The sequence below is a fragment of the Micromonospora sp. C31 genome, from assembly GCF_018070575.1.
Lineage (GTDB): Bacteria > Actinomycetota > Actinomycetes > Mycobacteriales > Micromonosporaceae > Micromonospora.
Genome location: NZ_JAGPXN010000027.1, coordinates 1 through 57,671 on the forward strand (window position 1 = coordinate 1; position 57,671 = coordinate 57,671).

The 57,671-nt window shown below is 74.3% G+C and carries 30 protein-coding genes (1 of these 30 running past the window's edge); 17 read left to right on the forward strand and 13 right to left on the reverse strand.

From position 1 onward, the window contains the following. Positions 1-131 precede the first annotated feature (131 nt). Entirely contained in the window at positions 132-467 is a 336-nt protein-coding gene (locus tag KBX06_RS28595) for a cellulose binding domain-containing protein (RefSeq protein WP_307854753.1), read from the reverse strand. Between the two features lie 386 nt (positions 468-853). On the opposite strand from KBX06_RS28595, the gene KBX06_RS25645 reads away from it, so the two are divergent. Next, positions 854-2,089 (forward strand): S8 family peptidase, encoded by a 1,236-nt coding sequence (locus tag KBX06_RS25645; protein WP_210839466.1) that lies wholly within the window; start codon positions 854-856, stop codon positions 2,087-2,089. Between the two features lie 226 nt (positions 2,090-2,315). Beyond that, entirely contained in the window at positions 2,316-3,773 is a 1,458-nt protein-coding gene (locus tag KBX06_RS25650) for a cellulase family glycosylhydrolase (RefSeq protein WP_210839467.1), read from the forward strand. An 88-nt stretch (positions 3,774-3,861) separates the two neighbouring features. Here KBX06_RS25650 and KBX06_RS25655 read toward each other — a convergent pair whose 3' ends face one another. Continuing rightward, a complete protein-coding gene (locus KBX06_RS25655; RefSeq protein WP_210839468.1) occupies positions 3,862-4,422 on the reverse strand; it encodes a GNAT family N-acetyltransferase in 561 nt (186 codons plus the stop codon). Then, positions 4,419-6,488: a penicillin acylase family protein gene (locus KBX06_RS25660; protein WP_210839469.1), complete on the reverse strand. Its 2,070-nt coding sequence runs from the start codon at positions 6,486-6,488 to the stop codon at positions 4,419-4,421. The genes KBX06_RS25655 and KBX06_RS25660 overlap by 4 nt, the downstream gene beginning before the upstream one ends. A 98-nt stretch (positions 6,489-6,586) precedes the next feature. On the opposite strand from KBX06_RS25660, the gene KBX06_RS25665 reads away from it, so the two are divergent. The 7 genes from KBX06_RS25665 to KBX06_RS25695 all read left to right on the forward strand — a co-directional run bounded on the left by KBX06_RS25665 (position 6,587) and on the right by KBX06_RS25695 (position 15,454). Beyond that, positions 6,587-7,297, forward strand: coding sequence for a siderophore-interacting protein (locus KBX06_RS25665; protein WP_210839470.1), 711 nt, complete (start codon positions 6,587-6,589; stop codon positions 7,295-7,297). Beyond that, entirely contained in the window at positions 7,294-8,535 is a 1,242-nt protein-coding gene (locus tag KBX06_RS25670) for an MFS transporter (protein WP_210839471.1), read from the forward strand. Before KBX06_RS25665 ends, KBX06_RS25670 begins: the two co-directional genes overlap by 4 nt. 144 nt (positions 8,536-8,679) lie before the next feature. Further along, on the forward strand, positions 8,680-10,236 hold the full coding sequence (locus KBX06_RS25675) for an aspartate aminotransferase family protein (protein ID WP_210839473.1): 1,557 nt from the start codon (positions 8,680-8,682) through the stop codon (positions 10,234-10,236). Positions 10,237-10,264: 28 nt separating this feature from the next. Continuing rightward, complete coding sequence (locus KBX06_RS25680) at positions 10,265-11,563, forward strand: lysine N(6)-hydroxylase/L-ornithine N(5)-oxygenase family protein (RefSeq protein ID WP_210839475.1); 1,299 nt, start codon at positions 10,265-10,267, stop codon at positions 11,561-11,563. Positions 11,564-11,568: 5 nt separating this feature from the next. Further along, on the forward strand, positions 11,569-12,135 hold the full coding sequence (locus KBX06_RS25685; RefSeq protein WP_307854755.1) for a GNAT family N-acetyltransferase: 567 nt from the start codon (positions 11,569-11,571) through the stop codon (positions 12,133-12,135). Then, a complete protein-coding gene (locus KBX06_RS25690; protein WP_210839477.1) occupies positions 12,132-13,949 on the forward strand; it encodes an IucA/IucC family siderophore biosynthesis protein in 1,818 nt (605 codons plus the stop codon). The genes KBX06_RS25685 and KBX06_RS25690 overlap by 4 nt, the downstream gene beginning before the upstream one ends. Beyond that, complete coding sequence (locus tag KBX06_RS25695; RefSeq protein WP_210839478.1) at positions 13,946-15,454, forward strand: MFS transporter; 1,509 nt, start codon at positions 13,946-13,948, stop codon at positions 15,452-15,454. Before KBX06_RS25690 ends, KBX06_RS25695 begins: the two co-directional genes overlap by 4 nt. Positions 15,455-15,530: 76 nt before the next feature. Here the strand turns inward: KBX06_RS25695 and KBX06_RS25700 are convergent, their stop codons facing one another. From KBX06_RS25700 to KBX06_RS25715, 4 genes are all read right to left on the reverse strand, one after another. Continuing rightward, positions 15,531-16,091 (reverse strand): NADPH-dependent FMN reductase, encoded by a 561-nt coding sequence (locus KBX06_RS25700; RefSeq protein WP_210839479.1) that lies wholly within the window; start codon positions 16,089-16,091, stop codon positions 15,531-15,533. 12 nt (positions 16,092-16,103) lie between these two features. After that, the gene (locus tag KBX06_RS25705; protein ID WP_210839480.1) at positions 16,104-17,039 is read right to left on the reverse strand and encodes an ROK family protein; all 936 of its coding nucleotides are present in this window, start codon (positions 17,037-17,039) and stop codon (positions 16,104-16,106) included. 9 nt (positions 17,040-17,048) lie between these two features. Further along, on the reverse strand, positions 17,049-17,402 hold the full coding sequence (locus KBX06_RS25710; protein ID WP_210839481.1) for a DoxX family protein: 354 nt from the start codon (positions 17,400-17,402) through the stop codon (positions 17,049-17,051). Between the two features lie 91 nt (positions 17,403-17,493). Then, entirely contained in the window at positions 17,494-17,925 is a 432-nt protein-coding gene (locus KBX06_RS25715) for a type II 3-dehydroquinate dehydratase (protein WP_210839483.1), read from the reverse strand. 335 nt (positions 17,926-18,260) lie between these two features. Here KBX06_RS25715 and KBX06_RS25720 point away from each other — a divergent pair, with 335 nt between their 5' ends. Genes KBX06_RS25720 through KBX06_RS25730 form a run of 3 tightly spaced genes read left to right on the forward strand, consistent with a single transcriptional unit; the run spans position 18,261 to position 21,287 of the window. Continuing rightward, complete coding sequence (locus tag KBX06_RS25720) at positions 18,261-19,424, forward strand: DegT/DnrJ/EryC1/StrS family aminotransferase (RefSeq protein ID WP_210839485.1); 1,164 nt, start codon at positions 18,261-18,263, stop codon at positions 19,422-19,424. After that, positions 19,421-20,554, forward strand: coding sequence for a Gfo/Idh/MocA family protein (locus KBX06_RS25725; protein WP_210839487.1), 1,134 nt, complete (start codon positions 19,421-19,423; stop codon positions 20,552-20,554). Before KBX06_RS25720 ends, KBX06_RS25725 begins: the two co-directional genes overlap by 4 nt. A 37-nt stretch (positions 20,555-20,591) precedes the next feature. Beyond that, the gene (locus KBX06_RS25730) at positions 20,592-21,287 is read left to right on the forward strand and encodes an HAD-IA family hydrolase (RefSeq protein ID WP_210839489.1); all 696 of its coding nucleotides are present in this window, start codon (positions 20,592-20,594) and stop codon (positions 21,285-21,287) included. A 97-nt stretch (positions 21,288-21,384) separates the two neighbouring features. Here the strand turns inward: KBX06_RS25730 and KBX06_RS25735 are convergent, their stop codons facing one another. The 3 genes from KBX06_RS25735 to KBX06_RS25745 all read right to left on the reverse strand — a co-directional run bounded on the left by KBX06_RS25735 (position 21,385) and on the right by KBX06_RS25745 (position 32,735). Then, entirely contained in the window at positions 21,385-25,095 is a 3,711-nt protein-coding gene (locus KBX06_RS25735) for a non-ribosomal peptide synthetase (protein ID WP_210839491.1), read from the reverse strand. Positions 25,096-25,204: 109 nt separating this feature from the next. Continuing rightward, the gene (locus KBX06_RS25740) at positions 25,205-28,912 is read right to left on the reverse strand and encodes a non-ribosomal peptide synthetase (RefSeq protein WP_210839493.1); all 3,708 of its coding nucleotides are present in this window, start codon (positions 28,910-28,912) and stop codon (positions 25,205-25,207) included. Between the two features lie 124 nt (positions 28,913-29,036). After that, positions 29,037-32,735 (reverse strand): non-ribosomal peptide synthetase, encoded by a 3,699-nt coding sequence (locus KBX06_RS25745; protein ID WP_210839495.1) that lies wholly within the window; start codon positions 32,733-32,735, stop codon positions 29,037-29,039. Positions 32,736-33,852: 1,117 nt separating this feature from the next. On the opposite strand from KBX06_RS25745, the gene KBX06_RS25750 reads away from it, so the two are divergent. Next, positions 33,853-35,043: an ATP-grasp domain-containing protein gene (locus tag KBX06_RS25750; protein WP_210839497.1), complete on the forward strand. Its 1,191-nt coding sequence runs from the start codon at positions 33,853-33,855 to the stop codon at positions 35,041-35,043. A gap of 99 nt (positions 35,044-35,142) precedes the next feature. Here KBX06_RS25750 and KBX06_RS25755 read toward each other — a convergent pair whose 3' ends face one another. Then, a complete protein-coding gene (locus tag KBX06_RS25755; protein ID WP_210839498.1) occupies positions 35,143-36,183 on the reverse strand; it encodes a 3-dehydroquinate synthase in 1,041 nt (346 codons plus the stop codon). After that, positions 36,164-37,000, reverse strand: a complete 837-nt coding sequence (locus tag KBX06_RS25760; RefSeq protein WP_307854754.1) for a hypothetical protein — start codon at positions 36,998-37,000, stop codon at positions 36,164-36,166. Before KBX06_RS25760 ends, KBX06_RS25755 begins: the two co-directional genes overlap by 20 nt. 223 nt (positions 37,001-37,223) lie before the next feature. On the opposite strand from KBX06_RS25760, the gene KBX06_RS25765 reads away from it, so the two are divergent. The 3 genes from KBX06_RS25765 to KBX06_RS25775 all read left to right on the forward strand — a co-directional run bounded on the left by KBX06_RS25765 (position 37,224) and on the right by KBX06_RS25775 (position 54,767). Then, positions 37,224-52,205, forward strand: coding sequence for a type I polyketide synthase (locus tag KBX06_RS25765; protein ID WP_210839502.1), 14,982 nt, complete (start codon positions 37,224-37,226; stop codon positions 52,203-52,205). 79 nt (positions 52,206-52,284) lie between these two features. Continuing rightward, entirely contained in the window at positions 52,285-53,850 is a 1,566-nt protein-coding gene (locus KBX06_RS25770; protein ID WP_210839504.1) for a bifunctional 3-(3-hydroxy-phenyl)propionate/3-hydroxycinnamic acid hydroxylase, read from the forward strand. 29 nt (positions 53,851-53,879) lie between these two features. Then, on the forward strand, positions 53,880-54,767 hold the full coding sequence (locus tag KBX06_RS25775) for a cyclopropane-fatty-acyl-phospholipid synthase family protein (RefSeq protein WP_210839505.1): 888 nt from the start codon (positions 53,880-53,882) through the stop codon (positions 54,765-54,767). Between the two features lie 69 nt (positions 54,768-54,836). On the opposite strand, the gene KBX06_RS25780 is transcribed toward KBX06_RS25775, so the two are convergent. After that, complete coding sequence (locus KBX06_RS25780; RefSeq protein ID WP_305798314.1) at positions 54,837-55,598, reverse strand: thioesterase II family protein; 762 nt, start codon at positions 55,596-55,598, stop codon at positions 54,837-54,839. Positions 55,599-55,883: 285 nt separating this feature from the next. On the opposite strand from KBX06_RS25780, the gene KBX06_RS25785 reads away from it, so the two are divergent. Continuing rightward, on the forward strand, positions 55,884-57,671 hold the 5' end (the start) of the coding sequence (locus KBX06_RS25785; RefSeq protein ID WP_210839506.1) for a type I polyketide synthase. 3,840 nt of this gene lie beyond the right edge of the window; only the first 1,788 of its 5,628 coding nucleotides appear in the window; the start codon lies at positions 55,884-55,886; its stop codon lies beyond the right edge, outside the window.

Genomic DNA, 57,671 nt, shown 5'->3' on the forward strand with positions numbered 1-57,671 from the left:
GCCCCGCCCCGCCCCGCCCCGCCCGTGCCCGCACCCGTGCCCCGGCCCCGGCCGTGCCCGCACTGTTGGCCCGGACGCCGGTCGCGGCGCTTCCGGAACGGGCGTGCGGCCGGCCGGCGGGGTTGCCCGTGTCAGGTGGCCGTGCAGCTCACCGGCCCCGTGGTGGTGCCCCCGGAGGTGCTGGCGAGGAAGCCGAAGGCGGCCCGCGCGCCGGGGGTGAGCGCGCCGTTCCAGCCGGTGCTGCCGGCGGTCACCTCGGCCCCGCTCTGCGTCAGCCGGGCGTTCCAGGGCTGGCTGATCCGTTGGCCGTCGGCGAAGGCGAAGCGGACGCTCCATCCGGAGACCGGCGCGGTGCCGGAGTCGCGTACCGTCACCTCGCCCTGGAAGCCGCCCTGCCACTGGCCCGGCACGCGGTAGCTCGCGGTGCAGCCGGCGGCCGGGCTGAGCCCGGCCCACTGGTCGACCACCGCCACCGGCGAGCGCGGCGGTCGCCGGCCGGGCGGGGGAGGGGGCGGTGAACCCGGCGACGAGGGCGAGGGGGGATCGCCCAGCGCGGCGAGCAGGGCGTGGAGCAGGGGCCTTCGAGTGGAGGAGCTCCTGTCACAGGTCGAGGTGCGAGGTGTGACGGCCCGGTGCTCCCGGGGGCAGGCAACCGGCAAAGTCGACGTGTCTCAATGGAATTCTGTTTCACGCAAGGCATTCACGAGCCTTTTCTTCAACATCGTCCTCACATCGTGAACATCAACAAAATTTACGATCATGAATGTGGCGGCTAAGGTTTGCTCATCGTCCAGACCGCTCGTCGGGTGCGTCACGAGCCACCCGGGGGCCACCACAGTAGGAGGACCGGGAGATGACACTCCCTCGCACTCGTCGGCGTACCCTCGCCGCTGCGGCCAGCGTGTTCGCCAGCGCCGCCATGGTCACCACCATGATCGGCGCACCGGCGGCGGCCTCGGCCACCGGTGAGATCCTGAGCGCCGGTGGCGCGACCGCCGTGGCCGACAGCTACATCGTGGTACTCAAGGACACCAGCGTCGGCGGTCGTGCCGGCACCCGCCAGGGCGAGGTGAAGAGCACCGCGGGCTCGCTCGCCGCCCGCTTCGGCGGCAGCGTGGGGCACGTCTACGGCGACGCGCTCAACGGCTTCGAGGTGAAGCTCTCCGAGCGGGCCGCCAAGCGCCTCGCCGCGCACCCCGCCGTCGACTACGTCGAGCAGAACCACACCGTGTCGATGACGGCCACCCAGAACAACCCGCCGTGGGGCCTGGACCGCATCGACCAGCGCAACCTCCCGCTCAGCCGCACCTACACCTACAACAGCAGCGGCACCGGCGTGACGGCGTACGTCATCGACACCGGCATCCGGACCACCCACGTCGACTTCGCCGGCCAGGCGATCGACGGCTACGACGCGGTCGACGGCAGCCTGCCGGCCACCGACTGCAACGGCCACGGCACGCACGTCGCGGGCACCGTCGGCGGCAACACCTACGGCGTCGCGAAGAACGTCCGACTGGTGGGCGTGCGGGTGCTGAACTGCCAGGGCAGCGGTACCTGGGCGCAGGTCATCGCCGGCATCAACTGGGTGACCTCGAACCACCAGGCGGGCCAGCCGGCGGTGGCGAACATGAGCCTCGGCGGCTCCTACAACGCGTCCCTGAACAGCGCGGTGGCGAACTCGATCGCCGACGGCATCACCTACGCCGTGGCCTCCGGCAACTCCAACGCCAACGCCTGCAACTTCTCGCCGGCCTCCGTGCCGACGGCGCTGACCGTCAACGCGTCGCAGAGCAACGACGCGCGGGCCTCGTTCTCCAACTGGGGCTCCTGCACCGACATGTTCGCCCCGGGCGTGGGCGTCCTGTCGGCCTGGTCCACCAGCGACACCGCGACCTCCTCCATCAGCGGCACCTCGATGGCCTCGCCGCACGTCGCCGGCGCGGCCGCCCGGGTGCTCAGCGTCTACCCGAGTTGGACGCCCGCCCAGGTGCACTCGTACCTGGTCGGCCAGGCCACGCCCAACGTGATCACCAACCCGGGCACCGGTTCCCCGAACCGCCTGCTCTACCTGGCTCCCACCTTCTGATCGACACCGTCGGCACACCGGCCCCGGGGCGTCCACGCCCCGGGGCCGGTGCGCGTGCACTTCGATGTTCGTCCATGTTGCGGGAGAGGGGGCGGCCCGCCTAAGCTGCCGTGAATGGGAGCGCTCCCGGCCCCGTGGGCAGGGTTGTCCCGCGAGCCTCCCGACCGGACGACCGGCCTGCCGGGCGGCCGGCACCCCCACCACCGATCGGAAGCGAAGGCACCCCATGAAGCTCCTTCCGCGCCCGTCCCGGCGCACCCTGGTCATGGCCGGCGCGGTCGGCGCGCTGACCGTCGCGGCGTCGGCCGCCGTCCCGGCCGCCGACGCCCAGGCCGCCACCGGTTGCGCCGTCACCTACACCACCAGCAGCTGGGCCGGCGGCTTCACCGCCAACATCACGATCAAGAACCTCGGCGACGCGGTCGACGGGTGGACGCTCGGCTTCGCCTTCCCCGACGCCGGCCAGCGGGTCGGCCAGGGCTGGTCGGCGACCTGGAGCCAGAGCGGCGCCGCGGTCACCGCGCGCAGCGTGAGCTGGAACGGCGCGCTGGCCACCGGCGCGTCTACCAGCATCGGGTTCAACGGCACCTGGACCACCGCCAACCCCGCGCCGACGGCGTTCGCCCTCAACGGCACCGCCTGCACCGGCGCGACCACGCCGACCACGCCGCCGCCCCCCACCACGCCCCCGCCCACGACCCCGCCGCCGACCACCCCGCCGCCCACGACCCCGCCCCCGGGCGGTCAGACCCCGGTCGCGATCAACGGGCAGCTGCGGGTCTGCGGGGTCAACCTGTGCAACCAGTACGGCGGGCCGATCCAACTGCGGGGCATGAGCACCCACGGGATCCAGTGGTTCGCCCGCTGCTACAACGACGCCTCCCTGGACGCGCTGGCCGACGACTGGCGGGCCGACCTGCTGCGCATCGCCATGTACGTCCAGGAGGACGGCTACGAGACGGATCCGGCCGGGTTCACCAACCGGGTCAACGCCCTCGTCGACGAGGCCGAGCAGCGCGGCATGTACGCGCTGCTCGACTTCCACACCCTGACGCCGGGCGACCCGACGTACAACCTCGACCGGGCCAAGACGTTCTTCGCGGCGGTCTCCGCCCGCAACGCCGCCAAGAAGAACGTCATCTACGAGATCGCCAACGAACCCAACGGCGTCAGCTGGGCGACGATCAAGAGCTACGCCGAGCAGGTCATCCCGGTGATCCGCGCCAACGACCCGGACGCGGTGGTCGTGGTCGGCACCCGCGGCTGGTCCTCGCTGGGCGTCTCCGACGGCTCGAACGCCGACGAGGTCATCAACAACCCGGTGAACGCGACCAACGTCATGTACACGTTCCACTTCTACGCCGCGTCCCACCGGGACAACTACCGCGCCGAGGTGGAGCGGGCCGCCGCCCGGCTGCCGCTGTTCGTCACCGAGTTCGGCACGGTGGACTACACCGGTGACGGCGGGGTCGACGTCGCCAGCAGCAACGCCTGGCTCGACCTGCTGGACCGTCTGAAGATCAGCTACGCCAACTGGACCTACTCGGACAAGGCCGAGGGCAGCGCCGCGCTGCGGCCGGGCACCTGCGCCGGGAACACCTACACCGGTCCGGGCGTGCTCACCCAGTCGGGCGCCCTCATGCGCGACCGCATCCGCACGCCGGACAACTTCCCCACCTCCTGAACGACGCGTCCCCGCGAGGCCCCGTCGCAACCGGCGGGGCCTCGCCACGTCGTACCGACCCGGATCGCGGCGGGCCGCGGGGGTCGCCTCAGGCGGGTACGGCGTGCGCCGACTCGTACCGCTCCCGGGTCAGGAAGGCCAGCTGGGCCCGCTTGTCGGGCATGTCGATCTCGTCGCCGAAGGTGAACCCCTCCCGCCGTAGCCGGTCCAGCGCGCGCTCGTTGCGCACGTCGGGCTCGACGACGATCCGCAGCCGGGTCGGGTCGGCGAACAGGAAACGGGCGAGAGCGGGGCCGATGGCCGTGGTCAGACCCTTCGGCGGGCGCCTGCCGGGAGCGAGCAGCAGGTGCATCCCGACGTCGCCGGGTCGCACGGTGTAGCGCTCGCCGACCGGGTCCGCCTCCGGCTGGTAGGTCTGGAACAGGCCGATCGGGGCGCCGTCGAGCATGATCAGGTACGCGTGGTGGGTGTCGAGGCCGTCGACGAACTCGTAGATCTCCCGTACCTCGGCCACCGAGTGCGAACCCATGCCCCAGAACGCCGCCCAGGGCTGGGTCACCCAACCGTGCACCAGATCCGCGTGGGCCGCCGGGTCGAGCGCGACGAGCGACAGCTCGCCGAAGTTGGGGATCTTCTCCTGGTATGTCACGGTGTCGCGTCTCCTGGTTCTCGGGTCAGTTCTCGCCAGTCGGTGACCACCGGGACCAGCTCGCCGCCGGCCCACAGTGGCAGTTGGTCGTCGAAGTGCGGGTCCCCGGGCCGCCCGGACGCGCCGAAGGGGACGATCCAGCGGCTGCCCGCGCGGTCGGTCAGGTCCCACACGTAACGGGCCACCGGGCCCCGCCAGCACGCGTCGGAGACGCCGGGCACGCTCGACGTGGCCAGCACGCAGTCGGAGTCGCCGGCCAGCGCGACCCGTTCGCGCATGCTTCGTACCGCCTCGTCGGTCGCCGCCGCCACGCCGAGGTGGACGGGGTGCAGCACGTGCCGCCGGCCCCACGGCCCCGGCGGGTCGTCCGCCGCGACGTCCTCCAGCGCGCCGGCCGCCACCGGGCCGATCTCGCCGCCGAGGCGGTGCAGCCCGGCGGCCACCGCGTCCAGGGCGTGGCCGATGCGCGACAGCGGGTCGGTCCACGGCGCGAACAGGCCGTCGAACGCGTTCGGGGCCTCGCGCAGCGGGCGCAGGCAGGGGTGGTCGTGCAGGCGGCGGGTCAGGGCGGCGCGCCAGGCGGCCCAGGCACCGGCGTCGACGCTGTCGGCCCGCATGTGCCCGTCCCACGCGGTCAGCCGGTCCCGCAGGCGACGCGCCGGCTCGCTGAGCCCGTCGGGGTCGACCCGGTCGAGCACGCTCCGCAGCGTCCCGGCCGCCAGCCGGGTGTCCATGTGTACGGCCTCCGCCCCGGCGCCCCCGGCCAGCAGGGCGCGGATGCGCCGGGCCCGGTGCGGCGGGGCGAAGCCGGTGCCGAGGTCCGCGACGTCGGGGCGGCGGTCGTTGGCGCAGACCGCGAACCCGTCGACGGCGGCGCGGCGCGGCGCGGCGTAGCCGCCGTCCCACCGGTACCGTGGGTCGTCGCCGGGCACCGGCTCGCGGCGGCACCGGTCGTCGCGCAGCGGGACGAGGCCGGCGACGAGCTGGTGCACCGCCCCGTGCCGGTCGGCGACGAGCACGCTGTTGACCGGCTCAACCCAGGCGCGCAGTGCCTCGGCGACGTCGTCGGCGCTGCGGGCCCGCAGCAGCGGCAGCAGTGCCTCGAAGCCCAGGCGCTGCTCGACCCGGCTCGGGGTGCGCAGGCTGATCGCCTCGCCGGTGCTCCGGTCGTGGTCGACGACCGGCCCGCGCGGCGTCTCGACGACCTCCACGGACTCCGGCTCGCCGCCGCGGACCTCGATCCGCTCGACGTGCCGGTGCGCCGGCGTCCAGCCGTCCGCCTCGCGGACCATGACCCGGTCGCCGTCGCGGCGTAGCTGTTCGCGGTAGAGGTCCTGGTAGTCGGCCATCGCGTTGGTGACGGCCCAGGCGACGTCGCCGGCGTGTCCGAAGTGGGGCAGGCCGGGCACCCCGGGGAACGCGAAGCCGAACACGTCGAACTCGGGGCAGGCGAGGCGCACCTGCTGGTAGATGCCGGGCAGTTCGAGGACGCGGTGCGGGTCACCGGCGACGACCGGCGCCCGCCCGGTGCCGGGGTCGCCGGGCACGGCCCAGGCGTTGCTGCCCGACCCGCCGGGGCCCTCGACGGCGAACAGGTCGGTCGCCGACTCCCCGAGGGTGGCGGCGACGTGGGCGTGCCACAGCTTGTTGGGGAAGGTGGAGAAGAGCACGTGCTGGACGAGGAAGACCCCCAGTGGCGACCACGGCCGCCACCGGCCCGGGGCGCAGCCGACCGCTGCGAACTCGGGTGCCGCGGCGGCGCCCTCGGCCAGCCCCTCGTTGACCCCGTCGACGTAGGCGGTGACCCACCGTCGGGTGGCGGGAGCGAGTCGCTCGAAGCAGCGCCGGGCGGTGTCGTCCAGGCGGGCCCGGCGGGCGAAGGAGTCCCAGCCCAGCTCGGCCGGGCCGACGTGCTCGGCGAGCCGGCCCTCCGAGCGCCACCGCTCCACTTCGACCTGCCAGGCCCGGTCGACGGCGGCGACCCGCCCCTGCAACCGGGCGAGCCCGTCGACACTGTCGGCGCGCAGGTGCGGGATGCCCCACCGGTCGCGATGGATTCCGGTCATGGTCGCGCCTCACGGATGAGTGGCCGTCCCACCTGCCACAGGAATGTCAACTTAGGCTACCCTCCCCTAACTGAGGCCGACCTTACCTGGAGGGGTGCGTGAAGCGAAACTGGGAAGCCCTGGTGCTCAAGGCGATGGGCGGTCGCGAATTCCGGCTGACCGTGCTGGGCACCGAGGCGGTCGGCGAGCACTACCGCCGGCTGCGCATGGACGGCGGCGGGCTGCTGGAGGCGTGCGGCGTGCACCCCACCATGTGGGTGCGGCTGTGGTTCGACAACGACGGCAAGCCGCACCAGCGCGCGTACACCCTCGTCGACCCGGACCCGGCGACCGGCCGGTTCGACCTGGAGTTCGCCATCCACGACGGGTGCGCCGCCCGTTGGGCCGCCGCCGCGCAGGTCGGCGACACCATCGACGCGACCGTGCAGGGCACCGGGTTCAGCCTGCCGGATCCCGCCCCGCGGCACCTCTACCTGGTCGGCGACGCCGCCTCGCTGCCGGCGGTCAACAGCCTGCTCGCCGCGGCCCCCGACACCCCGGCGACGGTGTGGCTGGAGTACGCACACGAGGGCGAGAAGGAGCTGGCGCCGCGCGCCGCGGCCACGCACGACGTCACCTGGGTGCCCCGCCGCGACGACGGGCGGCACCTGGTCGAGACCGTCTGCGCGGCCCTGCCCGCCGCCGAGGACGCCCACTACTGGGTGGCCTGCGAGGCGGCCAGCACGCGCGGCATCACCAAGCACGTACGGCGGAACCTGGGTGTCGGCAAGCACCAGCTCACCTCGCTCGCGTACTGGAGCGCCAGGTGAGAGGCCGGCTCGGCACGCTCACCGCGCTCTACGTCACGCAGTACCTCGGCATCGGCTTCATCACCGTCGGGCTGACCGCCATCCTGCGCGACGGCGGCACCTCCCTCGACACGCTGGCGCTGCTGCAGTTCGTCGGCCTGGTCTGGCCGATCAAGTTCCTCTGGGCGCCCGTCATCGACCGGTACGGCTCCCGGCACCGGGGCCACTACCGGTCCTGGCTGCTGGTGCTCCAGGGCGGCCTGGTGCTGACCCTGCTGGCCCTGCTCCCGTTCGACCGCCCGGCGGGGCAGCTCGGCCCGGTCGTCGCGATCTGCGTCGCGTACGTGTTCCTCTCCGCGACGCAGGACATCGCCGTCGACGCCGTGGCCGTACGGCTGCTCTCCGAGCGCACGCGGGGGACCGGCAACGGCATCCAGGTCGCCGCGAGCTACGTGGGCAACCTGCTCGGCGGCGGCGCCTGCGTGGTCGTCTACGACCGGTTCGGCTGGGAGCCGGCGATCCTGCTGCTCGCCGCCCTGACCGCCGTCGCCCTGGTGGTCGTGTGGCGGTTCCGGGAGCCGGACCGCACCGAACGCGTCACGAGCGCCGGCGCGGCCTACCGGGCGCTGCTGTCGGTGCTGGGCCAGCCCGGCTGCCGGGTGTGGACCTTCGGCGTGGTGCCGCTGGTCTACATCGGGGCCGGCGCGACGTACGCCCTCGTGACGCCGGCCCTGGTGGACGCGGACTGGTCCCTGGCGCGCATCGGCGTGGTGACCGGCGTGGTGACCAGCCTGCCGGCCATCGTGGCGGGGCTGGCCGCCGGGGCCGCGATCGGTCGGTTCGGGCGCGGTCGCGTCCTCGTGGCCGGGGGAGTGGCGCTCGCCATCTCCACGGCGATGCTGTTGCCGCTGATGAACGGCCGGGCCCCGCTCGCCGGGACGATCGCCGCGCTCTGCTGCTTCATGGCCGCCTACACGATCGCCAACGTCGTGGTCTACACGGTCAACATGGACTACTCGCGGCCCGGCACGGGCGGCACGGACTTCACGGTGCTCTCGTCGTTCGGGCTGGTCTGCTCGTTCGTGGCGGCCTCGATCGCGCTGGCCGCGGCCGAGGTGTTCGGCTACCCCGCGGTCGCTGTGGCCTCGGTGGTGCTGGTGGCGCTCGGCGTCGCGCTGGGCCTCGGGCACCAGCGGCGCTTCCGGCGGCCGGCCGACGCGCCGCCGGGCGAGCGGGAGCTGGCGAAGCTTCCGGGCTGAGCGATCTCGACCACTTCGGAGCAGCGATGTTGACACATTCTTAGGTTAGGGTAACCTAAGCTCGCGCTCGATCACCGACCGCGGGCGGATGGTGACGTGCCATCATCCCCGCCCACCGCCCGTTCCCGACCGCTGAGGACCCGCATGAGCCTGCCCGGATCCACCGTCCAGGTGCCTTCGACCGGAGTGACCCCCGGGTCCGACGGCGCCCGCGTCCACCTGTTCACCGCTGGCACGGTCGAGGAGTACCGGCGGGTGCTGGCCGAGGGGATCGGCCGGATCGCGACCCGGGTGGCCGAGGTGGACCGGCCGTTCACGGGCGCGACACCGGACGAGCTGGCACCGCGGATCGCCGGCATCGACCTGGACCGGCCGCTGGGCGACAGCGGCGCCGCCCTCGACGAGCTGCACGACGTCTACCTGCGCGACGCCGTCTACTTCCACCACCCCCGCTACCTGGCGCACCTCAACTGCCCGGTGGTGATCCCCGCGCTGCTCGGCGAGGCGGTGCTCAGCGCCGTCAACTCCTCGCTGGACACCTGGGACCAGAGCGCCGGCGGCACCCTGATCGAGCGTCGGCTCATCGACTGGACCGCCGAGCGGATCGGCCTGGGGCCGGCCGCCGACGGTATCTTCACCAGCGGCGGGACCCAGTCCAACCTCCAGGCGATGCTGCTGGCCCGCGAGGAGACCTGCGCGAGCCTTGTCGGCCGGGCGACCGAGCGGCAGTCCCGCCCGGAGCTGCTGTCCCGACTGCGCATCCTCACCTCGGCGGCCGGGCACTTCAGCGTGCAGAAGGCGGCCAAGCTGCTCGGCCTCGGCGCCGACGCGGTGGTCACCGTGCCCACCGACGCCGACCGGCGGATGCGTACCGCCGACCTGGCCCGGGAGATCGCCCGGTGCCGGGAGGAGGGGCTGGTGGTGATGGCCGTCGTCGCCACCGGCGGCACCACCGACTTCGGCACCATCGACCCTCTGCCGCAGATCGCCGACATCTGCGCCGCCGCCGGCGTCTGGCTGCACGTCGACGCCGCGTACGGCTGCGGGCTGCTGGTGTCGCCGACCCGGCGGCACCTGCTCGACGGCATCGAGCGGGCCGACTCGGTCACCGTCGACTACCACAAGTCGTTCTTCCAGCCGGTCAGCTCCAGCGCGCTGCTGGTCCGCGACCGGCGCGTGCTACGGCACGCCACCTGGCACGCCGACTACCTCAACCCCGCGCGCATGGTCGAGCAGCGCATCCCCAACCAGGTCGACAAGAGCATCCAGACCACCCGCCGCTTCGACGCCCTCAAGCTCTGGCTGACCCTGCGGATCATGGGGCCGGACGCCATCGGCGCGCTCTTCGACGAGGTGGTCGACCGGGCCGCCGCCGCGTGGCAGCTGCTCACCGAGGACCCCCGCTTCGAGGTGGTGACCCGGTCGCAGCTGAGCACCGTGGTCTTCCGCTACCTGCCGGCCGCAGCCGGCCGGGAGGTCGTCGACGACGCCAACCTGTACGCCCGCGAGGCGTTGGCCGCCTCCGGCGCCGGCCTCGTCGCCGGCACCAAGGTCGACGGCGCGCACTACCTCAAGTTCACCCTGCTCAACCCCGAGACCACGCTGGACGACATCGCCCACGTCCTCGACCTCATCGCCGAACACGCCGGCTGGTACGCCCGGACCAGGGCCACCGCCGAGCTGTCCTGCCCCGTCGGCTGACGATCCGCCCCCCGCTCTGGAGAACCGCATGTCGACGCACGACTTCATCGCCGTCGGGCTGGGCCCGTACAACCTGGGCCTGGCCTGCCTGACCGAGCCGATCGACGAACTCGACGGCGTCTTCCTGGAGGCGCGGGACGCCTTCAGCTGGCACCCCGGGATGCTGCTGGAGTCGACCCGCCTCCAGACGCCGTTCATCGCCGACCTCGTCACGCTCGCCGACCCGACCTCGCCGTACTCCTTCCTGAGCTACCTCAAGGAGTCCGGGCGGCTGTACCCGTTCTACATCCGGGAGAGCTTCTTCCCACTGCGCAGCGAGTACGACGACTACTGCCGCTGGGCCGCCGGCAAGCTCGACAGCATCCGGTTCGGGCAGCAGGTCACCGCCGTCGGGTACGACCCGGCCGACGAGCACTACACCGTCACGGCGACGGTGGCGGCCACGGGGGAGTCGGTCACCTACCGGGCCCGGCACCTGGTGCTCGGCACCGGCACCCCGCCGTACGTGCCGGACGCCTGCGCGGGGCTCGGCGGCGACGTGATCCACAACTCGCGGTACCTGGAGCACCGGGCGGCGCTGCGGGCGAAGCGGAGCATCACCGTGGTCGGCAGCGGGCAGAGCGCGGCCGAGATCTACCACGACCTGCTCGGCGACATCGACTCGCACGGCTACCAGCTCAACTGGGTGACCCGGTCGCCCCGGTTCTTCCCCCTCGAATACACCAAACTCACCCTCGAGATGACCTCGCCGGACTACGTGGACTACTTCCACGCCCTGCCGGAGCAGACCCGCTACCGGCTGGAGTCCGAGCAGAAGGGGCTGTTCAAGGGCGTCAACGCCGACCTGATCAACGAGATCTACGACCTGCTCTACGCCAAGAGCATCCCCGGCCCCGTCCGCACCCGGCTGCTGACCAACACCGAGCTGACCGCCGCCGCGTACGACGAGTCGAGTGGGACGTACGCGCTGGGCCTGCGTAACGTCGAGCAGGAGCGCGACTTCACGCTGGACACCGAGGGGCTGGTGCTGGCCACCGGCTACCACTACCGGGTCCCGGAGTTCCTGGAGCCGGTGCGCGAGCGGATCCGCTGGGACGCGCACGGGCGCTTCGACGTGGCCCGCAACTACAGCATCGACCACACCGGACGCGGCATCTTCCTGCAGAACGCCGGCACCCACACGCACAGCGTCACCTCGCCCGACCTGGGCATGGGCCCGTACCGCAACTCGTGGATCATCCGGGAGCTGCTGGGCCGCGAGCACTACCCGATCGAGAAGGGCATCGCCTTCCAGGAGTTCGGCGTGCCGGCCGGGGCCGCGTCGTGACCGAGGTGGTCCACCGCCGCCTCGACGACCGGCTCGGCGAGTTCGCCCTGCGTACCCTCGATCCGGACGCCGACGCGCCGCTGCTGCACCGCTGGGTGACCCACCCGAAGGCGGCGTTCTGGCTGATGCAGGACGCCGACCTGGCCCAGGTCGCCGAGGAGTACCGGCGGATCGCCGCGCACCCGCACCACGACGCGTTCCTCGGCCTGTACGAGGGCCGCCCGGCCTTCCTCGCCGAACGCTACGATCCCGCCCACGTCGAACTCGTCGGCCTGCACGACGCGGCCGACGGTGACGTCGGCATGCACTTCCTCTGCGCCCCAGCCGACGCTCCCCTGCACGGCTTCACCCTGGCGGTGATCACGACGGTGATGGCGTGGCTGTTCGCCGATCCGGCCACCCGCCGGGTCGTCGTGGAGCCCGACGTGCGCAACACGGCGGTGCACGCGCTCAACGCGGCCGTCGGCTTCACCGTGCTCGGCCCGATCCGCAAGCCCGAGAAGGACGCGCTGCTCAGCGTCTGCACCCGTGACCAGTTCCACGCCGCAACCCGAGGAGACGTGCCCGCGTGAACCCGCTCGCATCCGTGGCCCACCTGACGCCCGCGAACTGGGCCCACGCCAACCGGCTGCTGGTCCGCAAGGCGCTGGCCGAGTTCGCCCACGAGCGGCTCCTCGCGCCCGAGCCCGTCCCCGCCGACGAGCCCGCCGCCGCCGGCCCGGCCCCGCGGCGCTACCAGGTCCGTGGCGACGACGGGGAGGTCGTCTACCGGTTCACCGCGAGCCTGCTGGCCCTCGACCACTGGCACATCGACGCCGACAGCATCACCCGCCACCGCGGCGACACCGAACTGCCGCTGGACGCGCTGGCGTTCTGCCTCGACCTGCGGGGCGCGCTCGGCCTCACCGACCAGATCCTCCCCGTCTACCTGGAGGAGATCAGCTCCACCCTGGCCAGCACCGCGTACAAGCTCGACAAGCCGGCCGTCAGCGCCGCCGAGCTCGCCGACGCGGACTTCCAGACCATCGAGACCCAGATGACCGAGGGCCACCCCGGCTTCGTCGCCAACAACGGCCGCATCGGCTTCGGCGTCGACGAATACCGGGCGTACGCCCCGGAGGCCGGCAACCCGGTGCGGCTGATCTGGGTGGCCGCGCACCGCGACCGGACGACCTTCACCTGCGCCGCCGACCTCGACTACGACACGCTGATCCGCGCGGAACTCGGCGACGACACCCTCGCCCGGTTCGCCGACACCCTGACCGGGCTCGGCCTCGAACCGGCCGACTACCTGCTCGTCCCGGTGCACCCGTGGCAGTGGTGGAACAGGATCTCGGTCACCTTCGCCGCCGAGGTGGCGCAGCGGCGGCTGGTCTGCCTCGGTCCCGGCCCCGACGAATACCTGGCCCAGCAGTCCATCCGCACCTTCTTCAACGTCACCGACCCGTCCCGGCACTACGTCAAGACGGCGCTGTCCGTGCTGAACATGGGCTTCATGCGGGGGCTGTCGGCCGCGTACATGGAGGCCACCCCGGCCATCAACGACTGGCTCGCCGAGCTGATCGACGGCGACGAGGTGCTCAAGGGCACCGGGCTGACGATCATCCGGGAGCGGGCCGCCGTCGGCTACCGGCACCTGGAGTACGAGGCGGCCACCGACCGGTACTCCCCGTACCGCAAGATGCTGGCCGCCCTGTGGCGGGAGAGCCCGGTGCCCGCCCTGGAGCCGGGCCGGCGGCTGGCGACCATGGCGTCGCTGCTGCACACCGACCGCGACGGCCGCTCGTTCGCCGCCGCGCTCATCGCCCGCTCCGGCCTGGCGCCGAAGGTGTGGCTGCGCCGCTACCTCGACGCCTACCTCACCCCGCTGCTGCACAGCTTCTACGCCCACGACCTGGCCTTCATGCCGCACGGCGAGAACGTCGTCCTCGTCCTCGACGGCGCGACGGTCGAGCGGGCGATCTTCAAGGACATCGCCGAGGAGATCGTGGTGATGGACCCGGACGCCGACCTGCCCCCGCCGGTGCGGCGGGTGCGGGCCGACGTGCCGGAGGACATGAAGCTGCTGTCGATCTTCACCGACGTCTTCGACTGCTTCCTGCGCTACCTCGGCGCCATCCTCGTCACCGAGGACGTGCTCGACGAGGAGACCTTCTGGCGGACGGTCGCCGAGTGCGCGGCCGACTACGCCGACAGCGTCCCGCACCTCGCCGAGCGGCTGCGCCGCTACGACCTGTTCGCCCCGGAGTTCGCGCTGTCCTGCCTGAACCGGCTCCAACTGCGCAACAACCAGCAGATGGTCGACCTGGCCGACCCGTCGGCCGCGCTGCAACTGGTCGGCACCCTGACCAACCCCATCGCCCGCTTCGCCCCGGCCGCCCGATGACGAACACGACGCTCGCGCCGGCCGCCGGGGCGCCGGCCGGCGGTGCGGCCGGCCGGGTGCGCGGCCGGTGGCTGATCCTCGCCGTGCTCTGCCTCGCCCAGGTCACCGTGGTGCTCGACAACACGGTGCTGACCGTGGCGATCCCCGTGCTCACGACCGAGCTGGCCGCCAGCACCGCCGACGTGCAGTGGATGATCAACGCGTACGCGTTGGTCCAGTGCGGACTGCTGCTCACCGCGGGCAGCGCCGCCGACCGGTACGGCCGCCGCCGGATGCTGCTGGCCGGGCTCGTGCTGTTCGGGCTCGGCTCGCTGGCCGCCGGGCTCGCCCAGTCCAGCGGCCAGCTGATCGCGGCACGCGCCGGCATGGGGATCGGCGGCGCGCTGCTGGTCACCGCCACCCTCGCGGTGGCGATGCAGGTCTTCGACGACGCCGAGCGGACCCGGGCGATCGGCCTCTGGGCGGCGGCGAGCGCCCTGGGGTTCGCCGCCGGGCCGCCCTTCGGCGGGCTCGTGCTCGCCCACCTGCCGTGGGGGGCGATCTTCCTGGTCAACGTCCCGATCGTGCTGGTCTGCCTGGTGGCGGCATGGGTGCTGGTGCCGGAGTCGCGCCAACCGGCCGGCGGACGCCTCGACCTGGGCGGGGTGCTGCTCTCCACGGCCGGCCTGACCGGGGTCGTCTACGCGATCATCGCCGGGCCGGAGCAGGGCTGGACCGCCGCCGGGGTGCTCGGCGCGGCGGTCGCCGGGGTGCTCCTGCTCGCCGCCTTCGTGGCCTGGGAGCGGCGGGTCGCCGACCCGATGCTCGACATGCACTTCTTCCGCAACCCCCGCTTCGTGGGCGCGGTCTCCGGGGTCGTCCTGATCACCTTCGGCGCCACCGGAGCGCTGTTCCTGCTGACCCAGCACCTCCAGTTCGTCCGTGGCTACCCGGCCTGGGAGGCGGGACTGCGGATGATGCCGTTCGCGCTCTCCATCGTGCTGCTGAACGTGGGCGGGATCGCCGCGCGGGTGATCCGCCGGCTCGGCCTGGCCTGGTCGATCGCCCTCGGCATGACGCTGCTCGCCGGCGGTCTCGCCCTGATCACCCACGCCCCGACGGACGGCTACGGGGTGCTGCTGCCTGGCCTGCTGGTGATGGGCGCCGGCTGTGCCGTGGCCAACCCGGCCATCGTCGAGGCCGTGATGAGCGCGATCCCGCCGGAGAAGGCCGGGGCCGGCGCCGGGGTCGACGGCACCATGACGGAGGTCGGCAGCAGCCTCGGCATCGCCGTGCTGGGCGCGATCCTCAACGCCCGGTTCGCCGCCCTGCTGCCCGCCGCCGTGGCCGGCGCCGGATCGTTTCCCGCCGCGGCGGCCGCCGCGCGGAGCGAGTCCGAGCGCGCGCTCGTCTCGGAGGCGTTCCGCTCCGCCCTGGAGACCGGCCAGACGGTCGGCGCCGTGGCCGTCTTCGCCGGTGGCTGCGTCGCCGCCGCGCTGCTGCGCCGGGCCGAGCGGGCCGGCTGAGGCCGCCCGGGTGTCCGGACCCGGCGTCTGGGCCCCGTCGGCCCGGCCCGGCAGTTGACCGGCGCGCGGGGGCGCGTCAGCCCCGGCGGAGCGTCCGTAGCGCGCCGGCCCAGGCGACCACCTCGTCGAGCATGGTGCCCAGGGCCTGCTCCTGGTGCGCCGCCGGCCGGAAGTCGCGGAAGTTGACGAAGTCGGTCGTCAGGGAGAGCGCGACCTGGGACCGGACGTCGGCCATCCCGACCTGCCCCAGCACCAGCCGCAGGTGCTCCGCCGCCCGGGTGCCGCCGTGCACGCCGTAGCTGACCAGGCCGGCCGAGGCGTGCTGCCACTCCTTGAACAGGAAGTCGACGGCGTCCTTCAGCGCGCCCGGGATGGAGTGGTTGTACTCCGGGGTGACGAAGACGAAGCCGTCGAACCCGGCGACGGTCGACGCCCAACGGCGTACGGCCGGGCGCCTCGACGGGGCCATCGACGGCGGCAGCACCTCGTCGAAGTGCGGCAGGTCGTGGTCGGCGATGTCGACCAGCTCGACCGTGGCGTCGCCCCGCTTGGCGGCGACGTCGGTCACCCAGCGGGCGACGGCGTCGGCCTTGCGGCCGGGCCGCGTGCTGCCGACGATGACACCGATCCTGACCATGGCTGATCTCCTCTACGGGGTGGGGGTGGGACGCACGGGGACCGGCGTGCCGGTCAGATCACGGGCCAGCTCCAGCGCGCCGTGCAGGGACGACGACGCGCCGAGGGCGGCGGCGCGCACCGGTGGCGCCGGTCGCCCGGGACGGCCGGCGGACCGGGCCCGCTCGGCGACGAGCGGCACGAAACCGGGCAGGCCGGCGGCGAAGCCGCCGCCCACGATCGCCAGCGCCGGGTCCAGCAGCTCGCCGAGGCTCACCACCGCCGCCGCCAGGGCCCGGCAGCTCGCGTCGACCGCCGCCACCGCCCAGGGCCGGCGCTCGTCGAGCCCCGCCCGCAGGTCGTCGAAGCTCACCTCGCCACCGGCGCCGGCGCCGGCCCGGCGCAGGGTGGCGGGGCCGGACGCGATCGACTGGAGGCAGCCGCGCCGGCCGCAGTCGCAGCGCTCGCCGTCGAGGGCGACGACCATGTGACCGACCTCGGCGGAGGAGCGGCCAGGCACCGACCGCCCGGCCAGCACCACGCCGCCCCCGATCCCGGTGCCGACGCCCAGGTAGACCACGTCGTCCGCGCCGGCGCGGCGGGCCTCGGCCAGCGCGGCGAGGTCACCGTCGTCGGCGACGGCGGTCGCCGCGGCCGGGAAGAGGCGACGCAACGCGGCGGCGAGGTCGAGTCCCGCCCAGCCGGGCCGACCGGGCCAGGTGGTGACGGTGCCCGCCGGGTCCGTGGTCGCCGGCATCGCCACGCCGACCGCGCCCACCGGCCCCCACACCTCGCGCAGCAGGTCCACCTCGGCCGCCAGCGCGGCCAGGTCCGCGGCCGGGTCGGCGCCGCGCGGCCAGCGGAAGAGCCGGTCGTACGCCGGCCGGCCGGGCGCCTCCGCGCGCAGCGCCACCTTGGTACCGCCGACGTCGACGCCCAGCACACCGGGGGTCCGCTGTGGACCGGTCACGCCCGGGCCTCAGCCCTGGAGCACGTGCAGGACCACGAGCGCGACGGCCGCCACCGCGAAGATCACCGGCGTCAGGGTCATCGGGGCCGGGTCCTTCGCACGGGCGTGGTAGACGACCGCGCCCACCATCTGCAGGGCGAGGCCGATCGCCGCCGCGATGCCCAACGGCGGCCACAGCAGACCGAGCAGCAGGCCGGCGACGGCGGCGAGTTCCAGGACCCCGAGCAGGCGCGTGAGCCCGGGCGAGACGCCGAGGTGGTCCATCCGTTCGCGCATCTGTGCCTGCCCGGTGAGCTTCGGCACGGCGGTGCCCAGGAACACCGCGGCGAGGATGAGGGTCAGGACGAGGATGGGAATGTGCACGTGGGGTCCTTCGGGGAGAGTCGGGACGTGCGGACGACCGTACCGCTGCCGCGGCGACGCCGACGGCACCGCACCGCCGGGCCTGCGGTCGTCACCGGACGGTCGCGACGAGGGCGCGGGCGGCCAGCCGGTAGCCCAGCGACCCGAGCCCGACGATGACGCCACTGGCCAGCGGGGCGATCACCGAGTCGTGCCGGAAGCTCTCCCGGGCCCAGACGTTGGACAGGTGCACCTCGACGAAGGGTCGCGGGTAGTTCGCCAACGCGTCGCGCAGGCTCCAGCCCGCGATCATCAGGGCGCCCGGGTTGACGATGGCGCCCACGGTGTCGTAGCTGTTCTGGATCGCGCGGATCAGGGCGCCCTCGCAGTCGTGCTGTTCGGACACCACCCGCCAGCCCCGCTCGGCGATCTCCTCGCCGACCGCGCGTTCGATGTCGTCCAGCGTGTCGGTGCCGTAGACCTCCGGCTCCCGTCGGCCGAGGATGCCCAGGTTCGGGCCGTTCAGCAGCAACACGTCCGACACGCTTCACCTCGCGGGGCGAGGCCCTGTCCCGACAAGGCCCGACGACTGGTCCACGCAGTCTTACTACGCCTGCGGCACCGGGCGAACCGGCGGCGGCCGTGGCACGGGCGGACTAAGGGGTGGCTAGGGGCTGTTAGGGGCGGTGACCGTGCGTCCGGGTCGGTTACCGTCCTCCCTGCTGAAGCGACGCCGCCGGCTCCAACGGAAGCGTCACCTACCTCGAACCGGCCACCCGGCGCGCCGGCGTGCCCGGACCGCGTACCGGCGGTCCCGGGTCGTCCCGGCCGGTGGTCCGGCGAAGCCCCTGGTCTGCCCGAGTTGGGAAGTGGGAAGTCATGAGTGGTCAGCCCTCGACGGTGTCGGAGTTCCCCGAGTGGCCGCAGTTCGGCGACGGGGAGCGGGCCGGCCTGATCCGCGCCCTCGAACAGGGCCAGTGGTGGCGGATGGGCGGCAGCGAGGTTGACTCCTTCGAGCGGGAGTTCGGCGACTACCACGGCACGCCCCACGCGCTCGCCGTCACCAACGGCACCCACGCCCTGGAGGTGGCGCTGGAGGTGCTCGGCGTCGGGCCCGGCACCGAGGTGATCGTCCCGGCCTTCACGTTCATCTCGTCGTCGCTGGCCGCCCAGCGCCTCGGCGCGGTCGCCGTGCCGGTCGACGTCGACCTGGACACCTACTGCATCGACCCGGCCGCCGTCGAGGCCGCGATCACCTCCCGCACCAAGGTCGTCATGCCGGTGCACATGGCCGGCCAGTTCGCCGACATGGACGCGCTGGACAAGCTCGCCGCCGACGCCGGCGTGGCGCTGCTCCAGGACGCGGCGCACGCCCACGGCGCGCAGTGGCAGGGTAAGCGGGCCGGCGCGCTGGGCTCGGTGGCCGCGTTCAGCTTCCAGAACGGCAAGCTGATGACCGCCGGGGAGGGCGGGGCGGTCGTCTTCCCCGACGAGGAACTGCGCGAGCGGGCGTTCCTCGTGCACAGCTGCGGCCGGCCCCGCACCGACCGGGACTACCTGCACGGCACCACCGGCTCGAACTACCGGATGGGCGAGTTCACCGCCGCCGTGCTGCGCGCGCAACTGTCCCGGCTGGACGAGCAGATCGCGGTGCGCGAGCAGCGTTGGCCGCTGCTGTCGAGCCTGCTCGCCGAGATCCCCGGCGTCGTCCCGCAGACCACCGACCCGCGTACCGACCGCAACCCGCACTACATGGCGATGTTCCGCGTTCCCGGGATCACCATCGAGCGCCGCCGCGCGGTGGTCGACGCGCTCATCGCCCGGGGCGTCCCGGCCTTCGTGGCGTTCCGCGCGATCTACCGGTGCGAGGGCTTCTGGAAGGCCGGCGCCCCCGACGAGTCGGTCGAGGCGGTCGCGGCCCGCTGCCCCAACGTGGAGCAGATCCACTCCGACTGCATCTGGCTGCACCACCGCACCCTGCTCGGCACGGAGCAGCAGATGCACGACATCGCCGCCGTGCTCGCCGACGTCCTCGCCGGATGACCGCCCTGCCCCCGGCCGCAGCGACCGACCGACCGGTGCGGGTCGCGGTGGCCGGCCTCGGGTGGGCCGGACGGGAGATCTGGCTGCCCCGGCTCGCCGCGCACCCGGGCTTCGAGGTGACGGCCGTGGTCGACCCGGAGCCGGGCGTCCGGGACCGGGCCCGCGACACCCACCGTGTCGCGTCCGCGTACGCCGACGTCGAGGACCTTCCGGCCGGTGCGGTCGACCTGGTGGTGGTCGCCGTGCCGAACCACCTGCACGCCGACGTCGCCGTCCGGCTGCTGCGCCGGGGCGTACCGGTGTTCCTGGAGAAGCCGGTCTGCCTGACCTCCGCCGAGGCGACCCTGCTGGCCGGCGCCGAACGCGACGGCGGCACGGTGCTGCTCGCCGGCAGCGCCGCCCGCTACCGGGCCGACATCCGGGCGCTGACCGACGTGGTCGGCGAGTTGGGCCCGATCCGGCACGTCGACGTGGCCTGGGTCCGCGCCCGGGGAGTGCCCGACGCGGGCGGCTGGTTCACCCGCCGCGACCTCTCCGGCGGGGGAGCGCTGGTGGACCTCGGCTGGCACCTGCTCGACACGGTGCTGCCGATGCTCGGCCCGACCGGGATCACCCACGCCATCGGAAGTGTCTCCGACGACTTCGTCAACGACAGCGCCGCCCACGCCGCCTGGCGCAGCGACGCCGGCGCCGGTGGTCGCGACCGCGGGGACGTCGAGGACACCGCGCGGGGCTTCCTGCTCACCGCCGACGGGGCCTCGGTCGCACTGCACGCCTGCTGGGCCTCGCACGAGTCGCTGGACCGCACCACCGTCACCGTGCACGGCGCCGCCGGGTCGGCGGCGCTGCGCTGCACGTTCGGCTTCAGCCCCAACCGCGAGCCGGCGCCGGTGCTGACCCGTACCCGGGACGGCGAGACCGTCCGGCTGCCGCTGCCCGAGGAGCCGATCGGCGCCGAGTACGACCGCCAGCTCGACGCCCTGCCGGGGCTGCTCGCCGATCCGGACAACCGGGGAGCGGCCGTGGCCGAGGCCCGCCGGACCATCGACATCATCGAACGCATCTACCAGTCCGCCCGGCCCACCCGGCCGGAGCGGCAGCACGCGCTGGCGGGCCGTCACGACCGGTGAGAACCACCGTCGGCCCCACTCGCTTCCGGGAGCAGCCATGAGCCATCCATCGTCCACCGTCGAGGTGACCCCGTCGTCGCCGGCGCGCGGCCCGATCCGCGCGGTCGTGTTCGACCTCGACGGCGTCGTCGTCGACAGCTCGGCCGTCATGCGGGAGGCGTTCAGCATCGCGTACGCCGAGGTGGTGGGCGACGGGCCGGCGCCGTTCGAGGAGTACAACCGGCACATGGGCCGGTACTTCCCGGACATCATGCGCCTGATGGGCCTGCCGCTGGAGATGGAGGAGCCGTTCGTCCGGGAGAGCTACCGGATGGCGCACCTGGTGCCGCTCTTCCCCGGCGTCCGGGAGACCCTGGAGACGCTGCACTCGAGGGGGATCCGGATGGCGATCGCCACCGGCAAGAGCGGCCCCCGGGCCCGCTCCCTGCTGGACACGCTCGGCGTGCTGGGCCTGTTCGACAAGGTGATCGGCTCCGACGAGGTGGCCCGCCCGAAGCCCGCCCCGGACATCGTGCTCCAGGCACTCGGCCACCTCGGCGTGCCGCCGGGACAGGCGATGATGGTCGGCGACGCGGTCATCGACCTGCTCAGCGGACGGGACGCCGGGGCGACCGCCGTCGCCACGACCTGGCACGGCGGGGACGTCGCCGCGCTGCTCGCCGCCGGCCCCGACCTGGTCCTGCACGCCCCGACGGACCTGCTCGCGCACTGCCCGGCGACCCTGGTTCCCTGACCCGGTCGGCGCGGCCCCCGGCCGGGGCCCGACGCCGTGCCGAACCGCTCACCGGCCCCGCCGGACGCCGGACCGACCGGCGTCCGGCGGGGGCCGCTCAGCGCGTCCCGTCGGCGGCCTCGGGCCCGGCTTCCAGGAAGCGCAGCATGGCGGTGGCCAGCATCTCGGCGACGGGGGTCGGGACCAGGTCGGTGCGGATGGTGACGCGCAGGAGGGCAGCCCCGTCACCGGGGAGCACCTCGGCGACACAGCCACCCGACCACTCCCGGGCGTACGGCTCGACGACGTCCTCGGTGCGGCAGCCGGGCAGTTCCAGCGGAAGGACGAGGTTGTCCTGGTACGCGAACGAGGGCAGGCTGTTCACCACCTCGCGGGGCATGCCGAGGGCCGGGTCGGTGGTCATCTCCACGAAGGCGACGTCCTGGGCGGCCATCAGCGCGTCCACGGTGTGCTGGACCGCCCGGATCAGGTTCTTCTCCGGCCCGTCGAACCGGACCCGCAGGCAGTTGGAGCTGATCCTGCTGGTGAAGGTGGAGTCGACGATCCGGCTGCCGCGCTGGGCGACGATCATCAGCAGGGCGATGTCGTCCTGCTGGTGGATGGTGCGCAGTGCCGAGGCGTACGCGGCGGCGAAGTAGGTGGAGCGGCTGAACCGGTGTTCCCGGGCGGCCCGGTCCCAGCGGTCCAGCACCTCGGCGGAGACGGTGACCGTGTGCCCGGTCCTGGGGCCCCAGGTCGGAGTCTGCTCCATCAGCGGCTGGGGCCGGCCCGCGCCCTGGCGGGTGAGTCCGCGCAACTGCTCGCGCCAGTAGGCCCGCTGCGCGTCGAGATCGGTGGCGGCCCGTAGGCGGGTGTGCTCGTCGTGGAACTGCCGCAGTGTGGGTGCGGGTCGGGCCCAGACGGGGGCGGTTCCGGCCAGGCGGGCGGCGTAGGCGTGGCTGAGGTCGCGGACGAGTAGCGCGTGGGACCAGCCGTCGAAGGCGATGTGGTGGATGCCGATGCCGAACAGGATGCGTCCGGTGGACTTGTTGCGGATGAGGGCGGCGCGCCAGTTGCGGCCCTGGGTGTAGTCGAGTGGCTGTTGTACGGCGTCGGCGAGTTGGTCGAGGGCTTCCTGTTCGGTGGTGGCGTCGGTGAGCAGTCGTAGCTGTGGCATGCCGGGGTTGGGTGGGACGAGTGCCACGGGCGGATCCGTCCGGCGGTAGCGGGCGTGCAGTGCCTCGTGCCGGCGGTGTACGTCGCCGAGCGCGGCCATCAGTGCCCGCAGGTCCAGTTCGCCGTCGATCCACCAGGTGGTCGGGCAGACCAGATCGAAGGGGAGCCAGACGAACTTGCCGACCGACGGGGTCAGCGGGACGGGCCCGGCCGGGCCGGGGCGTCCGGTGACGGGTGCTTCCGGTTCGACCCTGGGGCGGCGGGGCGCGGTGGTGAGCCAGTGGGCCAGCCCCTGCGGTGTGGGGGTGCGGTGGATCTGCGAGACGGGTACGACGACGTCGGCGGCCTCGTCGATGCCCGCGGCCACCGCCGCCGACTGCAGGGACGTGCCACCCAGGTCGAAGAAGCTGTCTCCGGTGCCGACCGGGTCGATGCCGAGCACGGTGGCGAACACGCCCGTGACCAGTCGTTCCTCGTGGGTCGCGGGCTCCACGTAGGGCACGCCGAGGTCCGGGCGCTGCGAGCCCGGTTCGGGTAGCGCCTGCCGGTTGATCTTGCCGGTGCCGCCGACGGGGAACCGGTCGAGGACCACGATCACGGCGGGGACCATGTACGACGGCAGCACGGTCGCGGCGTGCTCCCGCAGTCCGGTCCCGACCGGCCTCCTGCCGTCGCGGCCGGTCACGTAGCCGACCAGCCGGGCGACGCCCCGGTCCTCGCGACGGACGACGACGGCCGTGCCGACGTCCGGATGCTGTTCGAGGACGGCTTCGATCTCGCCGAGTTCGATGCGGATGCCGTTGACCTTGACCTGGTGGTCCATCCGGGCGAGGATCTCCAGCGCCCCGGAGGCGTTCCACCGGCCCAGGTCGCCGGTGCGGTAGGCGGTCCCGCCGCCGTGCGGGTCGGTGACGAACCGTTGCGCGGTGAGGTCGGGGCGGTTGAGGTAACTGTCGGCGACTCCGTGGCCGGTGATGAGGATTTCGCCGGGTACGCCCATGGGTACGAGGTTGAGGTTGGTGTCGACGACGCGGATCTGGCGGTTGGGCATGGGCCAGCCGATGGGCACGTACGCGCCGCCCCAGCCGGTCGACGCGTCGAACCAGGTGCAGGCGACGGAGGCCTCGGCGGGGCCGTAGGCGTTGAGCAGGCGGGCGCCGGCGGCCATCCACCGTTGCGCCAGGCGCGGTGGGACGGGTTCCCCGGCGAGGGTCACGCAGGACATGCTCGGGCAGTCGGCCGGGTCGACGGCGGCGAGGTTGGTGGGTGGGCAGAACGCGTGGGTGGTCTGCTCCTTGGCGATCAGCTCCGTCAACCGGCGGGCGTCGAGCAGGTCGTCACGCGAGCAGACCACGACGCGGGCGCCGGAGGTCAGCGCGGTGTAGATCTCGCCCAGCGCCACGTCGAAGACCGGGGCGCAGCAGTGCAGCATCCGGCTGTCCGGGCCCACCGCGCACTCGTCGCGCATCCAGGAGACGAAGTTCGTCAGGTCGTCGTGGGTCAGCGCGACGCCCTTCGGCGTCCCGGTCGACCCCGACGTGTAGATCACGAACGCCGGCCGGGCGGCGTCCACCACCGGCAGCTCGACCGCTTCGGCCGCCTCCACGGCGGGCCAGTCGTCGTCGAGGGCGACCACCCGTACGCCGTCCGGCCGGGGGACGCGTGGGGCTACCTCGCCGACGGTGAGCACGACCCGGGCGCCGTGGTCGGCCAGCAGCATCCGCATCCGTTCCGCCGGCCACGACACGTCCATCGGCGTGTACGCCGCCCCCGCCCGCAGCACCGCCAGGGTGGCGACGAGGGTCCACATGCCGCGGTCCAGCGCCAGTGACACCACGTCCCCGCCGCCGACACCGGCCGAGCGCAGGTAGCGGGCCAGCAGTTCCGATCGGCGTGCCAGTTCCCCGTACGTGACGACCTCGCCGTCGGCGACGCCCGCGACCGCGTCCGGCGTCCGCCGTGCCCACCGCAGCACCAGGTCGTGCAGCGGCTCACCCGGCACCGGGCGGACCGGACCCCGGCCCCACGCGAGCAGCCGGTCCCGTTCCGCCGCGCCCAGCAGCGGCAGCCCCGACAACGGGGCCTCGGGTTCCCGCACACCGGCCGACACCAGCGTCGCGGTGTGATCCAGCAGCCCCCGCACCCAGTCCGCGGAGAAGCCCTCCGCCGCGTGGTCCACCCGCAGCCCGGAACCGTCCGAGGCGACGGTCACCACCAGGTCGACGTCGACCGTCTCCGGGCCCACGTCGGCCACCGGGCCGTCGACCAGACCCACCGCCACCGGGCCCACCACACCCGCACCCGGCAGCGGCGCGGCCCACGCCACACCCACCCGGCCCACCAGCTCACGGAACGCCGGATCGTCCGCCACACCCACCCGCAGCACCGATCCACCCGAGGACAGGCCGAGCGCCACCTCCTCCTGACCGGTGTAGCGGGCCAGCACCCCGACGAGACCCGCCAGCACCACCAGCCCGGCCGGCTCGGGGCCCGCGAGGTCGGGCGGCTCCAGCGTCCGCAGTTCCGACGCCGCCCGGGCCGGCCATCCCAACGGCCGCCGCAGGTCACCCACCAGGTCCAGGACCTCGAAGCCGGTGCCGGTCCCGGCGACCCCGGTGGTCGGGACATGACCACCAACGAACCCGACAGACATGGGTCAACCTCCGCTCAGGACCGGCGCCACCCGCAGGGGTACGGCCGGGTCACGAAATCCAGGAACTGCTGGGCACGCCCACGACGACGTGAGGCGTACGGGTGCGGGCTCAGTCGGTGGTGGAGGCCGGGGTGGGCCCCGTCTCGAGGAAGCGGAGCATGTGGGCGCCCAACTCCTCGGCGAGGGCGAACGGGATCAGGTCGGTGCGGATGGTGATGCGCAGCAGGGCGTCGCTGTCGCGGGGGATCGCCTCGACGGTGAGCCCGCTCATCACCTCCCGGGCGTACGGCTCGACTACCTCCTCGCTGCGGCAGCCGGGCAGCTCCAGCGGAAGGACCACGTTGTCCTGGTAGGCGAAGCCGGGAATGCTGGCGACCACGTCGCTGGGCAGGCCGACGGCCGGGTCGGCGGCGGTCTCCGAGAAGGGGATGTCCTGGGCGGCCATCAGCTCGTCGACGGTCTGCTGGACGTGCCGGAGCAGGTCCGTCCCCGGCCGGAACCGGACCCGTACGCAGTTCGAGTTGATCCGGGTGGTGAAGGCGGAGTCGAGGATGCGGCTGCCCCGCTTGGCGACGATCATCAGCAGGCCGATGTCGTCCTGCTGGTGGATGGCGCGCAGTGCCGAGGCGTACGCGGCGACGAAGTAGCTGGAGCGGCTGAACCGGCGTTCCCGGGCGGCCCGGTCCCAGCGCTGCATGACCTCGCCGGGAACGGTGACGATGTGTCCGGCCTTGGGACCCCACGCGAGCGCCTGCTCCAGGGGCGCCTGCGGTTGGGCCTTGCCCTGGCGGGGCAGGTCGCGTAGTTGTTCGCGCCAGTAGGCGCGCTGCGCGTCGAGGTCGGCGGCGTCGCGCAGTCGGGTGTACTCGTCGTACGACTGGCGCAGTGTGGGTGCGGGTCGGTCCCAGACGGGGGCGGTTCCGGCCAGCCGGGCGGCGTAGGCGTGGCTGAGGTCGCGGACGAGCAGCGCGTGGGACCAGCCGTCGAAGGCGATGTGGTGGATGCCGATGCCGAACAGGATCCGTCGGGTGGACTTGTTGCGGATGAGGGCGGCGCGCCAGTTGCGGCCCTGGGTGTAGTCGAGTGGCTGTTGTACGGCGTCGGCGAGTTGGTCGAGGGCTTCCTGTTCGGTGGTGGCGTCGGTGAGCAGTCGTAGCTGTGGCATGCCGGGGTTGGGTGGGACGAGTGCCACGGGCGGGTCGACGCGGCGGTAGCGGGCGTGCAGTGCCTCGTGGCGGCGGTGTACGTCGCCGAGCGCGGCCATCAGTGCCCGCAGGTCCAGTTCGCCGTCGATCCACCAGGTGGTCGGGCAGACCAGTTCGAAGGGGAGCCAGACGCACTTGGCGACCGACAGGGTCAGCGGGACGGGCTTCGACGGACCGGGGCGACCGCTGACGGGTGCTTCCGGGACGGCCTTCGGACGCCGGGGCGCGGTGGTGAGCCAGCGGGCCAGCCCCTGTGGCGTGGGGGTGCGGTGGATCTGCGAGACGGGCACGACGACGTCGGCGGCCTCGTCGATGCCCGCGGCGACCGCCGCCGACTGCAGGGACGTGCCACCGAGGTGGAAGAAGCCGTCGTGCGCCCCGACCCGGTCGATGCCGAGCACCGTCGCGAACACCCCCGCGACGAGGCGTTCGGAGTCGGTGGCCGGCTCCACGTACGCCACGTCCAGGTCGGGGCGCTGCGAGCCGGGTGCGGGCAGCGCCCGCCGGTCGATCTTGCCGGTGCCGCCGACGGGAAAACGGTCCAGGACCATGAGTACGGCCGGGACCATGTAGGGCGGGAGTACGGCGGCGGCGTGTTCTCGTAGTTCGGTGATGGCGGGGGTGCGGCCGTTGCGTCCGGTGACGTAGGCGACGAGTCGGGCGGTGCCGTGGTCTTCGCGGCGGGTGACGATGGCGGCGCCGACGTCGGGGTGTTGGGCGAGGATGGTCTCGATTTCGCCGAGTTCGATGCGGATGCCGTTGACTTTGACCTGGTGGTCCATGCGGCCGAGGATCTCCAGGGCGCCGGTGGTGTTCCATCGGCCGAGGTCGCCGGTGCGGTAGGCGGTTCCGCCGCCGTGCGGGTCGGTGACGAACCGTTGGGTGGTGAGGTCGGGGCGGTTGAGGTAACTGTCGGCGACTCCGTGGCCGGTGATGAGGATTTCGCCGGGTACGCCCATGGGTACGAGGTTGAGGTTGGTGTCGACGACGCGGATCTGGCGGTTGGGCATGGGCCAGCCGATGGGCACGTACGCGCCGCCCCAGCCGGTCGACGCGTCGAACCAGGTGCAGGCGACGGAGGCCTCGGCGGGGCCGTAGGCGTTGAGCAGGCGGGCGCCGGCGGCCATCCACCGTTGCGCCATGTGGGGCGGGATGGGTTCCCCGGCGAGGGTCACGCAGGACATGCTCGGGCAGTCGGCCGGGTCGACGGCGGCGAGGTTGGTGGGTGGGCAGAACGCGTGGGTGGTCTGTTCCTTGGCGATCAGTTCGGTGAGGCGGCGGGCGTCGAGCAGGTCGTCACGGGAGCAGACCACGACGCGGGCGCCGGAGGTCAGCGCGGTGTAGATCTCGCCCAGCGCCACGTCGAAGACCGGGGCGCAGCAGTGCAGCATCCGGCTGTCCGGGCCCACCGCGCACTCGTCGGCCATCCAGGCGAGGAAGTTGGTCAACTTGTCGTGCGTCAGCACGACACCCTTCGGAGTGCCCGTGGAGCCGGAGGTGTAGATCACGAACGCCGGCGCGGACGCCTCGACGGTCGGCAGCTCGACCGGTTCGTGCGCCTGCACGGTCGGCCAGTCCTCGTCCAGCGCGACCACCCGTACGCCGTCCGGCCGGGGAACGCGTGGGGCGACCTCGCCGACGGTGAGTACCACGCGCGCGCCGTGGTCGGCCAGCAGCATCCGCATCCGCTCGGTCGGCCACGACACGTCCATCGGCGTGTACGCCGCGCCCGCCCGCAACACGCCCATCGTGGCGACCAACGTCCACAGACTGCGCTCCAACGCCAACGACACCACGTCACCGGGCCGCACACCCAACGACCGCAGATACCCGGCCAGCGCCCCCGAGCGGCGATCCAACTCCCCGTACGTCAACACCTCACCGCCAGCGACACCCGCCACCGCCTCCGGCGTGCGCCGCGCCCACCGGAGCACCAACTCGTGGATCGGCTGACCCGGCACCTCCCGCAACGGACCCCGACCCCACCCCAGCAACCGCTCCCGCTCCGCGTCCCCCAGCAACGGCAAGCCCGACAACGCCAGCCCCGGCTCCGCCAACCCCGCGGACACCAGCACCACCACCTGATCCACCAGACCCCGCACCCACTGCGCCGAGAAACCCTCGACCGCGTAGTCCACCCGCAGCGCCGAACCATCCGCCGCCACACCCACCACCAGGTCGACGCCCACCACCGCCGGCCCCGCGTCACCCACCGGAGCGTCCACCAGCCCCACCACCACCGGACCCGGCACACCACCGTCCACCGCGACCGGCCCGGCCAGCGCCGAACCCACCCGCGACACCAACTCCCCGAACCCCGGATCACCCGCCACGTCCACCCGCAACACACCACCCGCCGACAGCCCCACCACCACCTCGGCCTGACCGGTGTACCGGGCCAGCACTCCCAGGACACCGGCCAGCACCACCGTGCCGGGGGACTCCGCACCCGCCAGGTCGGGCACGTCCACCGGGCGGAACTCGGAGGCCGCCCGGGCCGGCCACACCGTCGGCCGGCGCAGGTCCCCGACCAGGTCGAGGACCTCGAAGTCGGTGCCGGTCCCGGCGACACCCGCAGCCTGGACCCGACCACCAACGAACCCGACAGACATCAGCCAACCTCCGATCAGGACCGGCGTGGCCCACGGGGGTACGCCGGCGGGAAGAACCACGAACGCCGGGGACGCGGCTTGCGCCCGCGGCTGACGAGCAGTCCGGTGTGGACGGGATGAAGGGTCAACCAGCAGTGGGGGAGCCCGCCGGCCCGGCTTCGAGGAAGCGGAGCATGCGGCGGTTCAGCTCCTCGGCGAAGCTGTACGGCAGGTAGTCGGTGCGGATGGTGACGCGCAGGAGGGCATGGTCGACGCGGGGCAGCACCTCGACCGTGAGCCCGTTGGGCACCTCCCGGGCGTACGGGTCGACGACCTCCTCGGCCCGGCAGCCGGCCAACTCCAGCGGCACGACCACGTTGTCCTGGAACACGAAGGTCGGCAGGCTGGCGACCACCTCGCCGGAGAGCCCGGCGGCGGGGTCGTCGGCGGTCTCCGCGAAGGGGACGTCCTGGGCCCGCATCAGGTCGGTGATCGTCTCGTTGACCCGCAGGACGAGCTTGTCGTCCTGCGACCCGTCGAACCGTACCCGGACGCAGTTGAGGTTGAGCCGGGTGGTGAAGGCGGAGTCGAGGACGCGGCTGCCCCGCTTGGCCACCACCATCAGCAGGCCGATGTCGTCCTGCTGGTGGATGGCGCGCAGCGCCGAGGCGAATGCCGCGACGAAGTAGCTGGAGCGGCTGAACCGGTGTTCGCGGGCGGCCTGGTCCCAGCGCTGCATGACCTCGGGTGTCACGGTGACGATGTGGCCGGCCTTGGGGCCCCAGGCCAGGGCCTGTTCGAGGGAAGCGGTGGCGGGGCCCTGGCCCTGGCGGGGCAGGCCGCGTAGTTGTTCGCGCCAGTAGGCGCGCTGCGCGTCGAGGTCGGCGGCGTCGCGTAGCCGGGTGTACTCGTCGTACGACTGGCGCAGCGTGGGTGCGGGTCGGTCCCAGACGGGGGCGGTTCCGGCCAGCCGGGCGGCGTAGGCGTGGCTGAGGTCGCGCACCAGCAGCCCGTACGACCAGCCGTCGAAGGCGATGTGGTGGATGCCGACGCCGAACAGGACCCGTCCGGTGGACTTGTCGCGGATGAGGGCGGCGCGCCAGTTGCGGCCCTGGGTGTAGTCCAGCGGCTGTTGTACGGCGTCGGCGAGTTGGTCGAGGGCTTCCTGTTCGCTGGTGGCGTCGGTGAGCAGTCGTAGCTGTGGCATGCCGGGGTTGGGTGGGACGAGTGCCACGGGCGGATCCGTCCGGCGGTAGCGGGCGTGCAGTGCCTCGTGCCGGCGGTGCACGTCGCCGAGCGCCGCCATCAGTGCCCGCAGGTCCAGTTCGCCCTCGATCCACCAGCTGACCGGGACGACGACCTCCAGCGGCGACATCAGGCACTTCGCCACCTGCTGCGCGAGCGGAACCGGGCCGGGACGCTGGCGGGCCCGCCCGGCGGCCGAGCCGGTGTCCGTACGGCGGGGCGCGGTGGTGAGCCAGTGGGCCAGCCCCTGCGGTGTGGGGGTGCGGTGGATCTGCGAGACGGGTACGACGACGTCGGCGGCCTCGTCGACGCGCGTGGCCACCGCCGCCGACTGCAGGGACGTGCCACCCAGGTCGAAGAAGCTGTCCCGCGTGCCGACCCGGTCGATGCCGAGGACGGTCGCGAACACCCCGGCCACGAGGCGCTCCTCGTCCGTGGTCGGCTCGACGAACTCGACACCGAGGTCGGGACGTTGGGTGTCGGGTGCGGGCAGGGCGTTTCGGTCGATCTTGCCGGTGCCGCCGACGGGGAAACGGTCGAGGGTGACGATCGCCGCGGGGATCATGTAGGTGGGCAGCACGGCGGCGGCGTGTTCTCGTAGTTCGGTGATGGCGGGGGTGCGGCCGTTGCGTCCGGTGACGTAGGCGACGAGTCGGGCGGTGCCGTGGTCTTCTCGGCGGGTGACGATGGCGGCGCCGACGTCGGGATGTTGGGCGAGGATGGTTTCGATTTCGCCGAGTTCGATGCGGATGCCGTTGACCTTGACCTGGTGGTCCATCCGGCCGAGGATCTCCAGCGCCCCGGAGGCGTTCCACCGGCCCAGGTCGCCGGTGCGGTAGGCGGTCCCGCCGCCGTGCGGGTCGGTGACGAAGCGTTCGGTGGTGAGGTCGGGGCGGTTGAGGTAGCCGTCGGCGACTCCGTGGCCGGTGATGAGGATTTCGCCGGGTACGCCCATGGGTACGAGGTTGAGGTTGGTGTCGACGACGCGGATCTGCCGGTTGGGCATGGGCCAGCCGATGGGCACGTACGCGCCGCCCCAGCCGGCCGACGCGTCGAACCACGTGCACGCCACGGCGATCTCCGCCGGCCCGTACGCGTTCACCACCCGCGTGCCGGCCGCCAACCACCGCTGGGCCAACTGCGGCGGGACGGCCTCGCCGCCGAAGATGATGCAGCGCAGCCCCGGGCAGGCGGCCGGGTCGAGCGGGGCGATGTTGGTGGCCGGTCCGAACGTGTGCGTGACGTCGTGGGTGTTGACGAGGTCGGTGAGCCGGCGCGCGTCGAGCAGGTCGTCGCGGGAGCAGACGACGACCCGGCCGCCACCGGTGAGTGTCGCGAAGACCTCCCCGAACGCGGCGTCGAAGACCGGGGCGGCCGAGTGCAGCATGCGGCTGTCGGTGCCGATGGCACACTCGTCGGTCATCCACGCCAGGAAGTTCGTCAGCTTGTCGTGCGTCAGCACGACGCCCTTCGGGGTGCCCGTCGAACCCGACGTGTAGATCACGAACGCCGGCGCATCAGCCGGCACCACCGGCAGTCCCGCCGGCTCGTGGTCCTGCGCCACCGACCGGTCGTCGTCCAGCGCCACCACCGACACCCCGTCCCCACCGGGAATCCGGGGCGCCACCGCACCGACGGTGAGCACCACGCGCGCGCCGTGGTCGGCCAGCAGCATCCGCATCCGCTCGGTCGGCCACGACACGTCCATCGGCGTGTACGCCGCGCCCGCCCGCAACACGCCCATCGTGGCGACCAACGTCCACAGACTGCGCTCCAACGCCAACGACACCACGTCACCGGGCCGCACACCCAACGACCGCAGATACCCGGCCAGCGCCCCCGAGCGGCGATCCAACTCCCCGTACGTCAACACCTCACCGCCAGCGACACCCGCCACCGCCTCCGGCGTGCGCCGCGCCCACCGGAGCACCAACTCGTGGATCGGCTGACCCGGCACCTCCCGCAACGGACCCCGACCCCACCCCAGCAACCGCTCCCGCTCCGCGTCCCCCAGCAACGGCAAGCCCGACAACGCCAGCCCCGGCTCCGCCAACCCCGCGGACACCAGCACCACCACCTGATCCACCAGACCCCGCACCCACTGCGCCGAGAAACCCTCGACCGCGTAGTCCACCCGCAGCGCCGAACCATCCGCCGCCACACCCACCACCAGGTCGACGCCCACCACCGCCGGCCCCGCGTCACCCACCGGAGCGTCCACCAGCCCCACCACCACCGGACCCACCGGCTCCCGGCCCGCCGCCGTCGGCGCCGCCAGCGCCGAACCCACCCGCGACACCAGCTCGGCGAAACCCGGATCGTCCGCCACACCGACCCGCAGCACCGACCCGCCGCCACCCGACGACAGGCCGACCACGACCTCCTCCTGGGCGGTCCACCGCGCCAGGACCGCCACGAGCCCCGCGGCCACGGCAGCGCCGGCCGGGTCGAGGCCCGGCCGCCAGGTGGGCAGTACCCGGTGCACCGAGGCCGCCCGGGCCGGCCACACCGTCGGCCGGCGCAGGTCCCCCACCAGGTCCAGCGTCCCGGCGTCAACCGCCCCGGCCACGCTCCGGGCACCATCGAATCCGACAGACATCAGCTCAACCTCCGATCGATTGGGGGCGACCGGAAGGCACGTGGCCGCAACGGCCGGTCAGCCGAGGTGCCGCACGCCGGACGGCACCGTCGGGATTCCGGTCGGCGGGCGCGGCACGGCTGGCGGGCGCAGGCCCGGGCGCCGCGGCGGCAGGGGCGGTTCGCGGGCCGTGCGGCCCGGTCGGGTGACCGGCGCGCGGGAACCGCCGTGCGACCAGGACGGGGTCACCGTCCGGATCCTGGGCCGCGACCACGTCGTCGATCGAAAGGAGCAGGTCGGTGCCCGATCCGATCACCGGCGCCTCCCGTCCATCCGGGCGCCGCGCACCCACATCCGTCCCCGATCCGGTGCGATGAAAAGGGAACGACGAACCGATGGGGCCCGACCCTACGAAGCCCTCCGCAGTGGCGTACACCCCTAGAGATACGCACGTCGACCCCTAGGGCGCCGGCACGCGGACCGCCGCCGGCAGCCGCCGGGGATCCGCCCCGGGCAGCCGCCGGTCCGGGCATTCGTCCGGCATCGCCGCCAACGGATCGACGGTGTGTGCTGCTCAGTGCGGTGTCGATCGGCTGATCAGGAGCCCGGCCGGATGCGCCGATTTCTCGGCGTAGGCACACGTCACTATGTCTTTTCTGTGGCGACGTTAAGCGGCCTCCGAGAGGTTCGGTGCCCGATTGTCCGGGTTCGGCGTGGTCCCGCAGCTCCTTTCGGAAGCACCTCTTCGGTCAACCCGAGTAGCGGGGCCGGTCGGAGAATTGGCGATTTCGGTCGCGAAAAGGGCCGCCCGATTTCGGCTGACCGGCCCATCCCCGGGCAATGAGGACTGACTATGCTTTGTCGATCATGATCCAGTCGGTGACTGGCAGATCGGCCACCGACTGTTGGTGTGCACCTCGCCAACGCAGCGCTGACCACAAGCCAGCCCGCTACCTGGCCGGTCCAGCCTGAACCCGTCCGGTCGGTGCACGCGGCACGCTTGACCCTCGTGGTCGAGCGGCCCCATCAGGCCCGGGAGCCCACCCATCCGCCCACGTCCTCCGCTGTTCGTGGCCGTGGCGTCCCGGACTTCGTGCCACCCCGAGGCCCTTTGCGGGCCGGCATGTCAGGAGATTCCATGTACGTTCCGATCCAGGTACAGGTGTTCGCCCACGACGGGGTGGTCCTTGCCCGGCCGCCGGATCCGGTGGCGACGGCCGACAGCCGCTACCTTGCCGCCGCGGGCACCGCCCTGCACAACGGGCTGGACATGATCACCGGCCTGCACCTGACCCTTCCGCACCAGTCGGCGGCGATTTGCAGCACCGGGTCCAGCGCCGACAAGTCGCTTCGGCTGATCAACCGGTGTGGTCTGAAGACGCCGAGCGATCTGCGCGAGTTCCGCTCCGGCGCCCAGGCGGTGCGGCTCGCCCAGGACGCCGCCGAGCGGGGCGAGATGCTGGAGTTCCAGTTTGCCCCGCACGATCCGCAACTGCGGACCGCGCGGGCCCGGGTGCCGGCGGACCTGTTGGCCCGCCTCAACAACAAGACCACGCTGGAAACACTGGTCGCGTCGGAATACCTGCCCCGTCGCCAGGTCGCCACCCCCGCCGAGGTGCGCCGCATCGTGCAGCAGGACCGTCGGCCGGCGGTGATCAAACCGGCCGGTGTCGAGGTGTTCAGCGGAATCGCGATCTTCACCAGGCGGCTGCGGGAACGGCAGCACCGGTCCATGTTCAACCAGTTGGAACAGGTCAGCGACTGCTGGATCGTCGAGGAGGAAGTGCCCTTCCGGACGATCTGGGGCCTCCAGTTCGGCGTGACGGAGAGCGGAGCGGTGCAGTACTTCGGTGCGTCCGTACACCTGCCGCAGCCCACTTCGACGTGGGTCGGTTGTGTGATGGACGACGACCAGCCGCCGGCGGAGCTGATCGAAGCGCTGACCGTAGGGGTCCGAAAGGCCAGTGCGCTCGGGTACCGGGGCTACTGCTCCTTCGACGCCGGGATCGGTCGCGGCGGTGAACTGCGGGTCATCGACCCCAACTTCCGGGTCAGCGGGGCCACCTCGTCGGTGCTGCACCGCAGCTCGCTGCTGGGCCAGCACCCGTGCGCCATGACCACGTTCTTCTCGCTGGCCCCCGGCGTCGACGCCGAGCCGATCCTCGCGCCGTTCATCGACCGGGGGCAGCTCGTCGTGTTCATGCACCACGACCCGGCCGAGACGGACAACGGCCCGCTGCCGGCGACCATCGTCGGCATGGTCGGCGCCTCGGACCGGTACGCCTGCGGCGTGCTGGTCGCGCAGATCCAGCGGGCGCTGGGTAGGTGACGTGTCGTCCCCCGGGCCGTGGTGTCGGCCCGGGGGAGACCTGACGGACGCACGAGCGGCTGCCGCCGTGCGTGCCGGGGGCGGGCGAGGTCCGGGCCGTCACATGTCCGTGAGGGCGGCCCGGACGGCGGGCTCGGGGACGTCGGCGACCAGTTCGGGCCCGGCCGGGCCGTCCAGGACGAAGGACAGGCCGGCGGTGGCCTTCTTGTCCCGGCGCATCAGCGCGATCAGCTCGTCGTGGTCGACGCCGGCGGGCAGCGTGGTGTCCAGGCGGTAGCCCGCCACCACGTCGTGGTGCTCGGCCACCCGGTCGGGTGGGACGCGGCCGAGGACGCCGGCCAGCCGGCCCGCGAAGACCGTGCCGACGCCGACCGCCTCGCCGTGCCGCAGGCCGAAGTCGGTGGCCCGCTCCAACGCGTGCCCCAGGGTGTGGCCGTAGTTGAGGATGTGCCGCAGGCCGGAGTCGCGCTCGTCGGCGGCCACCACCCGGGCCTTGAGCGCCACGCAGGCGGCGATCTGCTCCGCCACCGGCCGGTCGCGCAGCTCGCCCGCGCCGATGAAGTGCGCCCGGGCGATCTCGCCGTACCCGTTGCGCCACTCCCGCTCCGGCAGCGTGTCGAGGTGCTCGGTGTCGCAGAGCACCGCCCGGGGCTGCCAGTACACCCCGACGAGGTTCTTGCCCTCCGGCAGGTTGACCGCGGTCTTCCCGCCGACGCTGGCGTCCACCTGGGCCAGCAGCGAGGTCGGCAGGTGGATCACCGCGATGCCCCGGTGGTAGAGGCCGGCGGCCAGCCCGACCACGTCCGTGGTGGTGCCGCCGCCACACGAGACGACGGCGTCGGCGCGGGTCAGCCCGAATTCGGCGAACGCCCGGCAGAGCTGCTCCACCGTGGCCAGGTTCTTGTCGTGCTCGCCGTCGCGGGCCGGCACCACCCGGTGCGGCACGCCGGGGTCGGGCGTCCACTCCGGCGGCCGGGCCGAGACCACCACGACCCGCCGCGCGCCGATCCGCGCCACCTCCGCCGGCAGCCGGTGGCGCACACCGGGGCCGATCAGCACCGGGTACGCGCGTTCCCCGAGCGCCACCTCGATCCGGGCCGGCTCGGCGGGGGCGCGACGGTCAGGTGCGGACGCGTTCATGCGGCTGCTGTCTCCTCTGTGCGACAGGGACCGGCGTGGTGACGACCGGGCGGTCCCGGACCATCGACAGGCGCAGCGCCAGCGCGGCCAGTGAGTCGACCTCCGGCCCGATGCCCCACCGGTCGTGGGTGAGCTGTGCGTGGTGCGCCAGCAGGAAGCCGGACGGCGCCGTCGGGTGGTCCCGGCCGACCACCTCGGCCACCCGGTCCAGGTAGCACCGCCACGCCACGCCGACGTCCCCGCCCAGCGGCAGGTCACCGGCCGACAGGACGATCTTCTCCGCGCGGGCGTCGGCCTGCGCCGCCAGGTCCCGCCGCTGCGCGCCGGTGAGTCGCTGGCTGCGCTCCTGCCAGTGCAGGAAGAGGAACGCCAGCCGGTCGGCCGCCGGCACCAGCGCCGTCAGGTGCCGCAGGTGCGCCACGGCCAGCGGCAGCTCGACGCCGGCCAGCCAGGGCGCGTCCCCGCCGAGCAGGGCCAGGGCCAGGTCGCTGCCGGCGGACGCGAGGGGGCCGCCCCGGGCGGCGTCGCGCACCAGGCACCGGTCGGCGGGGAAGGACACCCCCGGGTCGTACGCGAGCAGCCGCGCCCGTACCGCGTCGAGCGCGGCCGGGACGGCGTGGAAGCCGAGGCTCACGTGCGGCCCGGTGGGCGGGCCCTCCGGGTCGAAGAACCAGTCCATGCCCGGGTCGGCCCGGCGGGCGGCGGCGACCAGGCCGGTGAGGACGGTTCCGACCAGCTCGATCACCCGCGTGTCCGGGCGTCCCTCGGCCGGCACGGCCGAGCGGGCGAACAACCAGCAGCGTTCCAACGACGGCACCTCGGCTGACGGGCGGGTGGAGCACGGGATTCGACGGTCTGCGGGGGTCGCACCATCATCGACCTGCGGCCCGTCCCACCACCGGATCGGCGGTCCGAACTGGGGACGACTTAGGGGGTGACAGGGGTAGGACGTCGGCAGGGTGCTCGGAAGACTTGGGCCGCTACGGCGAGCGAGGTCTACGCCGCGATGAGGAGTCTCGCCGACGGACGGATGTGGTGACATGCTTCGGAGCGACCTGATCCAGCCGTTGTCCGATCTGATCGAGGCCCACGCCGCCAGGTTGGGGAACAAGGTCGCGTTCCGCGACGACCGCCGGGCGGTCGGATACGCCGACCTGGCGGCGCGGACCCGCCGGCTGGCCGGTCACCTGGCGGCGTCCGGGGTCGGGCGGGGCGACCGGGTGGCCTTCTGCCTCGGCAACCGGGTGGAGACGGTCGAGACCTGGCTGGCCGTGACGCGGGCCGCCGCGGTCGGCGTACCGGTGAACCCGCACAGCACCGACGCGGAACTGGCCCACCTGCTGGGCGACTCGGGCGCGGTGCTGGTGGTCACCGACCAGCGGCACCTCGACCAGCTGCTGCGGCTGCGCGCCGACCGGCCGGCCCTGCGGCTCGTGGTGACCGGGGACGGGCCGGTGCCCGCCGGGGTCACCGCGTGGCGCGACCTGGTCGACACCGAGCCGGGCGTGGACGCCCGTGACGACCTGGGTCTCGACGAGGTCGCCTGGATGCTCTACACCTCCGGCACCACCGGCCGGCCCAAGGGCGTGCTCTCCACCCAGCGCACCTGCCTCTGGTCCGTCGCCGCCTGCTACGTGCCGATCCCCGGGCTCACCGCCGCCGACCGGGTGGTCTGGCCGCTGCCGCTGTTCCACAGCCTCTCCCACATCGGGTGCGTGCTCAGCGTGACCGCGGTCGGCGCCACGGCCCGGCTCATCGACGGTTTCTCCGCCGACGACGTGCTGCGCGCCGTCGACGAGGACGAGGCCACCGTGCTGGCCGGCGTCCCGGCCATGTACCACCACCTGGTCACCACCGCCCGGGAGACCGGCTTCCGCGCCCCGGCCCTGCGGGTCTGCCTGGTCGGCGGGGCGATCACCACCGGCGCGCTGCGTCGGGCGTTCGACGAGGTCTTCGACGCGCCGCTGCTCGACGCGTACGGCAGCACGGAGACCTGCGGCTCGATCGCCGTCACCCGGCCGGACCAGCCGCGGGTCGAGGGCTCCTGCGGGCGGGCGGTGCCCGGCGTCGAGGTACGCCTGGTCAGCCCCCAGACCGGCCTGGACGTGCCGGCCGGCGCCGAGGGCGAGGTGTGGGTCAGCGGGCCGAGCGTCATGCTCGGGTACCACGGCCTGCCGGAGGTCACCGCCACCGCCCTGCGCGACGGCTGGTACCGCACCGGTGACCTGGCCCGACGCGACGCCGACGGCAACATCTTCGTCACCGGCCGGCACCAGGAACTGATCATCCGGGGTGGTGAGAAGATCCACCCGGCCGAGGTGGAGGAGGCGCTGCGCGCCGTGCCCGGTGTCGCCGACGTGGCGGTGACCGGCCGCCCGCACGAGGTGCTCGGCGAGGTGCCGGTGGCCTTCGTGGTGCCCGGGCCGGAGGGCTTCGACCCCCGCGCCGGGTACGCCGCCTGCCGGCAGAAGCTGTCCTACCACAAGGTTCCCGAGGAGCTGTACGAGATCGGGCAGGTGCCCCGTACCGCCTCCGGCAAGGTCACCCGGCGGCTCCTGCTCGACCGGCCGGCGCGGCTGCGGGCCGTCAACGGCAGCCACCACGAGGCGCTGAGCCTGCTCGCCTGGCGGCCGCTGGACCTGAGCGCCGTACCGCCGCTCGAAGCGCCCGTTCCGACGGCCGCGCAGTCCGCCGTGGCCCCGGCCCGTCGCTGGGCGCTCGTCGGCCCGGGCAGCGAGGCGCTGGTGGAGCCGCTGCGCGCGGCGTCGCCGGGGGACCGGTTCCGGTGCCACCGGGACCTGGCCGCCCTGCGCGACGCCCCGGACGTGCCCGACGTGACGGTGCTGCTGGCCGGCGCGGCCGACGCCGTCGCGACGGACCTCGCCGACCGGCTGCGTGGCTGGCTCGACGACGACCGGTTCGCCGGTACCCGGCTGGTGCTGCTGACCGGCCCGGCCGGCGACGATCCGACCGGCCCCGAGGCGGTCGATGCGGCGACCGGCCCCGAGGCGGGCCACGCGGCGACCGACCGCGAGGCGGGCGATGCGGCGACCGGCCCCGATGCGGGCGTCGCGGGCGACGCCGCCGCCGGAGGGGACGGGCCCGATCCGGCGGCCGGTGCCGTCCCGGCGATCGGGCGCGCCCTCCAGGCCGCCTACCCGGACCGGATCGTGCTGGTCGACCACGACGCCGGACACCGGTCGGTCGCCCTGCTGCCCGCCGTGGTGGATGCCGGCGCCGCACAGGTCGCGCTGCGGGCCGGAACCGCCCTGCACGCGGCCCTCGTGCCGGCCCCCGCCGCCGTGCCGGCGCGGCCGGCGACCGTGGCCGACCCGGACCGCCCGGTCCTGGTCACCGGCGCCGACGGACCGACCGGCGCGGCCCTGGCCCGACACCTCGTCGCCGCGCACCGCGCCCGCCGGCTGCGGCTGCTCCACCTCGGCGCCACGGCCGGGGCCGCCCTCACGGACCTGGCCGCCGAACTCACCGCCGCCGGTGCCGAGGCCGCCGCGCTGCCCGCTGACCGGGCGGGCGACGAGCCGCCCGGCGGCGTCTTCCTCTGCCCCTCCGAGGACGACCTGGCCGACGACGGGGGCGTGGCCCGGCTGCTCGGCCTCGCCGCGACGCTGGACGCGACGACCCGGCTCCCGGCCGCCGCGTTCGCCGTCCTCGCCCCGTCCGCCCTGCTGCTGGGCGCCGCCGGCCGGGAGCGGGCCGCCTCGGCCGTCGGCGCCCTGCACGCCCTGCTCGCCCGCCGCCGGGCCGCCGGTCTGCCGGCCCGGCTCGTCGGCACGACCGCGCCCGCCGACCGCGAGCCGTCGCCCGCCACCGGGACGACCGGACGCCACCCGGGGGACGGGACCGGCGACGCGCGCGCCGACCTCGCCGCCTTCGACGTGGCCCACGACGGCGACGACCTGGTCCTGCTCGCCCGCCCGGCGGGCCACGCCGACACCGCGCACCCCGCCTGGCGTGGGCCCGTCGCGTCGCCCAACGACGCCGCCGACGACCGGGACGCCGCCGAGTTGCGCCGCCGGCTGGCCGGGCTGAGCACCGGCGAGGGGGACCGGCTCCTGCTCGACCTCGTCCGCGCCGCCACCGCCGAGGTGGCGGGACTGTCCGGGCCGGCGGCCGTCCGCCCCGGCCGGGCCTTCAAGGAACTCGGCTTCACCTCGGTCAGCGCGGTCGCCCTGCGGGACCGGCTGGCCCGGGCCACCGGGGTACGGCTCTCCGCCACGGCCGCGTTCGACCGGCCCAGCCCGGACGCCCTCGCCCGGCACCTCGCCGCCCGGCTGCGCGGCGGCACCGGGCAGGCCGGTCGGGTGGCGGACCGGCAGCCGACGCCGTCCACGGCGGACGATCCGGTGGTCGTCGTCGCCATGGCCTGCCGGCTGCCCGGCGGTGTCGGTTCCCCCGAGGAACTGTGGGAGCTGGTCGCCCAGGGCCGGGAGGGGCTCACGGAGTTCCCCACCGACCGGGGCTGGGACCTGGCGCACCTGTTCTCCGACGACGCCGACCGTCCCGGCACCTCGTACGTGCGGGTGGGCGGCTTCCTGACCGACGCCGCGGACTTCGACGCCTCCCTGTTCGCGATCAGCCCGCGCGAGGCGCTCGCCATGGACCCCCAGCAGCGGCTGCTGCTGGAGACGTCCTGGGAGCTGTTCGAGCGGGCCGGCATCGACCCCACCTCGCTGCGCGGCAGCGCCACCGGCGTCTTCACCGGCGTCATGCACCACGACTACGCCGCCAACCTGCGCCAGGCCCCGCCCGGCACCGAGGGCTACCTCGGCGTCGGCACCGCCGGCAGCGTGGTCTCCGGCCGCGTCGCGTACGCGCTGGGGCTGGAGGGGCCGGCGGTCACCGTCGACACGGCGTGCTCGTCGTCGCTGGTGGCGCTGCACCTGGCCGCCCAGGCGCTGCGCTCCGGCGACTGCTCCCTCGCCGTGGCCGGCGGCGTGGCGGTGATGGGCACCCCACAGGCGTTCGTGGAGTTCAGCCGGCAGCGCGGGCTGGCCCCGGACGGCCGGTGCAAGGCGTTCGCCGACGGCGCCGACGGCACCGGCTGGTCCGAGGGCGTCGCCGTGCTGCTGCTGGAACGGCTCTCCGACGCCCGCCGGCGCGGGCACCCCGTCCTCGCCGTGCTGCGCGGTTCCGCCGTCAACTCCGACGGCGCGTCGAACGGGCTGACCGCCCCCAACGGGCCCGCCCAGGAGCGGGTCATCCGCCGGGCGCTGGACGCGGCGGGGCTCTCCACCGCCGACGTGGACGTCGTCGAGGCGCACGGCACCGGCACCCGGCTGGGCGATCCGATCGAGGCACAGGCACTGCTCGCCACGTACGGGGCGGGACGCGGCGACGCCGAACCGCTGCGGCTGGGCTCGTTGAAGTCCAACCTCGGGCACACCCAGGCCGCCGCCGGGGCCGCCGGGGTGATCAAGATGGTGCTCGCGATGCGGCACGGGACGCTGCCCCGCACCCTGCACGTGGACGCCCCGACGTCGGAGGTGGACTGGTCCGCCGGCGCGGTCGAGGTGCTCACCGAGGCCCGCCCGTGGCCCGACGTGCACCGGCCCCGCCGGGCCGGCGTCTCGTCGTTCGGCATCAGCGGCACCAACGCCCACGTCATCGTCGAGGCGCCCGCCGACCCGTCCGGTACGCGGGACCCGGGCCGGCAGTCGCCGCCCGGTACCGCCGAAGGACAGCCGTCGGCCGGTACCGCCGACCGCCAGCCGTCGCCCGGGTCCGACTCCGCCACCCGGCGAGCGCCCGTGCCGTGGCTGCTCGCCGCGGCCTCCGGCGAGGCGCTGCGCGACCAGGCGGCCCGCCTACTGGGCTGGCTCGACGGGCCGGGGGCCGACGCCGACCCGGCCGACGTCGGGCACGCGCTCGCCACCACCCGCGCCGCCCTCGAACACCGGGCCGTGGTGCTGGCCGACGACCCGGCCACCGCCCGCGCGGGACTGACCGCCCTGACCCGGGGCGAACCGGACCCCGACCTGCCGGCCGTGCTGACCGGCCGGGTCGTCGACGGCCAGCTCGGGCTGCTCTTCGGCGGGCAGGGCGGCCAGCGCGCCGGCATGGGTCGCGAGCTGCACGCGGCGTACCCGGTCTTCGCCGACGCCTTCGACGCCGCCTGCGCCGAGCTCGACCGCTGCCTCGCCGGCCACGCCCCGCTCACCGTCGCGGACGTCGTCTTCGCCTCCCCCGGCGGCGAACTGGCCGACCTGCTCGACGAGACCCTGTACACCCAACCGGGGCTGTTCGCCTTCGAGGTGGCGCTGTACCGCCTGCTGGAGTCCTGGGGGGTACGCCCCGACGTGCTGCTCGGCCACTCCGTCGGCGAGCTGGCCGCCGCGCACGTGGCCGGGGTGTTCCCCCTCGCCGACGCGGCGGCGCTCGTCGCCGCCCGTGCCCGACTGATGCAGCAGCTGCCCGCCGGGGGAGCGATGGTCGCCATCGAGGCCGACGAGGCCGAGGTCGCCGCGCACCTGACCGAGCGGGTGGGCCTCGCCGCCGTCAACGGCCCCACCAGCGTGGTCGTCTCCGGCGACACCGACGCGGTGCTGGCCGTCGCGGCCACCCTGCGCGCCGCCGGGCGCCGCACCAGCCGGCTGCGGGTGTCGCACGCGTTCCACTCCCCGCGCATGGAACCGATGCTCGACGAGTTCCGCGCGGTGGCGGCCGGCCTCACGTACCGCACCCCGCACCTGCCGGTGGTGTCCAACCTGACCGGTCACCCCGTCGAGCCGGCCCGGCTCTGCTCGCCCGACTACTGGGTGGCGCACGTGCGGGGCACCGTCCGCTTCCACGACGGCGTACGGGCCCTGCACGGGCTGGGCGTCAGCACCTTCCTGGAGATCGGTCCGGCCGGCGTACTCACCGCGATGGCCCAGGACTGCCTCGTCGCCGAGGCCGACGAGCTGGCCTTCGTCCCCGCCGTACGGGGCGCCGCCGACGAGCCGCGGGCACTGCTCGCCGCCGTGGCGCGGCTGCACGTGCGGGGCGTCGCCGTGGACCGCGCCGCCCTCGCCGGCCCCGGGCCGCACCGCCGCGTCGACCTGCCCACGTACGCCTTCCAGCGCCGGCACTACTGGCTGCCCGCTCCCGCCGGCGTCGGCGGTCCCGTCGGCGTCGGGCTGGCCGACGCCGGGCACCCGCTGCTCGGCGGCGTGCTGCCGGTCGCCGGCACCGGGCAGGTCGTCTGCACCGGTCGGGTCGCCGCGGCCACCCAGCCGTGGCTGGCCGCCCCCGGCGACGGCACCGCCGCGCTGCTGCCCGCCACCGCACTGCTGGACGTCCTCACCCACCTCGGCGAACAACTCGGCACCCCGACGGTGGAGCGGCTGGCAGTCCCCGAGCCGGTGCCGCTGCCCGCCGAGCTGACCCTGGAGGTGCAGGTCGGCGTCGGCGCGCCGGACGAACACCAGCGCCGGGTGGCGCACTGCCACGTCCGGGCCGGCGACGGGCAGCCCTGGCGGGAGGTCGCCGAGGCGGTGCTCGGCCCGGTCGACCCGGAGAGCGGCCGGGGCGCGCTCGCCCCGGTCTGGCCGCCCTCCGGGGCCCAACCGGTGGACCTGACCACGCCGCAGCACCGGGCGATGGCCGGGGAGCTGGCCCGGGCCGCGTGGGTCGCCGCCGACCGGCTCTTCGTCGACGTACGCCTGCCCGAGGACGCCCGCGACCCGGACGCCGAGCGGTACGGCGTGCACCCGCTGGTGCTGGAGGCGGCCCTGCGCCTGCTCCCGCTCGCCGACTTCGCGCCCGGCGCCGGCGCCGACCGCGACCGCGACGGCGACGGCGGAGCCGACGCCCCGCTGCTGCCCACCGAGTGGGTGGGGGTGCGCCGCCACGCCACCGGCGCGCACGCGCTGCGGGTCTGCCTGGCCCCCGCCGGAGCGGACGCGGTGACGCTGAGCGCCGTCGACGACGCGGGCGTGCCCGTGCTCGACGTGGACCGGGTGGTGCTGCGCAGCGTGGACCCGCCTTCCGCCGACGCACCGGCGCCCCCGGCCGCGCCCGCGGGGCTGTACGCCGTCGACTGGCTGCCCGCGGCGTTCCCGGCGACGCCGGCGCCCTCCTGGACCCTCGCCGACGGCACCCCGCCGGACGGGCCGCTGCCGCCGCTGCTGGTGCTGCGGGTCGGCGACGGTGAGCCGGGCCGGCCGGTGCCCGACCGCGCGCACGCCGTCGGCCTCGCCGTGCTCGGCGTGCTCCAGAGCTGGCTGGCCGACCCCCGCGCGGAGACCACCCGCCTCGCCCTCGCCGTGCGCGACGGTGACCCGGTGCACGCCCCGGTGACCGGGCTGGTCCGGGTCGCCCAGGCCGAGCAGCCCGACCGTTTCCTCCTGCTCAGCCTCGACGCCACCGACGACGCCACCGTCCGCGCGGCGCTGGCCGTCGCGACGGACGAACCCGAGGTCGCCGTCCGTGACGGCCGCGCCCTGCTGCCCCGCCTCCACCCCGTCGACCGGCCCCCGACCGGTACGCCGCTCGCGGCGCTGGCCGGCGGCACCGTGCTGGTCACCGGCGGCACCGGCGGGATCGGCCGGCACGTCGCCACCCACCTCGCCACCGTGCACGGCGTCGCCGAGCTGGTGCTGGTCAGCCGCAGCGGCCGGGCCGGCGACTGGACGGCCGCGCTGACCGACGCCGGCGTCACCGTCCGGGTGGTCGCCGCCGACGTCGCCGACCGGACGGCGCTCGCCGAGGTCGTCGCCCCGCTGGCCGACCGACTGGTCGCCGTCGTGCACGCCGCCGGGGCAACCGACGACGCCCTGCTCACCGACCTCGACCCGACCCGCTGGGCACGGGCCCTGCGGTCCAAGGTGCACGGCGCGTGGCACCTGCACGAGCTGACCGCCGACCTCGACCTGGCCGCGTTCGTGCTCTTCTCCTCGGCCGCCGCCACCTTCGGCAGCCCCGGCCAGGGCAACTACGCGGCCGGCAACGCGTTCCTCGACGCGCTCGCCGCACACCGTCGCGCCCGGGGACTCCCGGCGACCGCCCTGGCCTGGGGGCTGTGGGCCGCCCAGGACGGGATGGCCGGCCGGCTCACCCCGGCGGACCTGGCCCGGCTCGCCCGGGGCGGCACCCGCCCCCTCGACACGACCGCCGGGCTGGCACTGTTCGACGCCGCCCTGCACGTCGACCGGCCGGCGCTCGTGCCCATCGGGCTCGACCTGGCCGCCGTACGGACCTCCGGCGAGGTGCCCGCCCTGCTGCGGGCGCTGCTGCCCCCGCCGCCCCGCCGGGCCGTCAACGCCGACTCCGCGCCCGCCTCCGCGAAGGGCTTCGCCGACCGGCTGGCCGAACTCGCCGAGCCCGACCGCGCCGACCTGCTGCTGGACCTCGTCCGCACCCGGTGCGCCACCGTGGTCGGCCACACCGGACCCGAGCAGGTCGAGCCGCGCCGCCCGTTCAAGGACCTCGGCTTCGACTCGCTGATGGCCGTGGAACTGAGCAACCGGCTCACCGCCGTCACCGGCGTCCGGCTCGCCCCGCACGCCGTGTTCAACCACCCCACCCCGGAGCTGCTCGCCGCGCACCTGCACGCCCGGCTGCTCGGCACCGCCGCCACCGAGGTCACCGACGCCACCACCGTCGCTCTGGACGAACCGGTCGCCATCGTCGCGATGGCCTGCCGGTTCCCCGGCGGCATCGGTTCCCCGGAGGAGCTGTGGCGGTTGCTGGACGCGGGGGCCGACGTCATCGGCGACCTGCCCGGCGACCGCGGCTGGCCGCTGGCCGACCTCTACGACCCGGTGCCCGGCACGCCCGGCCGCACGTACGTGCGGGCCGGCGGGTTCCTCACCGGGATCGCCGACTTCGACGCCGCGTTCTTCGGCATCAGCCCCCGCGAGGCCCTCGCGATGGACCCGCAGCACCGGCTGCTGCTGGAGACCTCCTGGGAGGCGCTGGAGCGCGGCGGCATCGACCCGGCCACCCTGCGGGGCAGCCGCACCGGCGTCTTCGCCGGCACCCACGGGCAGGACTACGCCGACCGGGTCGCCCCCGGCGTGGTGTCCGACGACGGCGAGGTCACCGCCGACGAGGGGCACCTGCTCACCGGCACGGCCGGCAGTGTCCTCTCCGGCCGGGTCGCGTACGCGCTCGGGCTGGAGGGGCCGGCCGTCACCGTGGACACCGCCTGCTCGGCGTCCCTGGTGGCGCTGCACCTGGCCGTCCAGGCGCTGCGGCAGGGCGACTGCGACCTGGCCCTGGCCGGCGGCGTGTCGGTGATGTCCACCCCCGCCGGGCTGACCGGCTTCAGCCGGCAGCGCGGCCTCGCCGCCGACGGGCGGTGCAAGGCGTTCGCCGAGGACGCCGACGGCTTCGGCATGTCCGAGGGCGTCGGGATGCTGGTGGTCGAGCGCCTCTCCGACGCCCGCCGCCGGGGCCATCCCGTGCTCGCCGTGGTCCGCGGCTCGGCGGTCAACCAGGACGGCGCGTCCAACGGGCTGACCGCCCCGAACGGGCCGTCGCAGGAACGGGTCATCAAGGCCGCGCTGGGCGCCGCCGGGCTGGGCGCCGCCGAGGTCGACGTCGTGGAGGCGCACGGCACCGGCACGTCGCTCGGCGACCCCATCGAGGCGGAGGCGATCCTCGCCACGTACGGGCAGCGCCCCGCCGGCACCCCGCCGGTGCTGCTCGGCTCGGTCAAGTCCAACCTCGGGCACACCCAGGCCGCGGCCGGCGTGGCCGGGGTGCTGAAGATGGTCCTCGCCATGCGGCACGGCCGGCTGCCCCGCACCCTGCACGCCGAGCGACGCAGCTCGCGGATCGACTGGGAGTCGGGGGCGGTGGAGCTGCTCACCGAGGCCCGCCCGTGGCGCCCGGCGGACCGGCCGGCGCGCGCCGGTGTCTCGTCGTTCGGCATCAGCGGCACCAACGCCCACGTGATCGTCGAGGCGGTCGCCGCGACACCGGAGGAGACCGCCGCGGAACCCACGCCGGAGGACCGCGCGCTGCCGTGGCTGCTCTCCGCGCGTACCCCGGAGGCGCTCGTCGGGCAGGCCCGTCGGCTGCGGGAACACCTCGCCGAACGGCCCGACCAGCGGCCCCTCGACGTGGCCTGGTCGCTGGCCACCAGCCGGAGCACCTTCGACTCCCGGGCGGTGCTGGTCGGCTCGTCGCCGGAGCGCGTCGCCGCCGCCCTCGACGCGCTCGCCGAGGGCCGGCCCGACCCGGCGGTGACGGTGGGCGAGGCCCGGCCCGCCGGCCGGTGCGTCTTCGTCTTCCCCGGGCAGGGCTCCCAGTGGCTCGGCATGGGGTTGGACCTGCTCGACCAGGCCCCCGTGTTCGCCGAACGCATGGCGGCCTGCGACGCGGCCCTGCGGCCGTACCTGGACTGGTCGCTGCTGGACGTGCTACGCCAGGTGCCCGGCGCGCCCGGCCTCGACGACGTCGACGTGGTGCAGCCCGCCCTGTTCGCGATGATGGTGTCGCTGGCCGAGCTGTGGCGCTCCCACGGCGTGCAGCCGGCCGCCGTGGTCGGCCACTCGCAGGGCGAGATCGCCGCCGCCTGCGTGGCCGGGGTGCTCTCCCTGCCCGACGCCGCCCGGGTGGTGGCGCTGCGCAGCCGCGCGCTGCGGGCGTTGGCCGGGCACGGCGCGATGGCCTCCGTCGCGCTGCCCGCCGACACGGTCCGCGACCGCATCGCCCGCTTCGGCGACCGGATCTCGGTCGCCGCCGTGAACGGCCCGGCCGCCGTCGTGGTCTCCGGCGAACCGGAGGCGGTGGAGGAACTCCTCGCCGAACTGGCCGGCGAGCAGACCCGGGTCCGGCGCATCGCCGTCGACTACGCCTCCCACTCCGCCCAGGTGGAACGCATCCGCGACGAGCTGGCCGAGGTGCTGGCGGGAATCACCCCCGGCCCGGCGGCCGTGCCGCTGTTCTCCACCACCGACCTGCGCTGGCTCGACGGCGAGAACATGGGGCCGGACTACTGGTACCGCAACCTGCGGCAGCCGGTCGAGCTGGAACGGGCGATCCGTGCGCTGGCCGCCCAGGGCCACGACACCTACGTCGAGTGCAGCCCACACCCGGTGCTCACCGTCGGCATCGAGGAGACCCTCGCCGACCACGAGGACGAGACCGTGGTGGTCGGCTCGGTGCAACGCGACCAGGGCGACCGGGAACGGTTCCTGCTCTCCCTGGCCCAGCTGCACGTGTGCGGTGTCGCCGTGGACTGGCGGCCAGCGCTGGCCGGCGGCCGGCGGGTCGACGTGCCCACCTACGCGTTCGCCCACCGCCGCTACTGGCCCCGGCCCCTCTCCGGCCCCGGCGACGTCGGCGCCGCCGGCCTGGACGCCGCCGGGCACCCGCTGCTCGGCGCGTCGGTCGCGCTGGCCGAGGCGAGAGGCCACCTGTTCACCGGGCGGCTGTCGACCGACGCGCAGCCGTGGCTGGCCGACCACCGGGTCACCGACAGCGTGCTGGTGCCCGGCACCGGCCTGGTGGAACTCTGCCTGCGCGTCGGCGACGAGATCGGTCACCCCGTCCTCGACGAGCTGGTCATCGAGGCCCCACTGACCCTGCCCGCCGACGGGGCGACCCAGGTGCAGGTGGCGGTCGGCGTGGGCGACGACGGGCGCCGGCCGGTGACCGTGCACTCGCGGCCCGCCGACGCACCGGCGGGGACGCCGTGGACCCGGCACGCCAGCGCCACCCTCTGCGCCGACCAGCCCGTGGCGTCGCCGCAGCTCACCACATGGCCGCCGCGCGACGCCCGGCCCGTCGACCTGACCGGCTTCTACGCCGGCCTGGCGGCCGACGGCTACGCGTACGGGCCGGCTTTCCAGGGGCTGCGCGCGGCGTGGACCAGCGGCGACGAGGTCTACGCCGAGGTGGAGCTGCCGGCGGCCCAGCGGGTCGACGCCGACCGCTACGGCCTGCACCCGGCCCTGTTCGACGCCGCCCTGCACGCCGCGCACTTCGGCGGTCTCGCCGGAGCCGGCGACGGGCGGCTGCTGCTGCCGTTCGCCTGGAACGGCGTCACCCTGCACGCCACCGGTGCGACCGCCCTGCGGGTGCGGCTCACCCAGGTCGGGCCGCACGCCATCGCGCTGACCGCCGCCGACCCGACGGGCGCCCCGGTCGCCGAGGTGACCGCCCTGACGATGCGGCCGATCTCCGCCGCCGAACTGGCCGTCACCGACGACCGCGCCACCCGCGACGCCCTGTTCCGGATCGACTGGACGCCGCTGCCGCCGGTCGACGCGGCTCCCCCGGTCGACGCCGTGGCCGTCGCCCCCGGCCTGGACGGGTTCCCGCTCCACCCGGGGCTGGACGGGCTCGCCGCCGCCGTCGACGCGGGACTGGCCCTGCCCGGGGCCGTGCTCGTGCCGCTCGACGCGGGACCCGCGCAGCCCACCCCCCGCGCGGCGCGGCACGCCGCCGTACGGGCCCTCGAACTGGTCGGACGCTGGCTCACCGAGCCCCGCTGGGCGGCGTCACGGCTGGTGCTGGTGACCCGGGGCGCGGTGGCCGTGCACCACGCCGGCGAGGTGACCGACCCGGCCGCCGCGGCGGCGTGGGGGCTGGTCCGCTCCGCCCAGTCGGAGAACCCGGACCAGCTGCTCGTCGTGGACGTCGACGGCGACGGGATCGGCCCCGACCAGGTGGCCGCGCTGCTGGCCGCGGCCGAGCCGCAGGCAGCGATCCGGGGCGGCACGGCGTACGTGCCGCGGCTGGCGCGGGCCGGGTCGGCGGGCGAGCTGACCGCACCACCCGCCGCCGCGTGGCGGCTGGACGCGCCGGTGCGCGGCAGCCTGGAGAACCTGACCCTGGTTCCCACCGACGCCGCCGACGCCGCTCTCGGCGCCCGCGAGGTCCGCGTCCGCGTCCGCGCCGCCGGCCTGAACTTCCGCGACGTGCTCAACGCGCTCGGCCTGTACCCGGGCGACGCGGGGCCGCTGGGTGGCGAGGGCGCCGGCGAGGTCGTCGAGGTGGGCGCCGAGGTGACCGACCTGCGGCCCGGTGACCGGGTGTTCGGGGTCTTCGTGGGCTGCTTCGGGCCGGTCGCGGTCACCGACCGCCGGCTGCTGGCCCCGATGCCGGCCGGCTGGTCGTACGTCGAGGCCGCCTCCGTGCCGGTGGTCTTCCTGACCGCGTACCACGGCCTGGTCAACCTGGCCGGGCTCAGCCGGGGCGAGTCGGTGCTGGTGCACGCGGCGGCCGGCGGCGTCGGCATGGCCGCCGTGCAGCTCGCCCGGCACCTCGGCGCCGAGGTGTACGCCACCGCCAGCCCCGCCAAGTGGGACGCCCTGCGGTCGATGGGCCTCGACGAGGAGCACCTGGCCTCGTCCCGGACCCTCGACTTCGAGACCCGGTTCGCCGACGCGACCGGCGGCCGGGGCGTCGACGTGGTGCTCGACTCGCTGGCCCGCGAGTTCGTCGACGCGTCGTTGCGGCTGCTGCCGCGCGGCGGGCGGTTCATCGAGATGGGCAAGACCGACATCCGCGACGCCGCCCGCGTCGCCGCCGACCACCCGGGGGTGGCGTACACCGCCTTCGACCTGACCCTGGAGGACCCCGACGAGGTGCAGCGCATGCTCGTCGTGCTGCTGGGGCTCTTCGAACGGGGAACGCTCACCCCGCTGCCCACCCAGGTGTGGGACGTCCGCCAGGCGCCGGAGGCGTTCCGGCACGTCAGCCAGGCCCGGCACGTCGGCAAGGTGGTGCTCACCATGCCCCGGAGGTGGGACCCCGAGGGCACCGTGCTGCTGACCGGCGGCACCGGGACCCTGGGCCGGCTGGTCGCCCGGCGACTGGTCGAGACGCACGGCGTACGACGGCTGCTGCTGGTCAGCCGCCGCGGCGAGCGGGCTCCCGGCGCGGGCGAGGCGGTCGACGAGCTGCGCCGCCTGGGCGCCGAGGCCACGGTGGTGGCGGCCGACGTGGCCGACCGGGACGCCCTGGCCGCGGTGCTGGCCGCGGTGCCGGCGCGGCACCCGTTGACCGCCGTCGTGCACCTCGCCGGGGTGCTCGACGACGGGGTGGTCACCGCCCTGACCCCGCAGCGCGTCGACACCGTCTTCGCGCCGAAGCTCGACGCCGCGTGGCACCTGCACGAGCTCACCCGCCACCTCGACCTGGCCGGGTTCGTGCTGTTCTCCTCCGGCGCCGGCGTCTTCGGCGTGCCCGGTCAGGCCAACTACGCGGCGGCCAACGCGTTCCTCGACGCGCTCGCCCTGGCGCGTCGCGCCGCGGGCCTGCCCGGCCGGTCGTTCGCCTGGGGACTGTGGGAACAGGCCAGCGAGATGACCGCCAAGCTGGACCGGGCCGATCCCCGGATCACCGCCCGGGACGGGCAGCTCGCGATCCCGTCCGACCTGGGGATGGCCCTGTTCGACGTGGGCCTGCGGCTGGCCGAGCCGGTGCTGGTGCCGACCAGGATCGACGTCGCCGCGCTCGGCGAACGGGTCGAGCGGCCCCCGGCCCTGCTGCGCGGGCTCATGCGGCGGGAACGGCCCACCGCGCGGTCGGCCGCCCCGGTCGCCGGCGGGCGTACCCTCGCCGACGAGCTGGCGGCCCTGGCGGGGCCCGAGCGCCACACCCTGCTGGTCGACCTGGTCCGCGAGCAGGCGGCGAGCGTGCTCGGGCACGGCAGCCGCGCCGCGGTCGCCCCGGGCCGGGCCTTCAGCCAGATCGGCTTCGACTCGTTGACCGCCGTCGAGCTGCGCAACCGGCTGACCACGGCGACCGGCCTGCGCCTGCCGGCCACACTGATCTTCGACTACCCGGACCCGAACGAGCTGGCCACGTTCCTGGTGTCCCAGCTGGCGCCGGACACCGGCCCGGCGGTTCCGCCGGTCCTCGCGGACCTGGAGAACCTGGAACGCTCGCTGACCGAGGCCAGCGTCGAGGCGGAACTGCACGACCAGATCGGGTCCCGGCTGGAGGTGCTCATCGCCAAGTGGCGCACGATGCGCGCCGGATCGGGCGGCGATCCCGACCTCGACCTCGAACTGGCCAGCGACGACGACCTCTTCGACCTCATCGACAGCGAACTCGGTCTCTGATGGCCGTCCGGCCGAGCCGCACGGCGCGAGCCGTCCCTGTCGACACCGTGTCCACCGACCCTGCGAGGAACCGATACCGATGCTGACGACCGACGTCCTGATCGTGGGCTACGGCCCCGTCGGTGAGATGCTCACGATCCTGCTGGCGCAGCGGGGGCTCACCGTCACGGCGGTCGAGCGCTGGGCCACCCCGTACAACTTCCCCCGCGCGGTGTCGTACGACGGGGAGGCGAGCCGCATCCTGGCCGCCGCCGGCGTCGCCGACCGGCTGGGGCCGGTGGTGGAGTCGTCGGGCGAGTACACCTTCAAGAACGGCTTCGGCCGGACCCTGCTGCACGTCAAGGTGACCGGCGACGGCCCGATGGGCTGGCCCGACTCGGTCTCCTTCTACCAGCCCGGCCTGGAGGCGCTGCTCGCCGAGCGGGGAGCGGAACTGCCGGGCGTCACGGTGCTGCGCCCGTACCAGGTGACCGGCCTGGTCGAGCACGACGACCGGGTCGAGGTCACCATCGCCGGTCCGGACGGCGAGGAGGTCCGCGCGGCCCGCTGGGTCGTCGGCTGCGACGGCGCCAACAGCTTCGTCCGGGAACACCTGGGCAGCGGCGTCACCGACCTCGACTTCACGTACGACTGGCTGGTCTGCGACGTGGTGCCGCACGAGGCCCGCGAGTTCAAGCCGAACAACCTCCAGGTCTGCGACCCGGCGCGCCCCCGCACGGCCGTGTCGGCCGGCCCGGGGCACCGGCGGTGGGAGTTCATGCGGGTGCCGGGGGAGAGCCGGGAGGAGTTCGAGAGCGTCGAGAGCGTGTGGCGGCTGCTCGGCCTCTTCGACATCACGCCCGACAACGCGACCCTGGAGCGGTACGGCGTCTACACCACGCAGGCGTGCTCGGCCGAGCGCTGGCGCTCCGGGCGGATCCTCATCGCCGGTGACGCGGCGCACGTGATGCCGCCGTTCATGGGGCAGGGGATGAGCTCGGGCTTCCGCGACGCCCTCAACCTCGCCTGGAAGCTCGACCTGGTGCACCGCGGCCTGGCCGACGAGGCCCTGCTGGACACCTACCAGGAGGAGCGCTGCGCGCACGTGCAGCACGCCATCCGGATGTCCATGGACTCCGGCACCGTGATCTGCGAGACCGACCGTGTCGCCGCGGCCGGCCGGGACGCCGCGATGCTCGCCGAACTGCGCCGGCGTACCGCTCGCCCGCGCACCCGTTCCCTGCTGGAGCCCCTGGCCGGCGGGGTCCTGCACGGCCGTGCCGGCGAGGCGGCCGGCGTGCCGATGCCGCAGGGGCGCGTCGAGGTCGACGGCCGCGCCGGGCTCTTCGACGAGGTCGTCGGCACCGGCTTCGTCCTGCTCTGCGCCGAGGACCCCGACGGCCTGCTCGACGCGGACACCCGGGCCTTCCTGGGCTCGCTCGACGCCCGGGTCGTCCGGGTCGTCCCCGCCGGCGCTCCCGCCCCCGCAGCCGGCACCACGCCGACCGCCTTCGACCTCGACGACGTGTACCTGCCCCACCTCAAGCGGTACGACGCCGTGGCGGTGCTCGTCCGGCCCGACTTCTACGTCTTCGGCACGGCCGCCGACCCGGCCGGTGTGCCCGCGCTCGTCGAGGACCTGCGCCAGCAGGTCCGGCGCGGCTGATCGGCATCCACCCACCGGAAGGAACCCACATGTTCGAGAACCTGAAGATCGCCGGCCGGGCGATCCGCACGGTCTTCACCGCCGACCCCATCACCCGGGTCCGGCGCTTCTACGAGATCCAGTCGCCCGACGTCGAGTTCGCGGCCCGCCGCACCCACTACATGAACGTGGGGTACTGGGAGGACGGGGTCACCGACCTCGACACGGCCGCCGAGGCGCTGGCCGACAAGCTGGCCGACGCCGCCGGGCTCAAGCCCGACGACACCGTGCTCGACGTGGGCTTCGGCTACGCCGACCAGGACTTCAAGTGGCTGCGTGAACGCCGGGTCGCCAAGGTGTACGGGCTGAACATCACCCCGCACCACGTCGAGGCGGCGCAGCGCCGGGCGCAGGAGGAGGGGCTCGCGGACCGGACCGACTTCCGGCTGGGCAGCGCCACCGAACTGCCCTTCGAGGACAACACCTTCGACCGGGTCGTCGCCCTGGAGTCCGCCTTCCACTTCTACCCGCGCAGCGCGTTCTTCGCCGAGGCGCTGCGGGTGCTCCGCCCGGGTGGCGTGCTGGCCACGGCCGACATCATCCCGGTCAGCGCCAACGTCGTGCGGGCGGCCATCCAGTCCGGCCCGCTGAGCTTCGTCAAGTTCAGCATCCCGAAGGAGAACTGGCACGACCGCGACACGTACCGGCAGGAGCTGGTCGAGGCCGGCTTCGCCAACCCGGAGGTGCACTCCATCAAGGACCGCACCTGGGAGGGCTGGCGCGCGTACATGGCCGAGCGCACCAACGACCCGGAGTTCCGTGCCGCCGTCAAGCCCGCCGTACGCAAGAGCATGGCCGCGCACTGGAAGAACCAGGACCTGATGAAGCGTGAGCTGGCGCAGCTCGACTACGTGATCGCAAGCGGCCACAAGCGGTGACGCCCCGCACCGACGGGGGGCCCGCCGACCGGTCGTGACACCGGTGGACGGGCCCCTCGGCCGGTCGGGTCAGATCGCCGGCGCCGCGGTCAGGGCCGCCGAGATGGCCCGCAGGACCGCCGGCTGGTGCTCGGCCAGGAAGAAGTGCCCGCCCGGGTAGACCTTCAGGTCGAACTCCCCGGTGGTGTGGGTCGACCAGGCCCGGGCCTCCTCGACCGTCGTCTTCGGGTCGTCGTCGCCGGTGAAGACGGTGATCGGGCAGCTCAGGGGCGGGCCCGGCCGGTAGGCGTAGGTCTCCGCGGCCCGGTAGTCGCTGCGGATCGCCGGCAACGCGGCCCGCAGCATCTCCGGATCACCGAGGACGGCGGAGTTGGTGCCACTGAGCTTCCGTACGTCGGCCAGCAGGCCCTCGTCGTCGAGCAGGTGCACCGTCTCGTGCCGCGGCTGCGACGGCGCACGGCGTCCGGACGCGAACAGGTGCGCGGCCGTGCCGCCGTCCTGCTCGATGAGGCGGGCGAGCTCGAAGCCGACGCTGGCCCCCATGCTGTGGCCGAAGATGGCCACCGGCTCGTCCATCCAGGGTCGCAGCACGGTGAAGACCTCACGCGCGAGCTGGTGGATGTCACCGATGCACTTCTCGTGGCGTCGGTCCTGCCGGCCCGGGTACTGGATCGACAGCACCTCCACGGCGGGGGAGAGGCTGCGGGAGACGGGAAAGTAGAAGCTGGCCGACCCACCGGCGTGGGGCAGGCACACCAACCGCCTGGCGCCGCCCGGAGCCGGGTGGAAGCGTCGCACCCACAATCCGTTGTCGGTATCTGGCGTGGTCATCCTTGGCGGTCCTTCCAGCGGCTGCGGTTCCCGACCGGATCGCACGCGGACCCGGTCGAGGCGACGCTAGTGCGACGGATCGGGGCCGGACACCCCTAGCTGGCCGGTTGCCCGGTTAGGGGTTGTCCGCGCTCGCGCACACCCAATAACTTCTCCCCGCAGATGGGGATCCTCGTGGCTATCGGCCGAGCGAGCCGAACGACAGATACAGGTGACGCCTGAGACTTCTGCGCATTCGTACCGTCGCTTACGTCGAGTCTCCGCCGTGCATCGCGATGGGCTGGGTTGATGGACACCGAAGAGAAGCTCCGGGAGTACCTGAAGAGAGTCACCGCCGACCTGCGGCGGACCCGGCAACGGCTCCGTGATGTCGAGGCCGAGGCGCAGCAGCCGATCGCCATCGTCGGCACGGGCTGCCGTTTCCCGGGTGGGGTGCGTACGGCCGAGGAGCTGTGGGACCTCGTCGCGGCCGGCGGCGACGCCATCGCCTCGTTCCCGACGGACCGCGGCTGGGACCTGGACGCGCTCTACGACCCCGAGCGCTCCCGGCCGGGCACCTCGTCGGTCCGGGAGGGCGGCTTCGTGCCCGACGCCGCCGAGTTCGACCCCCGCCTGTTCGGGGTATCGCCGCGCGAGGCCCTCGCCATGGACCCGCAGCAGCGGCTGCTGCTGGAGACCTCGTGGGAGGCCGTCGAGTCGGCCGGTATCGACCCCACCAGCCTGAAGGGCGCCCGGGTCGGGGTCTTCGCCGGCATGACCCACAGCGGGTACGCCCATCCGCCCGAGACCCCGCCGGCGGGCGTGGAGGACTACCTGGGTCTCGGGAACGCGGGCAGCATCGCCTCGGGGCGGGTGGCGTACTCGTTCGGGTTCGAGGGGCCGGCGGTGACGGTGGACACGGCGTGTTCGTCGTCGCTGGTGGCGTTGCACCTGGCGGTGCAGGCGCTGCGGTCCGGCGAGTGTGACCTGGCGCTGGCCGGCGGCGTGACGGTGATGCCCACCCCGGCGGTGTTCGTCGACTTCACCCGGCAGGGCAACCTGTCCCCGGTGGCCCGGTGCCGGGCGTTCGCCGACGCGGCGGACGGCACGGCGCTCGCCGAGGGCGTCGGGGTGCTGCTGGTGCAGCGTCTGTCGGATGCGCGGCGCGACGGGCGTCGGGTCCTGGCGGTGGTGCGTGGCACGGCGGTGAACCAGGACGGTGCGTCGAACGGGTTGACGGCGCCGAACGGTCCGTCGCAGCAGCGGGTGATCCGGCAGGCCCTCGCGAACGCCGGGTTGGGTGTCGCCGACGTCGACGTGGTGGAGGCGCACGGTACGGGTACGACGCTCGGCGATCCGATCGAGGCGCAGGCCCTGTTGGCGACGTACGGGCAGGGCCGGGACGAGCCGTTGTTGTTGGGGTCGGTGAAGTCGAACATCGGTCACACGCAGGCCGCCGCCGGGGTGGCCGGCATCATCAAGATGATTCTGTCGATGCGGCATGGCGTGGTCCCGGCGTCGTTGCACGTCGACGCGCCGTCGTCGCACGTGGACTGGTCGTCCGGCGCCGTGGAGTTGGTGACGCGGACGCGCGAGTGGCCGGCGGTGGAGCGTCCCCGGCGGGCGGGCGTGTCGTCGTTCGGCATCTCCGGGACGAACGCGCACGTGATCCTGGAGCAGCCGGAGGCAGCGCCGGAGCTCGAGGGCGGGGCGACGCCGGAGCAGGTGGCCGCGGGGGTGGAGTCCACGGCCGCCACGGGAGCGGAGTCGCGGGGCGAGCCCTGCCGGACCGGGGCGGCAGACGCGGCGGGTACGCCGGTGCCGTGGGTGGTGTCGGGCCGCTCGGAGGGTGCTCTGGCGGGTCAGGCGGCGCGGTTGGCGGCGTTCGTGCGTGATCATGCGGGTCTGTCTCCGGTGGATGTGTCGTGGTCGTTGGTGTCGACGCGGGCGGCGTTGGAGCACCGTGCGGTGGTGTGGGGTCGGGACGTCGACGAGTTGGTGGCTGGTCTGTCGGCGGTGGTCGAGGGTCGGCCGGTGGTGTCGGGTGTGGTGTCGGCGGGTCGTCGGGCGGTGTTGTTCACGGGTCAGGGTTCG

Bases quoted from the DNA above. Each gene is read 5' to 3' on its own strand.
- KBX06_RS25645 (WP_210839466.1), top strand. From the start codon at position 854: ATGACACTCCCTCGCACTCGTCGGCGTACCCTCGCCGCTGCGGCCAGC.
- KBX06_RS25650 (WP_210839467.1), top strand. From the start codon at position 2,316: ATGAAGCTCCTTCCGCGCCCGTCCCGGCGCACCCTGGTCATGGCCGGC.
- KBX06_RS25660 (WP_210839469.1), bottom strand. From the start codon at position 6,488: ATGACCGGAATCCATCGCGACCGGTGGGGCATCCCGCACCTGCGCGCC.
- KBX06_RS25675 (WP_210839473.1), top strand. From the start codon at position 8,680: ATGAGCCTGCCCGGATCCACCGTCCAGGTGCCTTCGACCGGAGTGACC.
- KBX06_RS25680 (WP_210839475.1), top strand. From the start codon at position 10,265: ATGTCGACGCACGACTTCATCGCCGTCGGGCTGGGCCCGTACAACCTG.
- KBX06_RS25695 (WP_210839478.1), top strand. From the start codon at position 13,946: ATGACGAACACGACGCTCGCGCCGGCCGCCGGGGCGCCGGCCGGCGGT.
- KBX06_RS25700 (WP_210839479.1), bottom strand. From the start codon at position 16,091: ATGGTCAGGATCGGTGTCATCGTCGGCAGCACGCGGCCCGGCCGCAAG.
- KBX06_RS25720 (WP_210839485.1), top strand. From the start codon at position 18,261: ATGAGTGGTCAGCCCTCGACGGTGTCGGAGTTCCCCGAGTGGCCGCAG.
- KBX06_RS25725 (WP_210839487.1), top strand. From the start codon at position 19,421: ATGACCGCCCTGCCCCCGGCCGCAGCGACCGACCGACCGGTGCGGGTC.
- KBX06_RS25730 (WP_210839489.1), top strand. From the start codon at position 20,592: ATGAGCCATCCATCGTCCACCGTCGAGGTGACCCCGTCGTCGCCGGCG.
- KBX06_RS25735 (WP_210839491.1), bottom strand. From the start codon at position 25,095: ATGTCTGTCGGGTTCGTTGGTGGTCATGTCCCGACCACCGGGGTCGCC.
- KBX06_RS25740 (WP_210839493.1), bottom strand. From the start codon at position 28,912: ATGTCTGTCGGGTTCGTTGGTGGTCGGGTCCAGGCTGCGGGTGTCGCC.
- KBX06_RS25745 (WP_210839495.1), bottom strand. From the start codon at position 32,735: ATGTCTGTCGGATTCGATGGTGCCCGGAGCGTGGCCGGGGCGGTTGAC.
- KBX06_RS25750 (WP_210839497.1), top strand. From the start codon at position 33,853: ATGTACGTTCCGATCCAGGTACAGGTGTTCGCCCACGACGGGGTGGTC.
- KBX06_RS25755 (WP_210839498.1), bottom strand. From the start codon at position 36,183: ATGAACGCGTCCGCACCTGACCGTCGCGCCCCCGCCGAGCCGGCCCGG.
- KBX06_RS25765 (WP_210839502.1), top strand. From the start codon at position 37,224: ATGCTTCGGAGCGACCTGATCCAGCCGTTGTCCGATCTGATCGAGGCC.
- KBX06_RS25770 (WP_210839504.1), top strand. From the start codon at position 52,285: ATGCTGACGACCGACGTCCTGATCGTGGGCTACGGCCCCGTCGGTGAG.
- KBX06_RS25775 (WP_210839505.1), top strand. From the start codon at position 53,880: ATGTTCGAGAACCTGAAGATCGCCGGCCGGGCGATCCGCACGGTCTTC.
- KBX06_RS25780 (WP_305798314.1), bottom strand. From the start codon at position 55,598: ATGACCACGCCAGATACCGACAACGGATTGTGGGTGCGACGCTTCCAC.